This is a genomic window from Rufibacter sp. JT20002 (assembly GCF_056491185.1).
Window position 1 is genome coordinate 2,190,001 of the sequence record NZ_JBSZJY010000001.1, and the last position, 57,671, is coordinate 2,247,671.

The window sequence follows — 57,671 nt, forward strand, 5'->3', positions numbered from 1 at the left end:
ACCTTTTTGGTGGTTCTTTTCCTGTTGTCAAGGTTTGCCTGGAAGCCTATCATGAAGGCGCTTCGTGAGCGTGAAGACAATATTGATGCTGCCCTGAGCATGGCTGAAAAAGCCAAGTTAGAGATGCAGTCTTTGAAAGCAGACAATGAGCGTCTTTTGAACGAAGCCCGTGCCGAGCGCGAGCGTATCTTGAAAGAAGCTACTGAGGCTGCTAACAACTTGGTGGAAGGCGCCCGTGCCAAAGCCAATGAAGAAGGCAACCGCATGATTGAGCAAGCCCGTTTGTCAATTCAGAATGAGAAAAAGGCGGCTTTGACCGAGGTGAAAAACCTGGCGGCTACCTTGTCTATTGACATCGCAGAGAAACTAATCAGACGTGAGTTGCAAGACGAGCAGGCGCAACGTGCTTTAGTGCAAAGCTATCTGCAAGACACGCACCTTAGCTAGAACGGACGGCGAGCGGCTTCCCGCCCCGGAAAAGGAAGCGAATCGTTTTAAAACACGCAAAAGAAAAAAATGTCAGACGAAAGAGTTGCCTCGCGGTACGCCAAGTCTCTTCTAGAGCTGTCCCAAGAGCAGGGCTCCCTGGAGAAAGTGTATGCAGATATGCTTTCCTTCACCAAGACCCTGAACGGAAGCCGTGACCTGAGCCTGGTACTGCGCAACCCGATTATAAAGCATGATAAAAAGCTCGCCATTCTTAACTCCGTTTTCGGGGGCAGCATGAGTGAGTTGACCATGGCCTTTTTCCGGATCATCACCCAAAAGAACCGTGAGGCTATTTTGGAGTCAGTAGCTACTGAGTTTGTAAAACAATACAACCTGATCAGCGGAATTCAGAAAGCAACGGTGACTACTGCCGTGCCGCTTACCCCAGAGCTTCGGGCCACTTTCCAGCAAATGGTGGTGGAACGCACCGGAGGCATGCGGGTAGAGTTGCAAGAAGTGGTAAACCCAGCCGTTGTGGGTGGGTACGTACTGCGCATTGGCGATCAGCAGATTGATAACACGGTGAGAACCAACGTGCAGAAATTGAAAAACAAGTTTAAAGAAAATCCATACATTACTAAACTATAATCATGGCAGAAGTTAGACCTGATGAAGTATCAGCGATTTTAAGAGAACAGCTGTCAAACTTCAGAACAGAAGCTGAACTAGAAGAAGTTGGTACGGTTCTGCAAGTGGGTGACGGTGTTGCTCGTATCTACGGCTTATCCAAGGCACAGTCTGGTGAGTTGTTAGAGTTCGAAAATGGTCTGCAAGCCCTTGTTCTTAACCTTGAGGAAGACAATGTGGGTGCGGTATTGTTGGGTGACTGGAGCGACATCAAAGAAGGCGACACAGTTAAGAAAACAAATAAAATTGCCTCCGTTCGCGTAGGTGATGGCATGGTAGGCCGCGTGGTGAATACCCTTGGTCAGCCAATCGACGGTAACGGCCCATTAGTGGGTGAGCTGTACGAAATGCCAATTGAAAGAAAAGCACCAGGCGTTATCTACCGTCAGCCGGTAAATGAGCCGATGCAAACTGGTATCAAAGCGATTGACTCTATGATTCCGATTGGCCGTGGCCAGCGTGAGTTGATCATCGGTGACCGTCAGACAGGTAAAACTGCCGTGGCGATTGATACCATCATCAACCAAGGTGAGTTCTTTGACCGTGGCGAGCCGGTATACTGTATTTACGTAGCCATTGGACAGAAAGCCTCTACCGTTGCGCAGATCGTGAATGCACTACAAGCTGGTGGCGCTATGCGATACACCGTGGTTGTAGCTGCTCCTGCGGCTGACCCTGCTCCAATGCAGTTCTACGCGCCGTTCACTGGTGCTGCTATTGGCGAGTTCTTCCGTGACACCGGACGTCCTGCACTGGTAGTATATGATGACTTGTCTAAACAAGCCGTTGCTTACCGTGAGGTGTCTTTGTTGCTTCGTCGTCCGCCAGGACGTGAGGCGTACCCAGGTGACGTATTCTATCTGCACTCCCGTTTGTTAGAGCGTGCGGCTAAGATCAACGCTTCTGACTCTATCGCGCAAGACATGAACGACTTGCCAGAGTCTATCCGTCACTTAGTGAAAGGTGGTGGTTCTTTGACCGCTCTTCCAATCATTGAGACGCAGGCTGGTGACGTTTCTGCGTATATCCCAACCAACGTGATCTCTATCACCGATGGTCAGATCTTCTTGGAAACTAACCTGTTCAACTCTGGTATCCGTCCGGCCATCAACGTAGGTATCTCTGTATCTCGTGTGGGTGGTTCTGCTCAGATCAAGTCTATGAAGAAAGTGGCCGGTACCTTGAAACTGGACCAAGCGCAGTTCCGTGAATTGGAAGCCTTCGCAAAATTCGGTTCTGACCTGGATGCCGCTACTAAGCTTACTATTGAGCGTGGCCGTAGAAACTTAGAAGTATTGAAGCAGCCTCAGTTCTCTCCGGTAGCGGTAGAAGACCAAGTAGCTATGATCTACTGCTGTACCAATGGTCTGATTGATGACGTTCCAGTAAACCAGGTGCGTCAGTTTGAGAAAGACTTCACCATGACTTTGAACGCGCAGCACCGTCCGGTTCTGGATGCGCTGAGAGCAGGTAAGATTGATGATAATGTGACCGACACGCTGAAGCAAGTAGCGCGCGACCTCACAGCCAGATATCGTAAATAATTAATCAACAGAAGAAGAGCATAGCGGTCACACGCATGCTCTTTTTTCTCTGTTTATACTTGACGCAACTAAATGGCAAGTTTAAAAGAAGTACGTAACCGCATTGTTTCTGTAGGATCTACGCAGCAGATCACCAAAGCCATGAAAATGGTGGCGGCGGCAAAACTGCGCCGAGCCCAGGACAATATCATGCGCATGCGTCCGTATGCCCAGCGCTTGAACAGCATTTTGTCTAACCTTTCACAAGTAAGCGGAGAGGCCGGAGAGAATGTGTATTCACAAAAGCGTGATGTGCAGCGGGTGTTGATTATTGCTGTTACCTCAGACCGTGGTCTATGCGGTGCTTTCAACTCTAACGTGATGAAAGCTGTGCACAACCTCATCAACGAGCGTTACAGTGCCCAGGCTGCTGCCGGCAACATTGAGATCATGGCCATTGGTAAAAAAGGCCACGAATATTTCAATAAGCGCAACATGCCGTTGGCCGGTGACTATACCACCGTATTTGGTAACCTGTCTTTTGAAACCGTACGCGTAGCCGCTGAGCAAGCCATGGAAGGCTTCCGCACAGGCCAGTACGACCAAGTGGATATTGTGTACAATGAGTTTAGAAACGTTGCCACACAAATCATCCGCACGGAGCAGTTCCTGCCTATCCAGGAGAACACCAACGAGCAGGCTAACACCAATACCAATCTGGACTACATCTTTGAGCCTTCCAAAGAAGAGATCATTGAGCAACTGATCCCTAAGTCTTTGAAGATTCAGGTGTACAAGGCCGTATTGGAATCCAATGCTTCGGAGCACGGTGCCCGGATGACGGCCATGGACAAAGCCACTGAAAACGCCGGTGAACTGTTGAAGCAATTGAAACTTACCTATAACAGAACCCGCCAGGCAGCTATTACCACCGAGATCCTTGAGATTGTGGGTGGTGCCGAAGCGCTGGCAGCTGGAAGATAATTTTTCCAATTCCTCTTTCACAAAGCGCCCATTTTTCAATGGGCGCTTTGCTTTTGTAGGGGTATGTTACGGGTAGATTATATTTTTGGCCTGTTTTCAGTAAAAGCTAATCAAAGCATTTATCAACTATCTTTACGTTTTAAGGGCATTTTAATAAAGAAAGCCTGAAAAGATAATCAGAAGTTTAAAGGAATGAGAAAAGGAGTGATTTGTAGTTGGATGCTGCTGTTGGTGCTGCTAATGGGAAGTTTTCCAGTATCGGCCCAGAAGAAGAAATCCAAGACAAAAGGACCCGACAAACCGAAGTTGGTCATAGGCATTGTAGTAGACCAGATGCGCTATGATTACCTCTACCGTTATTGGGACAAATATTCAAAAGGAGGCTTTAAACGCCTGATGGGCGAAGGTTTCAATTTCCGGAACAATCACTACAACTACGTTCCTACCTATACTGGTCCGGGCCATGCGTCTATATACACCGGCACTACGCCTGCCATGCACGGCATTGTGGGGAATGACTGGTACAACCGCACTACGGGCCGCAACATCTACTGCGCAGAAGATAAAGCGGTACAAACGGTGGGCAGTACCTCCGCCGCCGGGCAGATGTCACCGGTGAACATGCTTTCCTCCACCATCACCGATGAACTAAAACTGGCCACAAACCAGAAAAGCAAAGTAATTGGGCTTAGTTTGAAAGACCGAGGTTCTATTCTGCCAGCCGGGCACGCCGCTGATGCCGCTTACTGGTTTGACGGAAGCAACGGCAACATGATCTCCAGCACGTACTACATGAAAGAGCTGCCTGCCTGGGTGCAAGCTTTCAACGGACGAAAGTTGCCAAACCAGTACCTGAGCCAGCCTTGGAATACCTTGCTCCCGATTGCGCAGTACACGGAGAGCACCGCCGATAACCAACCATTTGAGGGAACATTCACCGGCGAGGCAGCACCTGTTTTCCCGCACAACATTCCGGCGTACAGAGGCAAGACGTTTGACTTGCTACGGAGCATTCCCGCCGGAAATACCTACACCAAAGAGTTCGCGAAGGAAGCTATTCTGGCAGAGAACCTGGGCAAGAACACCGTGACCGATTTCCTGGCCGTGAGCTTCTCTACCCCAGACTACGTAGGGCACCAGTTTGGCCCTAACTCCATTGAAGTAGAAGATACGTACCTACGCTTAGACCAGGACTTAGCCGATTTCCTGACCTTTCTGGATAAGCAACTAGGAAAAGAAAATGTGTTGATTTTTCTTACCGCCGACCATGGGGCCGCGCATAACCCAACTTATTTGCAGCAACTTCGTATTCCGGCGGGGAACACCAACAACGGGATCATGACCGATTCGCTTAAAAAGCACCTGAATCGTACCTTCGGGGCGGCAGAGTGGGTGAGTTCGTTCATGAACCAGCAGATCTACTTCAACCATGCCGTGATCGAAAGCAAGAAAGCCGATCTGGTAGCATTGCAGGAAGAAACAGCCCGTTTCATGCAGCGTTTCCCAGGAGTGATGCGCTCTTTCACCGCCGACGCGCTGATGAAAGCCCATTGGTCCAAAGGAGTAGGCATGTTGGTAGAAAATGGTTATATGCCTTACCGTTCAGGAGATGTGATGGTGATGCTACAGCCGGGGTGGTACGAGAACTACGGACGAGGACCAGCCAAGGGGACCACACATGGTAGCCCGTGGTCATATGACACGCATATTCCGCTTTTATGGTATGGATGGCAGATTCCGGCCGGAGAGTCTACCGTGCATACAGAAATTACCGATATTGCGCCTAGTATTGCTGCCTGGCTACGCATACAGGAACCAAACGGAACCACGGGGCGCGCCTTATTTGAATATGTGCGGTAAACCATCCGCCGAGAAATAAAATAGATACAGAAAGTAAGATGTTAGAAACTACGAAAAACGCCAGCAATCCTTGGCATGATGTACATTACGGTGAAGAAGCCCCTAATGTGGTAACCGGTATTATTGAGATCCCGAAAGGTTCTAAAGCGAAGTACGAATTAGACAAAGAAAGCGGGTTGTTGAAATTAGACCGCGTGTTGTTCTCTGCCGTGCATTACCCGGCCAACTACGGCTTCATTCCGCAAACTTACTGCGATGACAAAGACCCCTTGGATATTCTGGTGCTTTGCTCTATTGACGTAGCCCCTATGTGTCTCATTGATGCCAAAGTAATTGGCGTGATGCAGATGATTGACAACAACGAGGAAGATGATAAGATCATTGCCGTGGCTGCCAACGACATGTCTGTAAAGCACATCAATGACATTTCAGAGTTGCCGCCGCATACACTTCTGGAAATCCAGCGCTTTTTCGAAGACTACAAAAAGCTGGAAAACAAAGAAGTAGTAGTGGAAAACTTCTTGGGCCGCGAAGATGCTTACAGAATCATTGAGCAAAGCATTGAATTGTATAACACTACTTTCAGATCTGAAAGCTAAGAACTCAAAAAGATTCAATGAAAAGCGCCGCTTTCCGTATAGGAAAGCGGCGCTTCTTTTTTCCCCCGGTAATCAGCGGTGACAGAAACCTAAGAATAGTGTTGCACCTATGTTTCCCGCAGACGTACTTTGTCTGGGAATGGTGAAGAAAGCCGTTGACCAAGAAGAAGTATGAGGGCCCCCCGTAAAATCCTTGATTTTATTCTGTACAGCAATATTTTCATCTCAGTGTGCGCGGCCGCGCTAGTCTGGGAAACTTATCTGCTGAGTGGGATTCCTATTTCTTTGCGCCTAGGCGGGATTGTCTTCTTCGCGACCCTTTTCGTGTACAATGCAGACAGCTTGGTGCCCTACAAGTTCAACCAAGAGGTTCCGCTTACGCCCCGTACCCAGTGGGTGAAAGCAAACAAACTGGAACTGATTTTTATCTCGGTGGCTAGCGTTTTATGCGCCGTCTTCCTGTACTGGACTGCCATCTTTGAGCTGAACTTCTGGTTTCTGCTGCACCTGATGGTGGTAGCCGGATTGTACTCGGTGCCAGTGGTGCCAGAGGGCGAACGCTACATCCCGCTGCGCGATATACCGCTGCTAAAGGTATTTCTCATTGCTTATGTGTGGTCTGCGATCACGGTGCAGTTGCCCCTCATGGAAGTTGACCGAGACCTGTTTTCCTCTGAGAGCCTGATCCTTTTTTTTCGGCGTTTTCTCTTCTTGTTCTCCCTCACACTGGTGTTTGACATACGCGACGTGCACAAAGACAAACTAACCGAGACCGTAACTTTCCCAACCAAATGGGGAGTGCAAAATACCAAAAAGTTAGGGCTAGGTATGCTGTTGCTCTTCGCTGTGTTAGTGCCTGCTGGTACTGAGCTTCATATGCGGGTAGCGTTGGCAGCCTCAGGGGTAGCGGCCGCCTTGGTAATCTGGAATGCCCATGAATACCGCTCCCAATACTATTTCATGCTGCTGACCGATGGCATGATGCTCGCGCAGTTCCTGTTGGTATGGTTCCTGATGTAGGCACAAGCAAGCCATTTACACTTCCCTTGTTTTACATTAATTTTCCTGAAAGCAAGCCTAAAGCAGGGAGGTAGGTAATTCTGCTTAGGAGTAAATAAGTTTTTTAAAAGCGGCTCCTAAGTACTTGTACAAGTCTGAAGAAATGAGTGAGGCTTCTCCTTCTGCCTCTGCTGCCAAATCTCCGGCCAAACCGTGTAAGTAAACCCCCAACTGGCAAGCCTCCAGAGGCGAGTAACCTTGTGCGCGCAGCCCCGTCAGGATACCGGTGAGCACATCCCCGGACCCACCTGTGGCCATCCCTGGATTACCGGTGGTGTTGAAGTACAACTCACCAGTTGGAGTTCCGATGCAGGAGTGAGCACCTTTCAAGATCACGTAACACGCATGCTCAGCACAGAAGTTTTGAAGGAGCTGTAGCCGGTGGAAATCATCTGTCGCAGGGCCGGTGAGTCGTTCAAACTCTTTTGGATGCGGCGTCAAGATACAGTCAGGGGGCAACTGCTGGCGTAGCAAGCGGTCAGTGGCTAAGAGGTTCAAGGCATCAGCATCCAGAACCAGGGGCGGAAGCTTTTGCCGAAACATATTTTCCAAGGCCAGACGTGTGTCCTCAGCTTGCCCCAGCCCTGGTCCTATTCCCAGGCACTGGTATCTGGTCAAGTCTTCGGGAAAACGGGTGAGGTGTTGAGCATGGTCATCGGTCAGGACCATCGCCTCTGGTACAGTCGTCTGCAGGATGTTGTAGCCGGTTTGTGGAACCAACATGGTTAGGAGGCCAACGCCTGACCGCAAGGCCGCATGGGCGCTCATCGTGATGGCCCCCATCTTTCCGTAGCTTCCGCCCACTAAGAGCGCGTGCCCAAAGGTGCCTTTGTGCGAGAACTTGGATCGAGGGCGCAGGATGCCTTTGATCGTCTCTGACAGAAGCACCTGGTAAGGAGAAGAAACCTGGGAGAGAAACTCTTTGTGAAGCCCAATAGGCAGCACTTGCCAGTTGCCCACGTAAGCTCCTGCTGCCGGCAGAAAAAAGGCAAGTTTTGGCCGTTCAAAGGTAAGCGTAACATCTGCTCTGATAACGGCGCTGTCTGCGGGGGTAGGGGTATCGGCGAACAAACCCGAGGGAATGTCAATAGAGATAATTGTGGCTTTCTGTTGATTCAGGTAAGTAACCAATTGGGCGTACAGCCCTTCCAGCGGCCTGGAAAGTCCCGACCCAAACAGCCCATCCAAAATCACGCCATGGGGCAGAAACGCCAAAGAAGCCGCTTCTACCTGCTGGATTCTGGTTAACGCGATAGCCTGCGGCAAGCGCTCTAGGTTTTGGGTGAAGTCTGCGGAGTAAGCCTGCCCTGTTTCAGGTATAAACACCTGCACATCATACCCATCGTGGTGGAGCAACCGGGCAACGGCCAAGCCATCTCCGCCATTGTTGCCGGGGCCACAGAAAATGTAAAAAGGAACTTCGGGACTGTACTTTTGCTCCAGCCACTGCACCAAAGCCCCAGAGGCCCGCTCCATCAGATCCAAGGAGGAGATAGGTTCCTGCACAATGGTATAGGCATCGGCGGCGCGGGTCTGGGCAGCAGTGAGTATTTTCATGAAGCAATCTGTTAAGGGGCTGTTTGGGTAAAAGAAGCTTAAAACTGCAGGCCCATGCCTAAGCCTAACTGGCCATTGGGTAAAACGGTGGGGGTGACAGAGGCGTTTAGGCCTTTGTTGCGCATAATTCGGTCGTGCAAAAAATATACGGTATTCACTGATAAAATGCCTATCCCGGCTCCGGCCAACACATCGGCCATCCAGTGTTCATTGTTCAAAACCCGCATAACTCCTGTAGCCGAGGCGATGGTGTAGCTGCCAATGCTGATCCACTTGCTTTTTCCCCTGAACTCTTTGTCTACAATGGTAGCAATGGTGAACGCATATGCCGTGTGGCCCGAGGGGAAAGCCCTAGGCAACCCATTAGGGCGTTCCTGGCCCGTCAAAATCTTGGTGGGGTAAACAACCAAGGTGGTCAAGGCCCCAGAAACCAGAAGAAGCCCGGTTTGCCGCCTAATATCATGCTTGTTTTCTGAAGAGAAGGCGTTAAACCCATAAAGGCCTACAATGGGCGCAAAAAACAGGTAATCATCTACCTTGGTGCTGAAGTTGGGGAAAGCCCGCCTAGCGTCTCGGCTGGCGTCATAGCTACTGTAGAAGCCGTTGCCTTTAATGGTGGAAATGCCTGCAGCTATCAGGATAGCGGAAGGCAAGACTGCGCGTTTCAGGTATTGACCGGTCTTCGGCTTTTGATCTGAAACAGCTGGCTTTTGCGCGAAAACAGATTGAGTAGCCTGGGTTGTGTCTGCAACGGGTGTCTGGGCTACAACTCCTGTAGAAACAGAAAGCCACAGGAGAGCGGTAGACAGGAAGAGTTTGAAGTTCAAGTTGGGTAGAAATTATGGTATAGTGATAAATTTAAGTGGTACATACGCCTTAATCGCCCCAACCCTTCTCTTTAACCCAACTAGGCGATTTTAGCTCTGTTTTCAGAAACTAGCATAGAAACGCAAGAATAGCCTAGAAGTTTTAGCCAAAGAACCCATTAACTGAGCTTATTTTAGAGAACATGCCTGCAGACGAGGAGAAAAGAATTGTTATAAAATGCAGGAATGCGCCAGAGCAAGGATCACTAATAGGGGATAAGTACATGAACCTTCCGTTTATCGTCTCCTTTCTGCTAAAGACCCTCCACGAAATCTAAAGCGCGCAAAGGTAATCCGCTCAGCATTAAAAAACTTTAAAAAATTATCGTCACACAAATTTGGCATTTTGTTAGCGTGCCTTCCTTTGTTTCTGGCGAAATTGTGAAAATGGAAGATATGAGTTGTGTCTATTAAGTATATGTCAACGTTAGGTAATTAATAATTGTATAATGGTAAATTTTAGCTCTTTGCGGCTTTTGCTTTCTTCGGTTGATTTGCCTAAACTTAGTAAGTAATAGAAAAGGGTCGTGCTTCCAAAGCAAGCTTTGGCTTTGACCATTTTTATTAAAATCTTTCGTTCGTGTTCAATAAGTCCTGGGACCTAAGTCGCAGGATTTTTTTATTTATAGAGCATTTTCTAAAAACAGGACCAAAAGGAATGCCGTAGAGTCTTTTCTGGTTTTTGGAGATACATGAGAGGCCCACCTTTGCCTAAGAGGTGTAAGTGCCCACAATGACTTACCACGCTTAAGTTGTATTCCAAGGTAGCTACATAAGGCAAGGACGCTGTTATTATCTAATAATCAGTTGATTATGGGTTTTAGGCTGCTTGCTGTTTCTGCTTCAATAATTTTTCTTAGATAAAATAAGATAGATATTATTAAAAAAGTTATGGCGCTAACTTGTTAAATCCTATATTAAGTCATTGTTACATAAACAAAAAGCCTATGCTTACCGGACGCGTTAACGCACCTGAGATAAACACCCGCCACGGTTGGCTCAATACAAATCGTTCCTACACGCTAAGAGACTTCCGGGGGAAGATTGTTCTGTTGGATTTCTGGACCTTTGGGTGCATCAACTGCCAGCACATATTGCCAGACCTAAAACGCTTGGAAAAAGAGTACCCTAACGAATTGGTGGTCATAGGGGTGCATTCGGCTAAGTTCGATGCCGAGAAAAGCAAGAATGCCATTAGGCAGGCTATTCTAAAGTTCGGGATTGAGCACCCCGTCGTGAACGACGCTGATTTTGAGGTCTGGAAACAATACGCCGTCAACGCCTGGCCAACCGTAGCCCTTATTGACCCCGATGGCAAAGTAGTGGGCCAACGGTCAGGCGAAGGCATTTATGACATCATCAAGCCGCACCTGGATGACTTGATTGAAACGTTTTCGGGTCGCCTGAACCTGGAGCCTTACCGGTTTAAACGGGAGGTTACAGAAGCATCGGTGTTGAGGTTTCCTTCTAAGGTGATTTCTGATCCAGAAGGCCACCTCTATCTTTCTGACAGCGGCAACAACCGGGTGCTAAAGCTGGATGTTTCCGGGCAGGTGCTGGAGACAATTGGCAGCGGGCAGCAGGGCTTTGGTGACGGTCCCTCTGAAGAAGCCACATTCAACGAACCACACGGATTGGCGCTGCACGGCCATTCTCTTTACGTAGCCGATGCCAAGAACAATGCCATCCGGAGGGTGGATCTAGTGCAGAAGCGGGTAGAAACGGTGACCGGGACGGGAGAACTGAGCTACTATTTCTTCCATGAGGATATGGGCGTTCCCGTCAACCCCAACAGCCCGTGGGACTTGGCCTTAGACGGAAACCAACTCTACATTGCCAGTGCCGGAAACCACCAGATTTTGCGAATGGACCTCAAAAACGGAAAAGCTTACCGTTTTGCAGGCACCGGACGAGAAGCCTTAGCCGATGGAACCCTGCATGCCGCAGCCTTCAACCAACCCAGCGGCCTTACCTTGCTGGACCGCACCCTCTACGTAGCCGATCCTGAGGCCAGCGCCGTACGTGCCCTGCACCTAGACAAAGGAACGGTGACCACGTTGATCGGTCGCGGCCTTTTTGAGTTTGGGGACGAAGACGGTGACTTTGACGAGGCGTACCTGCAGCATTGCATGGGCATTACCGCCCACAAAGGGAACCTTTACCTGGCAGACACCTATAACGGGAAAATTAAAGAATTAAACTTGGGCAAAGAGCGCATCCGCACGGTAGTGGCTGGATTAACAGAGCCCAACGATGTGCTTTTCCACCAAGGCCTACTCTGGATCACCAATACCAATGCCCACGAACTCTGGAAAGTGAACCTGCAAACCGGTGAGCGGGAGGTGGTCTCCATTAAAGACTCAGTACCAGCTGAATAATTTGCTACTTGATAGCGGAAACCAAGTCTCCGTGGTCTAAGCTCTAAAACCTTTAAGCGCTGCAGCAACTCTCATGATCTGAGAACCCTAAGATAGGAAATCAAAGAATTGCTGCAGCGCCTTTGAAAGGAACAGATTTGAAGTTGAATGGGAGCCTTGCCGGCGCATTGGATTTGCCCATTTCTTCTCTATCAAACTACTAAACTGATAGGCTGCAGGGCTTGATCTTTCACCCGTTGCGCTTGCTGCAGGTGGCGTTGTTGGTGCAGAATGATAAACTCTAATGCCTCTCCCAAACGCATCTTAAGCAGCTTAAAGAACTCCACTGGAATAACTTTCTTGTTAAGGTCGGCTTTGGTAGCGGCATCTAAAAGGCGTAACAAGTGCTCTTGATGCTGTAAGAACTCCTCCAGCACCTCTGGGGTAAGCTGGCTATTATGCGGGTTCATGTGCTTTAGCGTTTTGTGCTTTTTCACGTTGCTGGGGTTTACCAGATCAATAGACTTTTTGCCCATCCAGGAGTATCGAACAGGCTGTGGTCCAAGGGGAGGAGTCACCGAGGCAAGCGCCTTTACAAAATGGGGCAGGTAGAAGCGGCTGTAGCGGTTTAGGTGCTCTACGCATTCCAGCACGCTCCAACCAGTGGCGTGGGGTTTGAAGTTGAGGGTGGCACCGTCTAAAGAAAGGAACTCTGAACGGAGCATGTCTTGCTGGGCCTGGGCCTGCTGCTGAAGTTGGGAAAGGAAAGTGGTTGTGTTCATGGCTGTTATCTTTTTTTTACCAAAAGTAGACGCCCCTTTCCTCTAAAACCTTGATTCAAATCAAGAATTACATGATGCGGCTCAGGGTCTCTGGGGTCATGCGCAGGTACGAGGCAATATACTTCTTAGGCACCAGCTGAAAAATGTGGGGGCTGCGCCGAAGCAACCTTTCCAGACGCTGGCTCGGGTCAGGAAGCTGCAGGTCCACTTCGCGTTCAATCTTTCCTACTAGGGCCTTCTCCAACTCCATCCGCCAGAATTTCCCGAATACCGGTCGTTTTTCCTGAATCAAGTCAAAATCAGTTTTACTAATGGCCTGCAGTTCGCTTCTCCGCAGAGCTTGGATGCAGTACAGCGAAGGCGTTTGTGTTACCAGGGAAGGAAAGGAGGTGATAAGGGTGTTGGGGTAGGCAAACCCAACGCAGATATCTTCCTCGGGCGTGGGCAGGTACAGCCGTAAGGCCCCGCTTTCCACAAAGTACAGATGCTGCTCCACCTGTCCCTCCCTGATCAGAAAATCGCCGCGGTTGATGGTGTAGCGCTTCTTCCATAGAGGTAAAAACGCCTCTATGTCATCTGGGGTGAAAAGAGGAACCTGTTGGAGTAAGGAAGCCAGCATGAGCAGCGGGATTAAGGGCCGTTTTCTTAAAAATAAGCGAAAATCAGTATAGGAACTAATGTTAGGTTTTTTTCTCTTGCCGTATAGAAGAGATACAGGTTTTCTCTTTTCTTTCACGTAATTTTAAAGGCTCAACCCTCTGGAAATAGACCCTGAGCAGGCAAGAACGACAACTTTGGTTAGGTAAGTAGAAGTTTTCCAGGTAAGAAGATACAGATAAGATATGGCGTTACTTTTTAATGATTTCGCGAGTTGGGAACAGCATTGCCAGACAACCGGGGAACCGTTGTACAGGCCAGTGCTAGCCTATGAGATAGAGCAGAAGGGCCGCACCGAAGAAGAAATCTGGAACGGCCTGCAACGGGCCTATGAAGTAATGCAGGACGCCGTGAAAACCGGCCTCACCCAAGATATGACCTCCCGCTCTGGCATGGTGAACAATGGTGCCAAGAAAGTGGCGGCGGCCCCGGTAACGGTGCTGTCTCCAGAGTTTCAGCAGCTCATTAGCCGAGCCCTGGGAGCCAAGGAAGTAAACTCGTGCATGGGCCGGGTGGTGGCAGCGCCAACGGCTGGAGCCTCGGGCATCTTGCCGGGCATCTTAACCACCATCCAAGGCTTGCACAACTTGGGTGACCGTAAAGTCCACGAAGGTCTGTTAGTGGCGGCAGGTATCGCGCTCATTATTGAAACCAATGCCTCGCTGGCCGGAGCAGTAGGCGGATGCCAGGCCGAAACCGGAAGCGCCGCCGCCATGGGTGCAGGCGCCATTGTCTATTGCCTGGGCGGTACCGTAGAGCAGACGTTTGCGGCCGTAGCCATCACCATCCAATGTATGCTGGGCTTGATCTGTGACCCGGTGGCCGGATTGGTGGAGGTTCCCTGCATCGTGCGAAACGCCAGTGCAGCCGCTATCGCGTTTTCCAGTGCCCAGATTGCCATTGCCGGCGTGAACCCTGTCATCCCGGTAGATCAGTGTGTGATGGCCTTGGGTGAGGTAGGTCAAAGCATGGAAACCAAATACAAAGAAACTGCCTTAGGTGGCTTGGCCAATACGCCTAAAGGCCGTGAGATTGAGAACTTGGTGCTGGTGCAAGACGTGGAAATCCTTCCTGATGAAGACAGTGAGTGAGTGAGTGAGTGAGTGAGTGAGTGAGTGAGTCCCTGTTTGAAGTCCTTTTTTCCAAAATAGGCTTCAAACAGGGATTTATGTATCAGGCTTTTCAAGCTGTGGGCAATCCCTTTTGGTTGCCCATGGTGGGTTATAATGAAAAAGGGCAACCACAAGGATTGCCCCTACATCTATCATAATTAAAGTTGTTCCTGTTGAACGGTCACAATGTTCAGGAACAGTTCATTCTCGTCCCAACTGATCCGGAAAGGGTTGATTTTGTCCTGGGTGATTACTTCAATCTTCGTGATTCTTTTAACATCGGCTAAAAACCGATTGGGGTTTACAGGTTGCTTGTTCAACAACACGCGCAAGTACCGCTGATTTTCAGGTACTTGAAAGTAGTCTAGTACATGCTCCAGGTTTAGGAGCGTTTTCTTGTTTCTAAGCTCAATAAGCAAAACGCCGTTCTTGGCGGCAGGCCCCATGGTTGACAAAATGGTGGAGTCTTTATAGGATTTTACAACAATGATATCCTTAGGGTCTACCACCAAAGAAAAGAAATCCGTCTCTAGAGAACCCAGCAGCAGCAACGGCTCATAGGATGAAACTACAGCTAGTCTGGGAATGGGCCTGGGTCTTGTATCTGCGCTAGGTGCTGCCTCTATAGAAGGAAGCTGGCCCCAGCCCGCCGTTGAGCAAAGGACCCCTAACGCTATCATTATCAGTGCTTTTCTCATGGGGCTAAGCTACAGTATTTTATGATGTTACGCTAGTGAAATGCATTCCATCTTTCTCTGTTGCTTCTGCAATCCCATTAATAATTTGGAATGTCGTTTACGCTTTTTCTGGTGAGCAACAAGCCTAGCATCATGAGCAGACTGGACAGCAGAACCACAAAGAAGAGCACGCTTTCGTTCATGCCCACAATGTCATACTGGGCTGGAATGCTGAAGAAAAGCAGAATGGTAATCAAGCCTCTTGGCGCAATGAAAAGCTCCGGAATAAGCGGCACCCGCGCAATGTATTGCAGGTAGGCAAACCGCACCAGCAGGATAATGGAGAAAATAGTGAAGCCCAAAACCCAGACATCTAGCTGGTAAAGCTCCTGCAGGTTGATGGAAAACCCAAACAGCAGGAAAAAGAAGGTTCTGATGACAAAGGCACTCTCCCCATTGATCTGCTTCAACTGCACAATCTCGGCTTGCAAAGATTTAAGGCTGATGTACTTGGCCAAACGGTCTTTGATAAACAAGGCGGCATTGTTCAGCATAAGACCAAAGCACAGCACCATGAGCAGAGAAGACAGGTGCAGTTTCTTGCCTACCGAGTAAAGCAGAATCAAAAGGGCTATGATCAGGAAGAACTTAATATGACTCCTGATCTTATCTACAAAAAACAGCAGAATAAGGCAGCAAACAATGGAAATCAGGAAGATGCTGATCAGGTCAAAGGCCAAAGCCACAAATGAACCCACGCCAATCTGCTCGTTCTGCACGGCAAAATTAAAGGCCACAATGCCAATAATGTCTGAGAAGGTTGCCTCATATACAATGAATTCCTTTTTCTCCGGCGTGAGATTGCTGACACTAGGGATGGCAATGGCACTACTGATTACCGCCAGCGGTATGGCATTGATGATGGCCACATGGTAGGGTACCTGCAGCCAGAAGTTGATAAACCAGGCAATGAGCGCAGCGGTAAGCAGGAGGGTAAGGGTAGCGGTAAGCAGGGTCTTTCTGATGAGGGGGAGCTTGTCTCGTCTCAGTTCCAGGTCTAAAGCTCCTTCCAGCACGATCAGAATCAGCCCGATGATGCCAAACAACTCCAGAATGTTGCGGAGGCCGGGCAAAACAACATTGAAATAACGGGCAGCCAACTGAAGAAGAATGCCGGTGAAAAGCAGTAAGATGACCGAGGGCACTTTTGACCGCTTGGCAACAATATCAAACAAATAAGAAAGAACGATAAGGCTGCTAAGGATGATCAGAAAGGTATAAGCGTCTAAAATCATGCGGTAGTCTTAGGTGAATAATCATACGAAGGCATGCTTCTGAAAGAAGAAAAGAAGGCTTCGGCTGTAAATACTTCTACATTCAAGAATACCCTGCATAGGGGTAAACGCCTTCTTGATGGTCTTCTTGTCATTACTAAGATACGCAGGCATCTTGGGAGCAAAGAAGCTTTTTTTCATTTTTAGCCCTTCCTTCTGGTGAGAAGAAGAAAAGACAATATTCCTTTGCTGGCTTTCAATCATGTCTGTACCCGTTTATTGAAGACACCTTTATATGTTTATGATCCGTTCTAAAAACCTGTTTTTCTTTTCAATTGCTGCTATACTAGTAGGTCTTTTCAGTTGTTCTGTGCCCGATATGAGAGTAAGCGAAGGCATGCAGCAAAACACCACGGTTATGCCGGTAGTGGGCCGCTCCGCCTTCAGGTTGTCACTAGGCAAGGAGAAGGGCTTCGGGTTTGGAACGTACCAACTGGAGGAAATCCAACGAGGCTGGACCAAGCGCACCGACCTAGGCAACCTGATCCAGGTGTCTGAGGGGTATCAGAAATATAGCTTCGGTATCCAAGATACCGTGCAGCAGAAAACCTGGTTTGTGCAGGCAGCGGCCATGCTGAAAGCTACTACTGCGGAGGCTGGCGGCTGGTCGGTGAATCTGAACAAGCAACGGGAGTTCCTGATGGCGGCGTTCAACTCTCCGGAGAGCGGAGAATGGCGGCTGTCCCTCGCCGACCCAGGGTCTTACATGGAGCGGGTGAATTTCGCCGGTAAACTCAGCAATGGCACCTATGAGATTGAAGTGCTTCCGTTGTACAAATGGGAAGGAAAGTCCTTGCCGTCCGGGACCGCACTGGGGTATGAACTCTCCCGCGAGGGGCAAGTTTTAGCCAGTGTGCAGACCATCAACACCGGAAAAGTGTGGATGAAGAACACCTTGAGCCCGGATATGCGCATGGTGTTGGCCAGTGCCTGTGGCACCCTTCTTCTATACAACAAACTTGACGAAGACAATCAATAGCATTCAGGAACCAATCTAAGTTTCAGGAAGTTACCGCCACAGATGCTCTTGCAAGGGCTTTGTGGCGGTTTCTGTTTTTTATAGATCCAATTTCACCAAGCCTTATATAAATCCCGCTGCATCTTCGTTTAACAAATATCCACTTCTAACTTGAGAGGCGCGTCTGTGCTTCTGCATTATATGAGAAATTTCTTTTGGTGGTGTGCCGGGGCAGATGACCACATTCTTAGCCAATGCCCTAAATCTGAGCACATCAAATTTGGGAGCATAGGAGCCACCGTCTTGTTCACCGGCGTCTTGGCGGCCCTTTCTGGGGGCTACGCTCTTTACACCGTGTTTGACTCTGTGGCGGTAGCGGCGGCGTTCGGGTTGCTCTGGGGAGCCGTGATCTTCAACCTGGACCGGTTCATTGTCTCCACCATCCGCAAAGAAGGAAACTTTGGCAAGGAGTTCCTGCAGATCCTGCCCAGGTTGGTGCTGGCGTTAGTACTGGCCATTGTCATCTCCAAGCCCCTTGAGTTGCGCATCTTCCAGAAGGAGATTGACAGCGTGCTGGAAGAGAAGAAGGCCCAGTTGGCTCTGGAACACCAGAAACTGATAAACCAGCAATTCACCGAGACCGATTCTGTGCGCAAGGATATTGACCGCATCAAAGCCGAAATGGCGGCTAAGTCTGCGCAGCGCGATACCCTTTACGCCCAGATGAGCGCCGAGAGCGACGGAACCGGCGGTACAAAGAAAATAGGCAGAGGCCCTATCTTTGAGGAGAAGAAAGCCCAGCACGATAAGATTGACACCGAATTGAAGTTATTGCAGGAGCAAGCCTCTCTTCTGATTGCCGAGCGCCAGAAACGCATTGATACCCTCGCGGCCCAACGCGACAAAGCCATTGCCCAAGGGAAAGCCCGGTTTGAAAACTACGGCGGCATCATGGCCCGCATGGAGGCTTTGCAGAAACTGCCTTGGCTGCCTAGCTTCTTTATCATGCTCCTGTTCATCTGTCTAGAGACTGCCCCTATTTTCACCAAACTGATCTCAAAACGGGGGCCGTATGATGACCTGCTCCGCGATGTGGAGTCTACCACCGAGCTGGAGAGCCTGGAGAAGCTGGAGCACCGCCGCCGCGAGTACGACACTCGCAAAGTCATAGACGAAGCTGGCAAAGAATCCAGAATGGAGCATTACAGCCATAACCGCCGTGAGACAGTGAAAGTAGACGCTGATACCGATCTGGAACTGGCCCGTACCAACTCCCATGCCCGCCTGAAGACCGGTAAAGAGAAGATCCGCCGCGAAACAGAAAGCTACATGGATTCTATCTAGTGGTAAAGTAATTCCAACTTAAAACGAGAGCGCCGCTTCTATGCTAAGAAGCGGCGCTCTCGTTTTATAGGTATTTATAGGAAACAATGCTTGAAAGAGAACCAGCCGCTTTATCTCATTTGTCCCCTACCCGCTTTTTAGGCTTATTTCATAAAGAAAGCCTCAAAACAGATTACTGCCGTTTGATCAGTTCCGGGTGGTTGGTCATGACACCATCGGCTCCAATCTCAAAAAGCTTCTGGATGTTTTTGGGCTCATCTTCGGTCCAGATAAAGGTTTTAAAGCCTTGGTTATGGAGCGAGGTGATAAAGGCTTTAGAGGCAAAGTAGCGGTGCACATTGATGGTGGTCGCTTCTGAGTAGCGGTCAAAGCCCCCAAATTTTAGCTCGTGGTCAATGAAGATGGGCAGGAACGGAATCTTGCCCACAATCAGTTTTTGCGTCTGAATCACGAAATCTGCTTTCCAGATGCGTTCCAAGATGGGGTCGTAGAAAGACTGCAGCACACACCATTCTTCGGCCCGGTTTTCCCGGATAATCCGGATGGTGTTCTCTTCAAGGCCAGGATAGTAGTCTTCCTCGCCCTTCTTCAACTCTATCAGCAGTTTCTTCTTGCCTTTTACCGCGCGTAAAACCTGCGCCAGGGTAGGAATACGGGCACCGGCAAAGGCAGAGTCCAGCTTAATGCCCGCGTCTAATTTCTTGAGTTCCGCCAAGGTGAGATCGGCTACGCGGCCGGTGCCGTTGGTGGTGCGGTCAACGGTGGGGTCATGGATAACCACCACCTCGTTGTCCTTGCTTTGATGCACGTCTACCTCAATGTAATCGGCGTCGGTTTCCATGGCCTTTTTCACGGCGGCCAGGGTGTTTTCCGGGGCCAGGCCAGAGGCGCCGCGGTGCGCGATCACATTTACTTTACGGGCGGTCTTTTTTAGGGTAATTCCTTTCTCCGGCGTTTCAGGATCGCCGCAGGCGCAAACAAAAAACAACAGGAAAGGCAGCGATGCCTGCCTCATCCACCATTGAATCTTACCGGTACCTGATCTTTCGCTCATAGACGCGCTGGCCTATCTATAGGCTTCAGCGTTGAAAGATAATACAGTTTTTGTATTCGGGCAATGAGCCGCAGAAAGCATTTATAGGAATTATAGAATATCTACCTGCCGGGTAATGCTCTCCTCTAGCGAAATGAAAGTCTCTGTGCGCTCCACGCCCTCAATGGCTTGTATTTTCTCGTTCAATACTTCGCGCAGGTGCAGGGTGTCACGGCAGATGATTTTGGCAAACATGCTCCACTGGCCCGTGGTATAATGCATTTCAACAATTTCGGGCACTTGCCGCATAGCGGTAACGGCCGTCTGGTACGCTGAGCCTTTCTCCAGGTAGATACCAATGAAGGCGCAGATGTCATATCCTACTGCGTTGGGGTTGATGAACAGGTGCGATCCTTTGATCACGCCCAGATCTTCCAACTTTTTCATGCGCACGTGTACGGTACCCCCAGAAACTTGCAGTTCTTTCGCTATATCGGTGTAGGCTCTGGTGGCATCTAACATGAGCATGGAAAGAATTCTTCTGTCAAGATTATCAATTTCTGAAACTTGGGCCATTTTATAGATCTAGATTTAACAATTCTACAACGAATAATATCCCTTTTTAGGGATGTGCTAAGATACAAAAAATAATTTTATCAAATTACTAATTTGTATATGAAATTGTTATATTTGTTATAAGTAAAATGGTTAATTGTTAACACATTTATAAAATTTCTATGCAAGCGGATTTGATAGAAGAGGTAAAAGTAAGTTTAGAAACAACTTTAGCCCAATTACAGGGGGCTTCTACCGTAGATGTCTTAAAAGTGCAACAAGCCATTATCAGGGCTACGCACCAGTTCATGTTTGAGCGCGGATTGGTGCAACTTATGCCCTTGATGCTCTCTCCCATCACCGATCCGTTGAACCATGGCGTGGTGGATGCTGCCATCTCTTACGCCGGTAACCGCTGGAGTTTAACCAAATCCATGATCTTTCATAAGCAACTGGCGCTGTTAAACCCAGAGCTGGAGGCCTTGTACATTGTGTCACCTAATGTTCGGTTAGAGTTTGCTGACCGTGCATTTACGGGCCGCCACCTGTTTGAGTTCACGCAGATAGACTTTGAGTTCCGGGAGAAAGATGGCGCATTTGTGCGCTCCTTCATGGAAGATTTGGTAAGATACATCTTTGCCAGCGTAAAAAAAGACCTACCAGAGATAATGGCCAAATACCGCCCCGACTCTTTGCCGGAAGTAGGTCAATTGGAAGTGTACCGCACCGAGGAATTGGAGGCGCAGTACGGTCCAGATTACGAGCATGTCAAATCCATGGAAGCCACTGCCCCGTTCTGGCTCTTAAACCACCGCCGTGAGTTCTATGACAAAGAAGACCCTGCCAAACCCGGCACATACCTGAACTATGACCTTATCTGGCCCGAGGGCTTCGGGGAAGGGCTTTCCGGCGCCGAGCGCGAAAACGAGTACCACCAGATCTTGAAGCGCATGGGAGAAACCGGTGCCGACCAGGAAGCCTTCCGGCACTACCTGCAGGTGGCCAAAGACCATGGGTTGCCGTACACCGCCGGGGCTGGTTTTGGGGTGGAGCGCATGGCCCGTTTCATCTGCCGCGTGAAGGATATCAATGACGTAACCCCTTTTTCCCGCCGGCCAGGTATGCCAGCACTTTTCTAACAGAAGCAGGTTTTCAATAGGAAAAACAAGTGTTTTCTGGTCGTTTTGATAAAACAATCAGAAAACACTTTTCATTTAACCGTATCCTCCCCGATATTGAGGCGCCAATCCTGCTGGGGCGGCCTTTCAAAAACAGGAGCTTTGGCGGAGAACATCTGCCCGGTATCGCAAAACAAATCATCTATGAGTACGCACAAGCACTTCATCATTGACTTTGACAGTACCTTTACCAAGGTAGAAGCCCTAGACGAACTCTGCGCCATCTGTATTCCAGATCCGGCACGCAGACAGAAAGTACTCGCCGAGATCCAGCGCATCACCGACTTAGGCATGGAAGGCGAGATTCCGTTGGTGGAATCCCTGGATCAGCGACTAGCCCTGTTGAATGCCAATCGCGAACACCTCTCCACCCTCATCGAGCACCTGCGGGGCCAGATTTCAGAATCCTTTAAGCACAACAAAGCCTTCTTTGAGGCTTTTAAAGACGATATTTACATCATTTCCAACGGGTTCAAGGAATTTATTGTGCCTATTGTGCAGGAGTTGGGGGTAAAGCCAGAGAATGTGTTTGCCAATAGCTTTACCTATGACGAGGCGGGCAACATCACTGGCTTTGACCGCGCCAATGTGCTCACCCAAAATCAGGGCAAAGCCAAGCAGATCAAAAGCATGAGCCTACCCGGGGAGGTTTACGTCATTGGGGACGGCTACACCGACTATGAAATCAAAGAGGCCGGGATTGCTGATAAATTCTATGCTTTTACTGAGAACGTGAGCCGCGACAGCGTGGTAGACAAAGCCGATCACGTCACTCCCAGCCTGGACGAGTTTCTGTACGTGAACAAGCTACCCAGCGCCCTTTCCTACCCCAAGAACCGCATCAAGGTGCTGGTGCTGGAAGGAATCCATGAGCGGGCCATCAATATGTTCCGGCAGGAAGGATACCAGGTAGAGGTGATCGCGGGTGCTTTGGAAGAAGACGAACTTTGCGCCCAGTTGCATGACGTATCTATTCTCTGCATCCGGTCTAAAACGCAGGTAACCGCTAAGGCTTTGGCCCATGCCCCGCGTTTGATGGCAGTAGGCGCCTTTTGCATCGGTACAAACCAGATAGATCTGCAGACCTGTACCGAGCGCGGCATTGTGGTGTTCAATGCGCCTTACAGCAATACCCGCAGCGTGGTGGAAATGGCCATAGGGGAGATCATTATGCTATCCAGAGGCTTGGTAGGTAAAAGTAACCGCCTGCACGAAGGCGAGTGGGATAAATCAGCGAAAGGTTCTAACGAGATCCGGGGAAAGAAACTGGGCATTATCGGGTACGGCAACATTGGCTCGCAACTCTCCGTGCTGGCCGAAGGGCTGGGCATGGAGGTGTACTTCTATGACGTGGTGGATAAGCTGGCCCTAGGAAACGCAAAGGTCTGCCATTCGCTGGCGGAACTGCTGGCCTTAGCCGATATTGTCACCTTGCATGTGGACGGCCGCGCGTCAAACAAAAACATCATCGGGCCGAAAGAGTTTGAGCTGATGAAGCCGGGCGTGTTGTTCCTGAACCTGGCCCGGGGCCACGTGGTGGACATTGATGCCCTAGCCGAGAACATCAAAAGCGGCAAGATACGAGGCTGCGCTGTAGACGTGTTCCCGTATGAGCCTAAAAATAACCAGGAGCGGTTTGAGTCGCCGTTACGAGGCTTGCCTAACACGTTGCTGAGTCCGCACGTGGGGGGGAGTACCGAGGAAGCCCAGGAGAACATTGCGCAGTACGTACCGTCTAAGATGATTGACTATATCAACACTGGCGGCTCTTACAACAGCGTGAACTTTCCTAACCTACAATTGCCAGCTCTCCGGAATGCGCACCGTCTTATCCACATTCACCGCAACGTGCCGGGTATTCTGGCCAAAATCAACAATGCGCTGGCCGAGAACCAGATCAACATTTTGGGCCAATACCTGAAAACCAATGAAACCATTGGTTACGTGATCACGGATGTGGACACCAAGTATGACCGCTCCGTTATCAAGCAACTGAAGCAAATCCCGGATACCATCAAATCCCGGACGCTGTATTAATAGAAAGCACCCGCTTTTCTTAGTAACTAAAGTAAAAGCTGTTTTTAGCCTTGTTTCCTGTAAACGGGTTGAAAACAGCTTCTTTCATTCACTTAATCTGGTAATCACTCATCCACTCACTATTTACTATGGCTTCTGTTTATTTCACTCCCGGCCCGGCCCAACTGTATCCAACGGTGGCAGGGCATCTGCAAACTGCCTTAGACAAACAGGTGTTTTCCCAGTCGCACCGAAGCCAGGCATTCAAAGATTTGTATAAACGGGCTGATGCCGGACTGCGGGCTTTGTTAAGCCTTCCCGAGAATTACGCCATTTACTTTACCGGGTCGGCTACGGAAATCTGGGAGCGCAGTCTGCAGAGTCTTACTGCCCTTAATACCTATCACCTGGTGAACGGCTCTTTCTCCAAGAAGTACCTGGACCATGCCAAATGGCTAGGCCGTGATGCGCAGGTACTACAGGTGCCATTTGGGAAAGGGTTCTCTTTGGAGCAAGTTCAGGTGCCGGCAGGAACGGAACTGCTGGCCATAACCCAAAATGAAACCAGTTCTGGGGTGTGTATGCCTGTTTCCGATATTCATCAGTTGCGTGCGCGTTTCCCCGAGCCGTTGATCTCGGTGGATATCGTCTCTGGGGCTCCGTATGCCGCCCTTGACTTCTCCAAAATAGACATGGCGTTTTTCTCGGTGCAGAAAGGGTTTGGCCTGCCTGCTGGGTTAGGCGTGTGGCTCGTGAACGAACGGTGCCGTACCAAGGCGGCTGAACTTGAGGGCCGACAATATACCGGTGGGCACCACAGCCTTGCCTCTTTGCACGAGCAGTACCAACAGTTCCAGACGCCTAGTACGCCCAATGTGCTGGATATTTACCTGCTGGCCCATGTGGTGGAAGACATGCTGGCGAAGGGCGTTGACGTGATCCGGCAGGAGACGGAGGCCAAGGCTCAGAAGCTCTATTCTTTTCTGGAAGAAAGCACCCTTTTCTCGCCTTTCGTTCAGGAGAAAGCGCATAGATCTCCTACGGTTATTGTAGCGGATGTGCTGGAAAAACCTGCCGCCGAAATAATTTCTACCTTAAAATCTAAGGGAATGGTAGTGGGTAGTGGTTATGGTTCTTTCAAGGAAAAACAGGTCAGAATCGCCAATTTTCCAGCTATTTTAGAACAGGAGGTGGATAGTTTGGTGCGAGCGCTTCAGAGCTTATAAGTGTAAAAACTAGATTAAAGCGTGATTTGTGTATAAATAAACTTGGTTTATTTAAATTTACTGTCTAATATTGGGCATTAAAAGTAATTTATATAACTAAAACAACACGCTCCTCATGAAGAAGTACTTGCTTACTCTCTTGCTTTGTGCACTCGCTATTTCTATCTCTCCCTTGGCATCTGCTGCTACAGACGCAGCTCTTGCAAAAGAAGAACTTCCCTTCTTCAAGAAAAAGAAGAAGGTTTCTATGGCAAGATATAAACAGATCAAACGTAACAATGGGAGCTATGTGAAGAAGCGTACGGCAGGCCGCAAGAAGAAATCCCTTTTCCAATCAGCTTAGGAAAAAGGCTTCTTGCCTACCCTGACAGACAAACGACAAGTTTTTAGAAACAGAAAATGCCTCCTGCATCAGGAGGCATTTTCTGTTTCTAGGAGTTTTTGCGCTGCTTTCGCCACATCTGGTTAAAAGAAAGAGGAGCGGCTACCAAGGGTTCCCGTCGTTTACTCCAGGTTTCCTTCTGCACATGGCCTAACACAAAGTTTTTGACGGAGGCTGGGGCCAGGTTTAGGAGCTTGCGGTTCTGCATGCCTTTTGCCCAGAATCTAAAGGCAAGTTTCTCATTCTTGTCTACCAATCCTTCTTCCACGCTTTGCTTGCGGTTAAGCAATAAAAGGTTGTGCAGGTTTATCTTCACCGGGCACACGCTGGTACAGGCGCCGCACAGCGAACTGGCGTAACTTAAGTGCTTATGCTCTTCCATGCCCGCCAAGTGCGGGGTAATCACTGAGCCGATAGGGCCGCTGTAAGTGGTCTCATAGGTATGCCCGCCTATGTTCTTGTACACCGGGCAAACGTTAAGGCAGGCACCGCACCTAATGCAGTTCAAGGCCTCGCGCTGATCGGGTTGGGCCAACAGGTTGGTGCGGCCATTGTCTAGTAGCACCACGTACATCTCCTCGGGCCCGTCCTTCTCGGTAGGCTGTCTGGGGCCGGTTAATATGGTGTTGTAGATGGTCACGTTCTGGCCAGTCCCGCTGGTGCTGAGCAAAGGCCAGAAAAGATCCAGGTCCAGCATGGACGGAATCAGCTTTTCAATGCCAACAATGGCAATATGGGTTTTAGGGAAAGTAGTGGATAAACGGGCGTTCCCCTCATTCTCCGTTACGGCAATGCCACCTACATCGGCAATGAGGAAGTTGGCTCCGCTGATGCCTACCTCTGCTTGGGTGTATTTCTCGCGCAGCAGTTTGCGGGCCGTGAGTACCAGTTGTTGGGCGTCATCGGTGAGCGGAATGCCCAGCTTTTTAGTGAACAGCTGCGAAATGTCCTTTTTAGACATGTGCATGGCGGGGGTTACAATGTGGTACGGGCGCTGACCGGCCAATTGCACAATGTATTCTCCTAAATCGGTTTCCACCGTCTCCACGCCGTTCTTCTCCAGGAAATCGTTCAGGTGGATTTCCTCGGTGCTCATAGACTTGGACTTTACCACCGATTTTGCGCGTTTGCGCTTCATGATGGCGCCAATCTCGCGCAGGGCTTCCTCTGCATTTTGGACCCAGATCACCTTTCCGCCCCGTTTGGTGAAATTGTTCTCAAACTCCACCAAGTATTTGTCCAGGTTGTTGATGGTCTGAGTTTTGAGGAAAGAGGCCCGCTCCCGCGCCAGTTCATGGTGCTCGTAGGCGCTCATGCCATTCTGCACGGCGGCATTGTACTTGCCAATGTTGAAGCGGATCTTCTGCCGATGCTCTAGGTCAAACGCTTTGTTTTCTGAGTCCTGCAGAAACTGCTTTAGTTTTATGCTCAAGGTACTTAGTCGAATATATGTAAAAGGGCTGTGCCCAATCTACTGATTTATAAGAGATCTGCAAAATTAACGAACCTTTAGCGCAATTAGACAACAAGGTGCATACTTCTCATGGATTGTTGCGGCCTATTGCCCTTGTTTTCGTTTTGCAGGGGGCTTTCTATTAGCAGATAACGTGAAGAATTAGCAGCAGATACATTTTGGTGCCTATTTTCTGAAAACAAGCAGAAAAGACGCCGGTGTCTTTAAAGGCCGGGCTTCAGTTCATTTAGAAAGGTGCTGATGTTGGTGAAGTCTTCTCCGGTGTTCTTTGCTAATTCTAGGGCTTCTTTGGCCTCTTTGGTGGCCTTTTTATCTCTTCCTGCTTTGTGCTGCAATTGCGCGGACAGGTACAGGTTTTCTGAGTTTCTATGCAAGTCTACGGCTCTTTTCATGAGTTGGGTGCCTAGTTGTAGCGCTTCTTTGTCTTTGGCAAAAGCATTAAGGTACATTCCCGTCTCATACAGCGTACGCCAATCATCTCTTCCAGACTTTTTGCTGTATGCCAGCGTCTCCTGAGCGTACTTGGGCCAATCTTGTCGTCCGGCGTAAAAATAAATCATGGTGAGGGCATTTAGCCGTTCAGTGTCTTTAAAATTAATGGAAACGGCTTGCTGTACTTCTTTTAGTAGAGTTAGGTCGTTTTCCGAGCCCGCTGATTGAGCAGTTTGGGTGATAATCTTTCGTGCTTTGCTTTTTACTTCCTCCTCTTTGAATAAAGGCGTGAATTGGTCTTGATTCCTTAGAAAATACCGTGTAGCGGAAGAGCGGAAGCCCAAATGCCGAGAGAAGATATAGTTCAGGTTTTCTTCTGACTCTAGTTGCGTTGGCGTTTGGGTGGCCAGGTATTGAGCCACCACAGCCTCTTCTGGACCATCGGCTTGGTAAAATTGGGATAGGGCATTGCTGTAGCGGAACAGAAAGGCGGCCGATCTATCACCGGTATCATACCTTCTTTTCAGGGAGAACAGTGCTTTGTTTGGATCAAAGGCATTCTTGGCATCCTCTATAAATGCTTCGGCCGACTTGCCGGCACCGCTTTGGTGCAGTAGTTCTGCGTCTTTGTCAAAGTACAAATAAGAAGGAAAACTGGAGATAGCGTATCTTTTCGCCAGTGCTTCACCTTCGGCGTTGTCCTCTATGTTGATCTTATAGCTGACAAATGAGGTGTTGTAAAAATCAGCGACTTCTTTTTGAGGAAAGACTTCCTTCTCCATTTGCTTGCAGTACCGACAACCAGGTGTTGAGGCATATAGAAAGACAGCTTTCCCTTCTTGATTCGCAGTTTGAAGCACTTGTTCCCACGAAGTAGAGACGAAGTTTATGCTTGCTTTCTCCTGCGCCTTCGCGGGTAAGAAAGTGAGGAATAGAAGAAATGCTGTAATGATGGTAAGGTGAAGTCTTTTATAGGGTATTGGCATATTTGAATTAGTACCGAGTCCACGACTAGGAAGTAGTCTTGGCCCTGGGGCATTTATAAAATGAAGGGGTTTAATTTTCTCTTACAACTACTCCTGTGTATAAGTATGCGCAAACGTCTCCAAAGTCTTTGTTTTACGGAAGATAAGGAACTCAACGCCTGAAAAAAAGAGGGAGAGGCCAAAGCCTCTCCCTCTCCGTATTCCTATTGAAGTTATTTCTTATTGCTGTCTACCTTGATGCGCTCAGTGCGGTTGGCCAGGTCCCAAGCGGTGTAAAACACCAGGCGGGTTACTTTCTCGGCTGACTGGAAGTTGATCTTATCCACGTCATCAGTAGGCTGGTGGTAATCGTCATGCACTCCGTTGAAGTAGAAGGCGATTGGAATACCATGCTTCGCGAAGTTGTAGTGGTCTGAACGGTAGTAGAACCGGTTAGGGTCGTTAGGGTCGTTGAAGGTGTAGTCCAGGTCTATGTTGGAATAGGTCTTGTTCGCGTTCTCAGAGATGGCGTGCAACTCAGAAGAAAGCTTGTCAGATCCAATCACGTAGATATAGTCTGGCTTGCCTTCGTGCTCTTTGTCGGTGCGGCCAATCATGTCTATGTTTAGGTTGGCTACGGTGTTCTCCAGCGGGAAAACCGGATGGTCAGTGTAGTACTCAGAGCCTAGCAGACCTTTCTCTTCAGCAGTCACTGTCAGGAACAAGATGCTGCGGCGCGGTCCGTGACCGTTTTTCTTGGCTTCGGCAAACGCCTGGGCCAATTCCATTACCGCCATGGTGCCAGATCCATCGTCGTTGGCGCCGTTGTACACCACACCATTCTTGATGCCTTCGTGGTCATAGTGGGAACTGATGACAATCAGTTGGTCTTTCAGGTCAGATCCCTCAATGTAGCCCAACACGTTTTCGGTAGGCAATGGCTGACGGTTACGAGCCGTTTTGATTTTTACGTTAGTGGCTGCTTTGTACGGAGAGGCTACTGCTTTCCCTGCTTTGGCCACCGATGCACCGTAAGAGGCCAACTGCTCTGGTTTGGTGTTCAGCAAAGCCGATGCCATGCTAGGAGACACGTAGATGTTGGCCGCACGTGGTTGCGTGGTTGATGTCCCAAACCCGATGGACGGGCGAGTCAGCATGCCGGCGTAGCGGGCTGTCATTTGTTGGAACTCAGCATCGGTGGTGCCCATCACTACGAACACGCTTTTCGCGCCTTTTTTAGTAGCGGCAGCGGCTTTGGTGCGAGCATCCTGTGACCAGGTGCTCATCTTATCGGTGCCGCTCAGGAGGTAGGTACCATCTGCTTTCTTAGGCTCACCGGCCAGAACTACTACGGCTTTGCCAGTTACGTCCAGGTTGGTGTAGTCTGAGTAAGCTGATTCATCAATGCCATAACCGGCGAACACCACTTGGGCCGTTTCCTCGTTCTGGTACGGCGAGGCGCCCAGTACAAAGAAGTCTTTGCCCATGGTAAATCTTTTGGAACCTACGGTTACGTAGCCTTCGCCCCAACTGCTTTTTTCCAGGTCAAAGACTTGGTAGTACGGGTTTGACCCCGTATTTACCGGACCCGGAACACCAATTGCCTTGAAGTGATTGGAGATGTATTCGGCTGCCATTTTCTGTCCGCGCTCACCGGTCTCACGACCTTCCAAGGAATCAGAGGCTAAAACGCGCAGGTATTTCTCAAGATCTGCCGCAGTGATGGTATTGGCATATTGCGTGGGGTTGGCGGCGCTGGCACCGGAGCCGGCCGCGGCACTGCTACCCGTTGTAGCACTTCCGGCCGTGGAAGCCGAAGGGGTTTGGGACGAAGAGCAAGCCGACAGGAACGCGGCGGCCATACCCAACGTGTACAAATGCTTTTTCATGAATCTGTTTGTTGTTCTGGAATAAGACGTTAATGCTACTCATTTTTTGCCTAACGAACAAACGATAGGCGTTTTAGGCTGGCTTTTACCAAATTAAGGCAAAAATGGTGCCTCAAAGAAGCCTCTTATTTGTGAATCAATACGGTAGCGTACGCGGCAACCCCTTCTTTTTTGCCCACAAAACCCAATTGCTCGGTAGTGGTCGCTTTGATGGAGATATCGTCCTCTGGAATCTCCATGACCTCGGCCAAACAGGTTTTCATGGCCGGAATGTGGGGATTCACCTTGGGTTCCTGCAAACAGATGGTAGAATCAATGTTGCCTACCTCGTAGCCTTTCTCCCGGATGAGTATCAGAACCTCGCGCAGCAGGATCTTGCTGTCAATGCCTTTGTACTTGGGGTCTCTGTCTGAGAAATGGAATCCGATGTCGCGGAGGTTGGCAGCCCCAAGTAGGGCATCGCAGATCACGTGAATTAATACATCGGCATCTGAGTGGCCCAGGGCACCGTGCGTATGGGGTATTTTGATGCCACCCAGCCAGAAGTCCAATCCTTCCTGCAGTTGGTGCACATCGTAGCCGAAGCCGGTTCTTATGTTGAAGCTCATAGAGTAGAAGCTAGTACCTTGATGTTAGATGGTAGACGTTAGGTGATGATAGTTAAGAATAACAAATTGAGTAATAAATATGTCATCTTGTAAAGATCTTGTGGGCGGACTAGAATGGCTTTTAGTAGTCCCCATTCCCGTTCGCCCCAAAATCCTTTCAGGATGACAAGAGAAAAGAGGAATAGTTTGTTTCAGGGCTGATTTCCAAAAATCAGCCCCGAAACAAACTATTCCTCCTCCAGTACTTCCTCCAGTTCCTCTTGCGCCTCGTTGCCGGGAGCGGCTTTGTAGAGGAGGGTGGAGCAGTTCTCGGGCCGAAGGATCTCCTGGGCCTGTTGGTAGATATCCTCAGAGGTGACCGCTTGAATCAAGGCGCCTTCCTCGTTGACCAGGTTGGGGTTGCCCATTAGTTTGCCCACGGCCAAATTCAAGACGCGGTTCAGCAATTCAATCTCTGAGAAGACAATAGACGTTTCAGCCTTGTTTTTCACCTTCTGCAGTTCTTCCTCGCTCACGTGCTCGGCCCGGATCTTTTCAACAATGGCCTCTATGGCGGCATTGGCCACTTGTGGGTCTACGCCCACGTTCAGTTTACCCTGGATAACCAGCATCCCTGGTTCCATAGAGCCAGTCGCAAACGAAGAGATAGAATTGAATAGCTTCTGCCCTTTCACCAATTCATTGTACAGTCTAGAAGAGTCGCCGTGACCCAGCACATCGCTTAGCAAATCGGCGGCGTAGTAGTGAGGGCTGGTGCGGGCGGGCATATGGTAGGCTTTGTACAGAGCAGTTAGGGGAACTTCGGCCTCTACTTCTAGGAAGCGGGCTTCGGTCTGACGCGGCTCTGCGGGCAGGTTGCGCTCGTATTTCACGCCTCCGGGGATTGGGCCGAACCATTTTTCGGTGAGTTCCTTGGCGCGCTCAAAGGTAATGTTTCCTGCCAGTACCAGAATAGCGTTAGCGGGGGAGTAATGCTTCTTGAAAAAGGCCCTTACGTCATCCATCACCGCATTTTCAATGTGGCTGATTTCTTTGCCTATGGTGGCCCACTTATAGGAGTGTTCTTTGTAGGCCAACGGTCTCAATTTCAGCCAAACATCGCCGTAGGGTTGGTTCAGGTAATTTTGCTTGAATTCCTCTACCACTACTTTGCGTTGCACTTCCAGTCCGTTTTCACTGAACGCCAGGCCCAGCATGCGGTCAGACTCCAGCCAGAAGCCAGTTTCAATGTTCTGGGCAGGTACGGTGAGGTAATAGTTTGTAATATCTGGCGAAGTGAAGGCATTGTTCTCTCCGCCTGCCTGCTGCAGGGGCTCATCGTAATTAGGGATGTTCACCGATCCGCTGAACATCAAGTGCTCAAACAAGTGGGCAAACCCCGTGTGGGTCTCTTCTTCATCACGGGAGCCCACGTTATATAACACGTTCAGGATCGCTAGCGGGGTGGTGGTGTCTTCGTGCACCAGACAGCGAAGGCCATTATCTAAAGTGAATTCTTTATACTGAATCATAATCAAAAGTGTCCTCTCTTAATGATAGGGGGAGACAATGTACGAAAGTACGTAAACCCAGTCTTAAAATTAAAGTTGCCTTTAAGAAAGAGGGTAGTTGCGGGTAGTAACAGTGAAACACACGGAAACAGCTCAGTGTTTCAAGAGGTGGATTATTAGATATTGTATTTGAATATATTGATTTTTTTATATAATTAAATTAAGTTATATTTAGTAGATATATATCTAAAACCTATAGCTATCTTTTATGGAAAACATCTTGTCAACAACAAATCAGGAAGCCCCTGCTGACCTTACTGCATCCCAAACCAATGTCTCTGAATTGATGGACAAATTCCATTCTTCCTTGGCGAATAAAAAGGCTACGGAAATGGTTAGTTTTCTTGCAGAAGACGGACACTTTAGTGCTACAGATCCAACGGAGTTATTTGATAAGAAGCAATATTCAGATTACATGACGCAGGTGCTTGGGGATTCCACGTTGAACTTTGCCAATCATAAGGTAGACGTCAGGAAGATAAAGATGGACGAGAGCGCTACCTCAGCCACGGTAATTGAGCAGTTTAAGATGGATGTATTTACGCCCAACATTCCTTGGCGCTTGGTAAGCCATTTGATCAAAGACGGGGACTCCTGGAAAATCAATGTCCTCAGCTTTAACTTGACACCCACTAATGCTCAGTTAGAAGCTATTGTGAATGCAGTGAATTAAGGGAATCAGGCCTTAAGAAAGTTATTTACCCTCGCAGTCTCTCCTTTGAGAGGTGCGAGGGTTTTTTATGTTGCTTGGGTTTGTTTGTGAAGCAGTTATCTCCATGCTAAGGCTTTATGAATGCTAATCTGCTCGTCTTTGGGTTAACTTTCTTCCAGTTGCGCTCATTCCGCTAAATAAATCAGGTGACGGGTTTAGTGACGCAGACCAAACCCAGGTTACAGGTCGTTTTTAGCATAATTTCCCCAAACTGGCCCAGATACGATAAGTAAAAATAACTGGGGCAATTGTTTCCAGGCACGGGCTATTGCACTAAATTTACGCCTCGCAGATAACGCGAAAACCATGAAATTCAACAGAAAAGACTATACAGACGACGAGCTGCTGCACTTGTACCGCGGTATTCTCAAGCCCCGCATGATTGAGGAGAAAATGTTGATTTTGCTGCGCCAAGGCAAAGTAAGCAAGTGGTTCTCGGGCATCGGGCAGGAAGCTATTTCCGTGGGTTCAACCTTGGCCTTAGAGCCAGACGAATATATTTTACCGCTTCACCGCAACCTGGGGGTTTTTACCTGTCGCGATATTCCGTTGGATCGGTTGTTCGCCCAATTCCAAGGAAAAAGAACTGGTTTTACCAAAGGTCGAGACCGTTCTTTCCACTTCGGGACCAATGAGCACCACATTGTGGGTATGATCTCGCACTTAGGGCCGCAGCTGGCGGTGGCCGATGGGATTGCCCTAGCCGAGATGCTGGACAAACGTGAGAAGGTGACCCTGGTGTACAGTGGAGACGGGGGCGCCAGCGAAGGCGATTTCCACGAAGCGCTTAACGTGGCAGCGGTGTGGGGTTTGCCCGTGATCTTCATGATTGAGAACAACGGCTACGGCTTGTCTACCCCCAGCAACGAACAGTTCAAATGCCAGTACTTCATTGATAAGGGCCCGGCCTACGGCATTGATGCGCTGCAGATAGACGGCAACAACGTGCTGGAGGTGTATGATACCGTGCGCCAGGCCGCCTACAGCATCCGGAAAAATCCACGCCCGATGTTGATTGAGGCGATGACGTTCAGGATGCGCGGGCACGAAGAAGCCTCTGGTACCAAGTACGTGCCACAGGAACTGTTTGAGCGCTGGAGCAAGAAAGACCCGGTAGAGAACTTTGAGAAATACCTGCTGGACGAGAAAGTGCTGACGCCTAAGTCTATGGCCGCTATCCGGGAGGAGTTCCGCGAGGAGATTGAGCGTGGGTTGGAAGTGGCGCACAACACGCCCATGCCTACTCCGGATGTGAAGGAAGAGCTTGCCGATATGTACCAGCCGTTCATCCAGAATGTGATCAAGCCTAGGGACAGCGCCCGTTCTGAACGCCGTTTCGTGGATGCCATCTCAGATTCCCTGCGCCAAAGCTTGGAACGGTATCCAGAGTTGGTGATCATGGGCCAGGACATCGCAGAATACGGCGGGGTCTTCAAAGTGACCGAGGGTTTTGTGGACAAATTTGGCAAAGAGCGCATCCGCAACACGCCTTTGTGTGAATCTGCGATTTTGGGGATTGGCTTGGGCATGTCTATCAGGAAAAAGAAGTCGGTGGTGGAGATGCAGTTCGCTGATTTCGTGAGCGCCGGTTTTAGCCAGATTGTAAATAACTTGGCCAAAAGCCACTACCGCTGGGGCCAGAACGCCGATGTAGTGGTGCGCATGCCTACGGGCGCAGGCGCGGCAGCCGGTCCGTTCCACTCGCAAAGCAACGAAGCCTGGTTCTTCCACACGCCCGGCCTCAAGATTGTCTATCCATCAACGCCCTATGACGCCAAAGGCCTGCTGAACGCCGCCATTGAAGATCCTAACCCGGTCATGTTCTTTGAGCATAAACTGCTGTACCGCGCGTTGTCAGAAGCCATTCCGGATGATTACTACACCGTGGAGATTGGGCGGGCCCGCCTAGCACAGGAAGGAAATGACTTCTCTATTATCACCTACGGCATGGGTGTGCACTGGGCCAAGCAGCTCCTGAATACCATGCCAGATGTGTCTGCCGATATCCTGGATTTGCGCTCGCTGCTGCCCTGGGACAAAGAGGCCGTGCGCCAGACCGTGACCAAAACCGGCCGAGTGATTGTGCTGCACGAAGACACCCTGACGGGAGGCATTGGCGCCGAGATTGCCGCTTGGATCTCAGAAAGCTGCTTCACCCAGCTAGATGGCCCAGTGGTGCGGGTAGGCGGTCTGGACACCGCTATTCCGTTTGCGCCGCCGCTGGAGCAGGAGTTCCTGCCGGTAAAACGACTGAGAGAGAAAATAGAGGCGCTGCTGAGTTTTTAGAGAACTGTTGTCTCCGTTTTAGGGCAGTTTATTCCTTAACTGCCCTAAAACGGAGACAAGATGCAGCCAACGTAGATTGCTACACGTATACCATATGTTGAACCAGGTATGAAAAAGATTCGCTTTGCAATAGGGTTAGTGGTTTTGTCCATGAGCTTGGCTATAGTTGGATGCAACTCCAATAGAATTGCCTGCCCAGATGTCTCCGGGAAAAAGAAGTTTTCTTTCTTCAAGAAGAAGGAGATTACCCAGGAAGACCAAGCCGATGAAGGCCGCGATTATGGTGGCCGCGACATGGAGTACAACAAGCAGGGGTTGCTTAAGAAAAAGAAAACCAAGATCCCTACCCCTAAACGGAAGCAGAGTTTACTAGAAAAAGTAGGATTAGGATGAAACAACCTTTACTCATTATTATCTTGATAGCGGGAGTGGTGTTGGCTTTAGGACTGAACCAGCCGGCTGCGGCGCAGACAGCTTATACTAGTCCTGGCCAGCAAAAACGCGAGGTAAAAAACAGCCTCAGAGATGCCAAAAAAGTAAGGTCTGACTACAGTGAATCGCATCTTGATGTAAGTGCGTACAATCACCGGAAGGGGGAGAGCGGCCGTAAGCTGAAAAAGAGAAAGAAAAGAGACCTGATGCCGATCAGTGAAGACGGAACAGCGGTTATCAAACCTAAATTGTTTGCTAAAAAGAACGCCCAGCCAAGAAACAGATAAATCAAGGGCGTTCAACATCACGTAATTTATAGATCATCATTATGCAGTGGAATCCAATTAACAGCATTGAGCAAATAGAGCAGATCAAAGAAGAGTCTAAAGGGCAACCAGTAGTTATATTCAAGCATAGCACGACCTGCTCTATCAGTGCCACGGCCAAAAGCAGGCTGGAGCGGCAGTGGGCAGATGCTGGTCTGGGCAATGTGAAACCTTATTACTTGGACTTGTTAAACTACCGTCCCGTATCTGCTGAGATTGCGCAGTCATTTGCCGTAAAGCACGAGTCTCCGCAGCTCCTGTTTATCAAAGACGGGCAGTGCCAATACCATGGATCGCATTTAGGGATTAATCTGCAGGAAGTGAAGAAATTAGCTTCCTAAAGAACTGGATAAATCCCGCCCGAGGTATTCATTATTAAATACTTCTGGCGGGATTCTTTTTTATATCAAAAACAGCCGCTATTTCGTTCTATATCAGCGCTAAGCATAATAGGAACGAAGCAAACGAAGAGGTAACGGGTTGTAGACGAAGAGCGACAGGGCAAGTGCAGGTTGCGTTTTTCAACATCATGCTTTTCTTGTCTGTGAAAGAACTGGGGGCTATTTGCGCTTCCAGCACATTTTCTGAATTCTGCCGGAAATCTGCCATCATTTTCTTATCGATGGTCATGATTAAACCGGCTAAGTCAATAACGGTGCAAGGGGTTGTAAAGCCTGTAATGGCTTTGATGCAGCTACCATTGCACCGGAAGACCAGACGTGTGGGAGAGAGTACATTCCACAAAGCCGTTATTGCCCATGGAGCCAACTGCCACAGCGTTGCCCAAGGCAAGGTGAGTTCCCTGGGTGCGGAGTTGACCAGATTATGTTAGCGTCATTGAACTCATTGTCTTACTTTTAAGATTTGCAGGTGCTTGTAAAGTTATTTACATTTAAACAAAACTTAGCCTTTTGCTCTGTGCGCAGATTTCTACTCGTGCTTGTCATCATATGCTTTCTTCCGGTTGGTCTGGCCATGGCCCAAACAGCAGAAGAAGAGGAAGGCTATTCCAGGGAGTTCACCTACGGACTCAATTTTAATTCTAATGGTGGGCTTCTGGGCGGAGCCATGATAAAACAGGTGTATCATTTAGGTGGTAAATGGTACCAGTTCTGGGCTTTGGAAGGCGTTGAGGTGAAACACCCCAAAGAGGTGCGCCTGCAGAACCTGCAGAACGGGGCTTCCTTTGTGAAAGGCAAAAGCAATTACCTATTTGTGCTGCGGCCGCAGTACGGACGGGAATACACCTTCTTCCGGAAAGCCGCCGAGTCTGGTGTACAAGTGAACGGGATTGTGGCTGCCGGACCTTCTCTGGGCATCATGGCCCCATACTTTATAGAGTATGACCGTAGCAACTACGTGCTTGATCCTAGAACCCAACAATACTACCTGGTAGGTCCTGTGTTGATCAGTACCGAACAGTACGATCCCAACATCCACACGAACGAGGGCCTGATTGTAGGCGCGCCTGGGGTTTTCAAGGGCTTAAGTGAGCCTAGCTTTAGGGTAGGAGCCAATGCCAAAGCAGGGGTTTCCTTTGAGTACGGCCGCTATATGGAGAGCGTAACAGGTATTGAAGTGGGCTTGTTGGTGGAGGCTTTTGCCGGAGACATGACCATGATTCCGGATGCCCCTAGCCGCAATGTCTTCACCTCTGTTTACCTGACGCTATATTACGGGCGCCGCCGTTGAACGATCCATCCCTTTTGGCTGTTTTTTGCCTATCCGCTCCTCACTTAGTACCTTTGCTACATGGATCAATTGATTGCGTTGCCGGTTATTCAACCAGCAGAAGCTCAAACTAAAACCCGTAAGCCAGACTGGCTGCGCGTGAAATTGCCGGTAGGCAAAGAATACGCCAAGGTCAGACAACTGGTAGATACCTATAAACTACATACCATCTGCGAAAGCGGAAACTGCCCAAACATGGGTGAGTGCTGGGGAGCCGGCACAGCTACCTTCATGATCTTGGGCAACGTATGTACCCGCTCCTGTTCTTTCTGCGCCGTGGCCACTGGCCGCCCTAACGAGTATGACCTGGATGAGCCCCGCCGCGTGGCCGAAGCCATTCAACTCATGGGCGTGAAGCATGCCGTGATCACTTCGGTGAACCGCGACGAACTGAAAGACCGTGGCGCTAGTGTATGGCACGAGACTGTGGTGCAGATCAAGAACCTTTCGCCGGAAACCACCATTGAAACGCTTATCCCAGACGTGAAAGCCAACTGGGAAGCTTTGGAGGTGATGATCTCTGCGGGACAGGAAGTGGTATCGCACAACATGGAAACCGTTCGGAACCTGTACCGTCAGGTGCGTCCACAGGCCAAGTATGACCGCAGCTTGGAGCAAATCAAGCGTACCAAAGAGTATGGCAAGCGCACCAAGAGTGGTATCATGCTAGGCTTAGGCGAAACCAAAGAGCAGGTGTACGAAGCCATGGATGACTTAGCCGCCAACGGTTTAGATATCCTGACGCTAGGCCAGTACCTGCAGCCTACCAAGATGCACATTGAGGTAGCCGAGTTCATTCACCCAGATTTGTTTGCGCACTATCGCGAGGAAGGTTTGAACCGTGGCTTGAAATATGTAGAGTCTGGTCCGCTGGTGCGTTCCTCTTACCATGCCGAGCGTCACGTGCACGTGTAGTTTTAAGCACGTTTTTAAAGAATAGTCCAAAAAAAAGGCTCTGCTAATTAGCAGGGCCTTTTTTTTGGACTATTTGTAGTGTCTTTTCTCTGATTGTAATGAAATCAAGAAGTGAAGAGTAAACCATAAAATTGAATAAAAAATATAAAATCGTATTTAATCACTTGAGTGCGGTTTTACGCAAAAGGAGTGAAATAAAAACTTTTTCCTATTTATTTAAAACTACCTTGCGTACATATCTACTCATCTGCGCTGTAAAAAAGCATTTTCCTGCCCCGGGATTTTTAAAAAGCACCAAGTAGCCAAGCCTGCTGCCAGAAAGCTTATTTCTGTCCTTCTCGCGCATTTTGCATCTTTCCTATAAGCTAAAACCTTTGCCTGCAAGCTAAGTACATGCAGGGGCTCTATTCCTATATAGGAATATCTGAGATAAAACATTATCACAATATCCTTTACCACTTCATATGAAGAAACTCTTACTCTTGTTGACAGCATTTTATGCTGTTTTTTCCTCTTCAAGTGCTCAAACCCTAATGGCTCCTTCTTTGGGTGCGGCCCGCGAGTATGCGGTTCTTGGGAGTAGTACGGTTACCAGTACCGGAAGCAGCATTATTTATGGCGATCTTGGCACCTCGCCTGGTGCTGTGGTGGTAGGTTTTCCAACAGGAAAAGTGTTGGGAGATACCCAGCGCGGAAATGCTGCAGCAGCCACTGCCAAAGCCGATGTAGTGCGGGTGTATAACGAACTGGGGCAATTTACCCCCACCCGTAACCTGACCGGGCAAACCTTGGGCGAAGGCTTTAACCAAGGTGAAGCAGCCGTGCGGGGTACCCTACTTACCCGCGGGGTGTACAGATTTGACGGCAACGCACGCATTAGTGGCCGCCTTAAGTTTGACGGACAGGGGAACCCAAACTCAGTGTTCATCATCCAGGTGAACGGTGACCTGGTCATTGATCCAGGTTCTGCCATCAATATTTTTAACGCCAATCCAAACAACATCTTCTTCCGGGTGACCGGAAATATCACCATAGGCACAGGAGGGATGTTGACCACACCTTCTACCTTGAGCGGAAACTTTGTGGTGCAGAATAACGCCTTTCTAAGCCTGAGCTCCACGCTCGTAGGACGGGTGCTTTCCACAAACGGAGCGGTAACCCTCAACAACAATAACATTTCCTTGCCTGAGCCACTTACTACTAATAATGGCGGAGATAATGGAGACGGCGGAGACGGTGGCCCTGGCGATGGAGGTACCGGTGGCGGGGGAACAACCCCTGGGAGCGCTAACCTTAGCATCACCAAGGCGGTAAACGCCACCACCGTGACTCTAGGCGATGATGTCATTTATACCATCAGAGTCACAAACTCAGGAGCCGTGGATGCCACCAATGTAACTGTGGAAGACAGGTTGCCAGAGGGCTTGGACTTGGTGCCTCCAGCGGTAGCAGATAAAGGAACCTATAACGCCACCACGGGAATATGGAACATCGGTACCTTGCCGGCGAACTCCATCGCCACGTTGACCATCACCGCTAAAACGCTGAGGCTTGGGGAAATCACCAACGTTGCAGCTATTGAAAATAACGGCGGAACCGATGAAGCCACTACCTGCGTGCGTCCAGCCAGACCGAATGTAGTAGGCCTGCAGGAAATCTGCGTGGGTGGAACCACCACCTTTACGGTAAGCAACGTCTCAGCAGGCGTGACAAGCCTTGCCATTGTGGCGCCAGCCAACAGCGGCATCACCATTGAATCGCAGTCGCTGACTTCTTTCACGGTGAGAGCAAGCGCTACGACGGCAGCGGGCACTTATCCGATCTCCGTTGTGGCGGTAACTACGGGCAACTGTCAGAACAGCCAAGCCTTCCCGATTGAACTGGTGGTAAGAACTGCTCCGGCTGCTCCAACCATTACTGGCCCGGGAACCGCATTGTGTGCTGGGACCACCTATCAATACAGCGTCAACCAGCCAGTGGCGGGCGTGACCTATACCTGGAGTGTTTCCGGTACCGGTTGGGAGAGAGTAGGTGCTGCTACTGGTACTTCTATTCAGGTGAAAGCTGGTACTGGTCCAGGAAAAGTAACGGTTGTTGCTTCTAACGCCTGCGGTACGGCTACGGCTTCTACGGCAGATGTAACCCCAAGCATTCCTCCGGCTACACCAATTATTGTGGATAACAGCGGACCATGTACAGGCTTAACCTACACTATCTCTAATCCAGTGGCGGGTGTCGCCTATACCTGGACCGCCCCAGCCGGCTTCACGTTTGCTGATAACAGCACAACCGCCACTGGCACTACCGTGACCCTGAAAGCAGCCAACACCAACGCCGTTGGTACGCTGAAGGTGACAGCCAGCACCACCGGTTCTACCTGCGCCAGCAACGAAGCCTCCGTGGAAGTAAGAGCCGCCGATGCCGGTACTGAGATAGTGGTGCCTACGGTGTTCAGCCCGAACAGCGACGGCATCAACGACACCTTTGTGATCCGGAACCTGTTGAACTTCCCTGATAATGACCTGACCATCTACAACCGTTGGGGCAACGAGATCTACAAAACCAAAAGCTACAAGAACGATTGGCGGGCTACTGGCCTGGAAGAAGCCACTTACTTCTATGTACTACGCGTGCGTGGCTGTGACGGCAAAGACCAGGTATTCAGAGGACCGGTACAGGTAGTGCGCTAAACGCAGGTAGTTCAACCATTAATTTTCCTTAGAAATGAAAAGAATCTTTATCATACTGATCACTATGCTCACTGCAGGAAGCGGTTGGGCACAGCACCGGTCGCAGTTTTCCCAGTACATCTTCAACCAACTGGTCATTAATCCGGCCTATGCCGGCAGCAAAGAAACGCTTACGCTTAATGCCTTCCACCGCACCCAGTGGGTAGGTTTGCGGGGTGCGCCTAATACTCAAACCTTCAGCATTGACGGGCTTACCAAAAACAAGCACCTGGGCGTGGGCTTCCACGCCACCCGCGATGAGATTTTCGCCCAGAACCGTAAGAACATTGAGGTAGACGCTGCCGTGAAGTTGCCGGTAAGTGAAACCGGAATCCTTTCCTTCGGGTTAGCGGCTGGGGTGTCGCACTTCGCAGTGGACGGTTCCAAACTAGTCACTGGGAATGACCAGGAAGATCCGGCGGTCATCAACGCCCAGAAGGAAACCACCTGGAGCCCCAGCCTCAAAGCAGGTATTTTCTTCCATACCGAGCGCTTCTACGCCGGCGTTTCCGTGACCGATCTGCTGGGCATCGACAAAGACATCAACTATGACCCGGAGCGTCATTATTTCTTCAACATCGGGTACGTGGCCGACATCAGCCATAACATCAAGGTGAAACCCAGCATCATGCTGAAGGAGAACTTTGACGGCCCTACCAACGTGGACTTCAACGCTTTCTTCTTGTTTGGCGAGCGGATCTGGTTAGGTGCCAGCTACCGCACGGCCATGAACATCTTCAAGAATGACTTTGAGGCGAAGGGACTTTCCTCCAAAGATGCAGTAGTAGCAATGGCTGATTTGTACGTGACTAAGCGTCTGCGCTTAGGCTACGCCCATGATTTTACGTTGCACGGCAACCTGAATGATTTGAGCACCCATGAAATATCCGTTGGCTACAGTTTCCTGAGAAAGGAAGCCACCAAGATGGTAACTCCCCGGTATTTCTAATTCTAACTAGACCCTTCTATGTATAACATATACAAATCACTTTTACTTTCCTTCATTGCCGGTAGCCTAGCCTTAAGCGGCTGCCAAACCACCCGCAAAGCCGACCGGCTCTACGAGAACTTTGACTATTCTCTGGCTATTGAAGAGTACCAGGAGGTATTTTCTAAAAAGGAGCCCGACTTGAAGGGTGCCCAACGTTTAGCTGATGCCTATCGCCTGACAGGTCGCACCAATGAGGCCGAGCAGTGGTACGCCAAAGTAGTGGCCATGCCCGAGGCTGATCCCATTAACACCTATTACTATGCTGAGGCTTTGCGGAGCAACGGAAAGTATTTCGAGGCGAAAACCCAGTACCAGGATTACGCGAGGAAAGTGCCCGCCGAAGCTGCCAAAGCCAACGCCAAGGCGCAAGCTTCTGATGCCGCATTGAAGTTGCTGGAAGAACCAGCCTCTGCCATTGTAGTGAACGAAACCCAGATCAACTCCGGCAACGCAGATTTCAGCCCGACGGTGTATGACCAAGGGATCCTGTTTACCTCAGACCGGGGCGGCAACGTGAGCGGCAACAAAGACGTGGACGCCGGCACCTACGGCTGGACCGGACGCCCGTACCTGCAGATGTTCTACGCCCAGCGCAATGCAGACAGCACTTGGCAAATGCCTGCCATCGCGAGCAACACCCTAAACTCGGTGTACCATGACGGCCCGGCGGTGCTAGATAGCGCCAACACTACCATGTATTTCACCCGCACGCACATGGTGGAGAAAAAGCAGAAAGACATTAATGTGGATCCCACCAGCTGGGTGAAAAAGCCGCTCTCCAGTGATTACGTGAACCGCCTGGAGATCTTCTCGGCCCGCCGTGATGGGGCCAACTGGACCGAGGTGAAGCCTTTCGCCCATAACAAGGTGGAGGAATACAGCGTAGGCCACCCGGCTATCTCTCCAGACGGCAAGGTGCTGTACTTCGTATCTGACAAACCCGGCGGCTACGGCGAGACCGACATCTACTACTCAGAACTGCAGGCCGATGGCACCTGGGGCCAACCTATGAACGCTGGCAATATGGTGAATACTGTGGGCAAGGAGATGTTCCCGGGCTTCGACCAAAACGGTACCCTGTATTTCTCCTCAGACACGCACCCCGGCTTCGGTGGCCTGGATGTGTTCAAGGTGAAAGGCAGCCGCGCCACCTGGAGCAAACCTGAGAACCTGCGCGCACCCGTGAACTCGCCCAAAGACGATTTCGGGATGGTGTTCATGCGCGGTGCGAATAATGCCCAGGTAGGTTACCTGTCCTCTAACCGCGACAGCGGCAACGGCACCGATGACATTTACTCGTTTAAACTGCTGAGCAACGCAGTCTTGTTCGTGACGACTTTGGAGAGAGTGCAAGTGAAAGGCAAACGCGCCATCAACCAGCCATTGGCCGATGTCCGTTTGAAACTTACTCCAAAAGAAACCAATGATTCCGTGGTGGCTTTCTCTGACCGTAATGGGGAATACAAGTTCGGCGTGCAGAAAGGAACCACCTATGACCTGGTAGGCGACAAATTCGGGTACCTGACCCAGTCAGCACTGATAGCCATTGACACCGTGAAGTTAGCTGATACCACCCGCGTGACGCTCATCTTCGACAAGAGCCAGAAAAACCAGGTCATCGCCATGGAGAACATCTACTATGACCTGGACAAATGGAACATCCGGCCAGATGCCGCCAAAGAACTGGACAAACTGGTGCGCATGCTCAAAGACAACCCCAGTATCAAAATTGAGTTAGGCTCCCACACCGATAGCCGCGAAGGCCATGGTTACAACCAAGTGCTCTCTGAGCGCCGGGCTCAGTCGGCGGTGGAGTACTTGGTGAGCCAGGGCATTGCGAGGAACCGACTCAGCTGGAAAGGGTACGGCGAGACCGTCCTTATCAATGGCTGCGCCGATGGCGTGGAGTGTACCGAAGACCAGCACCAACTCAACCGCCGTACGGAATTCAAGATTAAGTAACGTTTTGCAGGTGTTTTACCTAAAGCAAGCTTAAAACAAAAGAGCCACTCATTTGAGTGGCTCTTTTGTTTTATTTAAGAGACCAATTACCGGCGGGCAGTGGCTCTCTCCTGCTCTTGTGGCGGGAATTTGGCCAGAATGCTGGAGACAATCTGCTGTACTTTCTCATCGGTGAGAGATCTTTCAGAGGCCGCGGTTTCGCTGCTTCCGCGCCAGATCAACTCATTAGACTTGGCGTCTACCACATCCAGAATCAAGGTTCCTTGCTGATAGTCCTGCAAAGTGGTGGTGTTGTACAGGCGGTTGTAGGTATACGCATAGCGGTAACCGTACCAGTACCCGTAACCGATAGACGGCACGCTTACAAAGTTAGGGTTTAGGCGCTGCTGGTTCTCGATGGTGAAATCATAGGCCAGTAACATGTCTGGTTTGTCAGAGGCACTTGCTTTCTGGAAACCACGGCGCTGCATCTCGGCTTCTACGGCGTTTTTCACGCGTTTATCTAAAAACGTAGTGTAACGACGGTTGGTAGAATCCTTGGCAACGGGTTGGTCCTGGTACCAGCGCCAGGTTTTGTACGCCTGGAAATTGGTGCCTTTGTCAAAGTCGGTGGTAACGTTGTAAGTGGTGGCGCAACCGGTGAAACCCAGTACCAACAGCCCCATCATTACCCCTGTGATCAACTTAGCTATCTTATTGAATGGTTTCATTGATTTGTACAGTTTTAGTGTAGTGAAAGAATAGGAGAAAAACATCTCTTAAATGGCCTCCCCGCTTCAGATTGATAACATGAAAGCGTAAAAGTTGGTTTCGGAGAATGTTTCTTTCGTACAATCAATACGCAAAAACTATGCCTTTATTATACCAACTGGTTTATTTTAAACCTCTATTTTGAAGATTATTAAAGGAGGCTTTTGGGGCTTGTTTTCTGCAAAGTAGGCTTAAAACAAAAAGGTCTGTGGAACTTCTCCACAGGCCTTTTTTATTACCAATAATCAGAGCAGCTTACACAGCTTTCATCTCCTGGCCTTGCTCGTTGTAGGCTTCAATTGGAGCGCAGCTACACACCAGGTTACGGTCTCCATAGGCGCTGTCAATACGGCTTACGGTTGGCCAGAATTTGGCAGTGCGGGTGTAAGGCACTGGGTAAACAGCACGCTCGCGGGTGTACGGGAAGTTCCAGTTTTCTGAAAGAGCCACGTGCGCCGGGTGCGGAGCATTTTTAAGCAAGTTGTTTTTCTGATCGGCTTGGCCTTCTTCAATCTCACGGATCTCTTCACGGATGGAGATCATGGCATCGCAGAAACGGTCCAGCTCTTCTTTGCTCTCGCTTTCAGTTGGCTCCACCATCAGGGTACCGGCCACTGGGAACGATACGGTGGGCGCGTGGAAACCATAGTCCATCAGACGCTTCGCGATGTCTTCTACTTCAACACCGGCCTTCTTAAAAGAGCGGCAGTCTAAGATCATCTCGTGGGCGCAACGGCCGTTGGAACCAACGTACAACACTGGGTAATGCTCTTCCAAGCGCGCTTTAATGTAGTTCGCGTTCAGGATCGCCATTTTAGTGGCCTCAGTTAAGCCTTCGCCGCCCATCATGTTGATGTAGGCATAAGAGATAGGCAGAATGCTGGCGCTACCCCAAGGTGCCGCCGATACTGCATTAATCGCTTGTGGGCGCTCCAAGTCTACTACGGCATGGCCTGGCAGGAAAGGAGCCAAGTCAGCTACTACACCGATTGGGCCTACGCCTGGTCCACCACCACCGTGAGGAATACAGAACGTTTTATGCAGGTTCAGGTGACATACGTCCGCGCCGATGTTCGCCGGAGAAGTCAAACCTACCTGGGCATTCATGTTGGCACCGTCCATGTACACACGGCCACCGTTCTGGTGGATGATCTCGCAGATTTCAATGATGCTTTCCTCGTACACCCCGTGTGTAGACGGATAGGTCACCATCAGGCAAGACAGGTCGTCTTTGTGCTCCTCGGCTTTCGCTCTGAGATCGGCTACGTCAATGTTTCCGCGCTCATCGCACTTCACGATCACCACTTTCATGCCGGCCATTACCGCCGAGGCAGGGTTCGTGCCGTGCGCCGAAGAAGGAATCAAGGATATGTTACGGTGATGATCGCCGCTGGCTTCGTGGTACGCTCTGATCACCATCAGGCCAGCGTATTCGCCCTGGGCACCGGAGTTCGGTTGCAAGCTCATGGCGGCAAAGCCGGTTACTTCGCACAACCAGACTTCCAGGTCCTGGAAGATCTGGGCGTAGCCTTTGGCCTGATCAGCCGGGGCAAAGGGGTGCAAAGACCCGATTTCTGGCCAGGTCACCGGAATCATCTCGGCGGTGGCATTTAGTTTCATGGTGCAGGAACCCAATGGGATCATGCCGTGCGCCAGCGAGAAGTCTTTGTTCTCTAGGTACTTCATGTAGCGCAGGATCTCGCTTTCAGAGTGATACTTGTTGAAGACTTCGGCTTGCAGGTAAGGAGAGGTCCGGATCAAGGACTCAGGCCAAGTGATCTCCGTTTCTTCTGGAATGGCATCCAGTTCCAGGGTAGCATCCGGTTTCCCGGCTACTTTCGCAAAAACGGCCAAAATATCCTTCACCTCGTCCAGATCTGTGTTCTGGTGCAAGGAAATCCCGATGTTGTTATCCCCGAAATAGCGGAAGTTGATCTGCGTCGCTTCGGCCTCCTGGCGGATGGCTTGCTGCAACTCCGCGCTTTCTAATCGCAGATTCAGCGTATCAAAGTAATTTTCGTTCAGTTGCTCAAAGCCTAAGCGCTCCAGACCTTTCTCCAGAATCTGGGCCAAGCTGTGGATATTCAGACCGATGTATTTCAGACGACGTGGTCCGTGGTACACGGCGTACATACCGGCCATTACGGCCAGCAATACCTGCGCGGTACAGATGTTAGAGGTGGCTTTCTCGCGGCGGATGTGCTGCTCACGCGTCTGCAAAGCCATGCGGTAGGCTTTCTGCCCGAACGCATCTTGTGACAAACCAATGATACGACCTGGGATAGAACGCTTGTACTCGTCTTTGGTAGCGAAGAAACCAGCGTGCGGTCCGCCATAACCCATTGGCACGCCAAAACGCTGCGAAGAACCTACCACTACGTCGGCGCCCATTTCGCCTGGAGATTTCAACAAGGTCAAGCTTAGTAAATCAGCAGCTACAGCTACTGGTAAGCCAACGGCGTGGCCTTGTGAGATGAAGTCAGTGTAATCGAATACCTCACCGTCAGCGGCAGGGTATTGCACCAGGGCTCCGAACAAAGTATCGTCTTGTAAGTTGACTTCGCGGTGGTCGCCAATTACCAGTTCAATGCCAAGCGGTGTGGCGCGGGAAAGCAACACGTCAATGGTCTGCGGCAATACTTGGTTAGACACAAAGTAGCGGTTCGCGTTTTTGCGGGCACCTTTGCGCAGCGAGTACTGCAGGTTCATGGCCTCAGCGGCGGCGGTAGCCTCATCCAACAAAGACGCGTTGGCGATGGCCATACCGGTCAGGTCAATGATCAAAGTTTGGTAGTTGATCAACGCCTCCAGACGTCCCTGGGCGATCTCGGCCTGGTAAGGCGTGTAAGCGGTGTACCATCCTGGGTTCTCCAGAATGTTACGCTGAATTACCGGCGGCAGGATGGTGTCATGGTATCCCAGTCCGATGTATGATTTGTAAAGTTTGTTCTGCTTGGCAATCTGGGAGAACTTACGCAGGAAGTCACGCTCATTAAGCGCAGCTGGCAAGTTCAGCGGTTTTTTCAAGCGGATAGCCGGCGGAACCGTCTCGTCTATCAATTGGTCTAGAGATGCTGCCCCAATGGTCTGCAGCATATCCTGCATCTGTTCTTTTACAGGGCCGTTGTGGCGCTCCTTGAAGATGTCGGCAGGCTTGGTTTTAAAGATCATTTATCGCTGGAATTTAAGTAGATAAGTTCTTTTGTCTGTTAACAAACGTTTGGTGCAAATGATTTAACAAAAGTACAGGTTAAAATTCACTAATTACAGAGGGAGCCCTTAAATTGCACTACAGGCTGTGAGGGAGTTATGGTTTTTACCTTGTTTTTGGATAAATAGCCTTTAAACAATCATCGTGCTCTTGCATTGTCCCCTATGAAAAAGCTCAAAATTGGTGTGCTGCGTGAAGGAAAAGTACCGGTAGACAAACGGGTGCCCCTAACCCCTAAAAAATGCCTGGAAGTACTGCAAACGTTTCGGCAGGTGCAGTTAGTGGTGCAGCCTAGCCCCATCCGCTGTTTCTCAGATGAAGAGTACACAGACTTGGGCATTCCCCTGAAAGAAGACCTGAGCAACTGCGATGTGTTGTTTGGCGTGAAAGAAGTGCCGGTTGACCAACTTATCCCTAATAAAACCTACTTCTTCTTTTCGCATACTATTAAAAAACAAGCCCATAATCAGAAACTGCTGCAGGCTATTCTGGAGAAGAACATCACCATGATTGACTACGAGACCATCACCAACGCCCAGGGCGAACGGGAAGTGGCTTTCGGGAGATGGGCTGGGATTGTGGGGGCGTACAATGGTCTGCTCACTTACGGACGGAAATGGGGGCTCTACCACTTGAAGCCCGCCCACCAGTGCACAGACATGGAAGACATGCTGGAGGAGTTCTTCAAGGTGAAGACGTTGCCCAGTATCAAGATAGCCGTAACTGGGGGTGGCAGAGTGGCGCTAGGAGCCATTGAGGTGCTGGAGCGGATGGGAATCAAAAAAGTTAGCGTCTTTGACTACCTGTACAACGAATTCTCAGAGCCGGTGTTTACCCAACTGCGTTCGTCGCATTACCATGAGCGGCCCGATGTGGAAGTTTGGGATTCGCAGGACTTCTACCATAACCCGCACTTATATAGATCTACCTTCCAGAAGTTTTCCAGGGTGACGGATCTGCTCATGGCCTGCGCCTATTGGAACCCGGCGGCACCCGTGCTGTTCACCCAAGAAGACATGCAGCGACCCGATTTTAAAATCAACACCATTGCGGATATTACCTGTGACGTGGCAGGTTCCATTCCCTGCACCAAGCGCGTCTCTACCATTGCAGATCCCGCGTTTGACTACAACCCAGAGACGGGTGAATTGGAAGAGGCCTACAGCTCAGAGAAGAACATCACCATTATGGCGGTAGACAACTTGCCCTGTGAGTTGCCCCGCAACGCCTCCCGTGATTTTAGCCGACAGATTATAGATAAGATTTTACCCCATTTGTTTAATGGAGATCAGGATGGGGTGTTAAAGAATGCCACCATCGCAAAGGACGGAAAGCTGTGTGAGAAGTACAGTTACCTGCACGATTATGCCTATCCTGCCCAGGTCAGTTGAGCATGGGCCAGCAAAGCAGAACGACTTAACGGTTATATAAGGCAGGCAACGTTGGCACGCGCCGAAAAAGAGGAGTTACTTTCTTTGGATGGCTTTTGTGAGATCCACTCAAGGGCAGAAGCCACATCCTCAAAATACTGTAGCTCAAAGGGGATGGACTGAAACTGCGTGTACACCAGTTGGTTCAAGTCTAATAACCCTAAACTGGAAACAGACTCCAGTACCGCTATTTTGCGCATAGACGTTTCCATTAGGAGGGGCAATACGGTGTCCATAAACCAATCCTGATCTAAAGGCGGGAGGCTTTTTAAGTGACGGATGTCATAGATGCAGGAAACTAGTTGATTTTCCTTGATAAGCTCCAGCACATGTAAAAGGGTCTGCCTGAAGATGTCGCTAGGCACAAATCCTTCGCACTCTACATGTATGGCAGACAGGCTGGCGTCTACATACACGTTTGTAAACGGTAATGTTTTGCAAATTTTATTCACGATAAAGGGCTTTTATCTTATAGGTCTGGAACGGGGATACAAATATAAAGCCTTATCGATTAGTTATATCATTATGTCAAAAAAAAATTGAATAATTTTGTATCATGCTGAGGCTAAATAAAATCCGTTGGCCAGAACTTGCTAATTCTAACCAACGGATTTTTTACAACTCTTTATAGAAGAACTACTATTGGTTCTCCACCTTGTCAGCTACTCCATCTTCTACGGGTTCTTCCTTTACAGTGATTGTATCAGTAGGAGTGAGAGCTGAATCTGCTTCAGCCGCCAAGTCATCAGCAGCTGTTTCAGCGGTATTTTCCACATTCTGAGCAGTTTTTGATTCACAAGAGGCAAACCCGAAGGTCAGCGCCATCACAGCTGCCGTCATTATTTTTGATGCTTTTTTCATAGTCTTGGTACGTTAGGTTAGTTGCGAAGAGTATACGGTAAATACAGGTAATGGATTAAAGAGGATTGCGGTAAATAACAGGAGGCCTTCTTTCTGAATGGATAAGGATAAAAATCAGGCTAAGTGTATTGTTTATAACTATTTGTATTTTAACTTATTCAGACTAATTTAAAAATTACATATTTTGTTTAAAGGATTATAGAAGCAGGTTGCACTTCTTTGAAGTAGGAGATGAGATGTAGTCTACAAGCCATAGCTGTTGAAGCTGGCTTTTGTGGGAAGAAGTAGTTTTTGTGAAAACAAAGGCTTATTTGATTGGGTCTTTGTAAGTATAAATACTGTTTTTGCCTTACGCTTCGACTAAGTTAAAAAGGAGCATTTAGTAACATTTGTTATGTAAGCACTTGATAATTAGTATTATATATTAAATTATATATCTTTATATTTTTGGATTTAAGTAATTTTGTTTTGAAAAAATACTTGTCCGTAAAACAATAATGCTCGTTTAGGAAGTGGGTAGTTTGATGTTTAATTCATTTAAAACAAAAGAAACCCATGTTCTACCATGATCGAAGATTGCAGTACAAAGTAAGGGTTGATAAACCAAATCCGGCATTTGCCAGAATGTTACAGCAAGCCATTGGCGGCATAGAAGGAGAAATCCGGGTATGCTTGCAATATTTATTTCAGGCTTGGGGTAACAGAGGCCCTGTGAAATATAAAAACATGCTTTTAGAGACGGGTACCGAAGAAATAGGGCATATTGAGATGTTAGCCACCGCCGTGGCTTTGAACTTAGAAGGTGCTACCTCGTCTCTTAAAGATGAAATTGTAGGCGCTAACCCTGTGGTAGGGGCTGTGATGGGGGGCATGGACCCTCGCCATTTTCTGTCTTCAGGTTTGTCGGCGATGGCAGTAGATGCTAACGGAGTGCCCTTCAATGGCTCTTGGGTAGTGGGCAGTGGTAACATTGCCGCCGACATGCACGCCAACGTTATGGCTGAGTCCACTGGTCGTGTACTGGCTACGCGCCTATGGGAATCAACAGATGACCATGGTATGAAAGACATGCTCGCTTTCTTGATTGCCCGTGATACCATGCACCAAAACCAGTGGATGGCAGTACTAGAAGAATTAGGAGGCATTGCCAACAACCACCCAATCCCGAACAGTTTCCCTCAAGCGGAAGAAAACCAGCAGTTCAACTATGCTTTCGTGACCACCAACATCTACAAAGACCAGGAGGCGTTTGGCCGCTGGGCTGAAGGTCCGTCTGTTGATGGGAAGGGAACGTTCCAAATGGTGCCAGGTGAACCTATGGGTGAGATCCCGATCTTGCCACCGCCAGCGCCAGAAGGCCATGCCCAGGTGGAGCAGATGACTGGCGCCTCTGGAGACGGTTTGATCAACAAAATCAAAAACGCCCTTTAAAACACTCCTATGAAAAAAAGCCTTCCTCTTACTAAAAGGAAGGCTTTTTTTATGCGGGCATTAGCTGTTCTAACCGGTAAAGGCCATCTAGCCTCTGCTTGCCTTGCTTGATCGCAAAGAAGGGAGCATCATCCGGAACACTCCAGTAAATATCGGTGATCTCGGCCACGGGGCCGGCAGGTTGGTTGGCAGGCCTTACCCATTCGCCAAAGGTGAAGGGCAGCCACGAGATGGAAGTGTACAGGTCTGGTCGTACTTTAAACTCTTCATCTGAGTAGCGCAAAAGCAGCCAGCCATTTACCTCGCCAATCTTTTCAAATACTTTGTTGTGGGGTTCCAGTAATTCAAACTCCCGTCGGTTTGCCGGATGAATATGCGTGTACCCATATCCCGGAAACCAGTTATATAAACCAAATTTAAGACTCTTCTTAGGCATACTTCCTTTCTGTTACTGTACAGGCGGCCTCAAGGGCTAGAGCGATATCTCCAGTTCCTCAGCAGTAGCTTGTACTATCTCTCGCGCATATTTCTTAGGGATGACCAATTCATTTGTCTGGCTGTAATGCGTGATAATGCTTTGGTCCAGCAGCATGGGGGTGGCGTAGGCGCCGTACCGCTCAATCAGAGCCCGCTGCACGGTGCACAGCAGTTCCCTTCTTGCTTCGGTCTCAGGTGTTTTCAGCCGGGGCGGGTAGGGGTTTGGTGGCAACCTATTAGGGATCCGGCGCTTGGCGGCCTCCCGTAGGGCACCGTTCATAATCCGCTGGATCTGTTCTTCAAACCGGTCTTGCTGTAGGCGGCCATTGATGCCTTTGGTATGGTACAGCCATTCATTAATGCTTTGCTCAGGGTTGCTGAGTAGTTGCATGAGCGCATTGGTGTTGATGACCTGGCCCGCCGGGATGTTCCATTTCTTGGCTAACTGATCCCGGAAATCATAGATCGGTTTCAGGACGAACTGCTGCAGCAAAGTCAACCGTTGCGGAAACTTGATCTTCAGGTGCGGGTCTTCCTGCTCGGTAAACGTGATGGACTCCAATAATTGGTCTTCTTCCTCCAGCCAAGCCATTCGGCCCAGTTCTTTGACCTTCGCCACCATCGTGTTCTTGAGCTCATGCAGGTACAAAACATCCTGGGCGGCGTACTCCAACTGGCGTTTAGACAAAGGCCGCTGGTTCCAGTTACTCATCTGCTGTGACTTGTCCAAGTGCAGGCCAAGTTCTTCTTCCAACAGCGTGCCCAAGGCGGCTTTGGCGTAGTTCAAGATTTTGGCGGCTACCGCGGTGTCAACAAGTGAGCGCACCTGGCAACCCAGCATGCTCAGGAGCATGAGGTCATTGTTGGCGTGATGGAAAATCTTAGTGATAGCAGGGTCTTCCAGCACCTCCCAAAGGGGCTGCAGGTCAGTTATCGGGAAAGGGTCTATCACAAAGCACGTATGCCCGTCTGAAATCTGGATAAGGCATAACGTGAACCCATAGGTATAATGGTGCTGGTCAAATTCCAGGTCTAAGGCGAGCTCTGGCTGCTGGCGTAAATGGGTGACCGCTTCTTGCAATGCTTCATCGGTTTCCACCACATGGACAGGCCTCCCCTCCAGAGTAAATGCAGGTTCCTTCATAATCTTCCAAATATACCCAAAAAACAGGTTAGTTCCTTGACGGGTAACGGTAGCGTTGCGTTGCCGCTTTTAGGTAGTTTTCACAAAATCAGCTTAAAAATGGCAACCTTTGGTAAGATAACTGCTGAACTGCCCTAAAAAGTGTAAGGGTACGCCCCAGAAGAGCTATGACAGCACTTTTGGGGCGTACCCTTATTAGTTTCTATTTAAATTGTCTTCGGAATAAAGCAGCAGGTCAGGGGAAATCTTGCCGAGGGCTACTCTAGTAAGAAGCTCACCTGCACACTGGAGGTGATGATGATTTCACCCAAAGCGATGGTAGGTCCGCCGCCAGCATCCATGGCCATGGACTCGCGCATAACTGCTTTGTACATCACTGGCCCCGGATTGCCACCGCCGCCTCCTTCGTTTATCTGGTAAGGCCGGCCCACTTTGGCGCCCAGTTCAGAGGCCAGCGCAACAGCTTTCTGTCTGGCATCCTGCACGGCTCTTTTACGCGCTTCCTCCTGGTGTTTTTTCAACTGGGTGCTTTGGTAACTGATGCCATCTACGCGGTTGGCTCCAGCTTTGTAAAGCCCAGACATGACCTCGTCAAATTTGTCAGGCTTGGTGAGGGTAACAGAGATAGTGCGGGTAGCTAGGTAGAATTGCGGGGTGGTTTGGCCGTACTCCCCGGTATACATGGGTTGTAAGGAAAGATGGGCGGTCTGAACGTATTTGTCCTCAACGCCGCTTTTCTTCAGGTAGCTTAGCAAGGCAGCCGTGCGTTGGTCCGCTACCCGGCGGGCATCTTCCAACGTTTTTTCCCTGATTTCTACCCCGGTCATAAACGTCACCTGGTCTGGTTGCACCTTCACCTCGCCCAAACCAGACGTGTTTACCAAAGGCGGCAATTGGCTTTGCTGGCCCATGCAAGAAAACGAGGAGAAAGCCAGAAGGAGGCAAAAAACGGAGGCGAGTGTTGTTTTCATAGTTTTATAAATATATATGAAAAATGGATTTACAAGGACCATGCCGATTTTTACTCGTACTGGTTTAACCTATGCCACCACCGTAGTCTAAGCCCACATTGGTGTGTATCTTTGCACCCTACATTAAGAACAACTTTCCCAGACTCCTATGCAGCAGCACCTGTCTATCTTTGATCCTTTTGAGGGAATGCGCTTCGGAAACCATATCTGTTTTCTGTGTGGCACCTCCATAACGCCAGAACAACAGACCCCGGTATTTCCGGGTTGGCTTATGGAGAAGTACAGTTTTGGCCATGAACCGCTCCGGTTGCTGGACCAAAGCGTGGTCCCCTACCAGGATCTTAAAATCCCTTGCTGCCAGCACTGCCAGACGCATCATCTGCAGCCTTTAGAAGACAAAGTGCAGGAGGCACTTTCCCAAGGCATAACTAGTTTACGGTCCTTAGACGAGAAACTTCTCTTCCAGTGGATGGGAAAAATGTTCTATGGTACTTTGATCACCGAGCTAATCAAAGAGCAGAACCCGCTGGTGCGGCCCGAGTACGCGGTGAGTGAGCAGCCCAAGATGCTTATGAAGTTTCAGGCGTTTTTCAGGGTGCTGCAGTCGTTGCGGGTGCCCATGGAATTCGCTGATTTTATTCCAGGCTCCATCTTTATCATAAACGTGGATGCCGCCGCAGAGCCCATGCGGTTTGAGTTTAGGGATGAACTGTCTACCATGATGTTCAGCCTCCGGCTGGATAATGTGCTGATTGTCTCCTGCCTGCTGGATAACGGCATGATCAAAGATGCCATGAAGCCGGTATGGCAAATCATTGAGCCCCGGCAGCTGCAACCCATCCAGGCGGCTGAGTTCAGCGCCCGCGTTTTCTATGCCGGATATCTGCTCAACGTCATTCCAGATTACCTCACCCGGCCGGTGAAGCCGCAGGATGAACAATTGGTCATGGACACGCTCATTGATGATGTCACCAACGTGATCTTCAATCCGTGGCAAAACAGTGCCTATGCCAAATTGCTGGCCACTGTCTGGGCGAAATGGGGCATTACCCAGGAAGACATTCTGCGTGATCCGCAGGAACCCATGAGCATGCTTTTCAACCCCGAGGGGGAGTTTATTGAGTTTCCGCGAATCCCCGGTCATGAGAAGTAAAGCCTGAGCACGGTTCAGGTTTGCCTTTATAATTCCAACATCTGCTTTGAGGGTTTTTGCCCTCAAAGGTCGCCTACGCTAGAGAAGATTAATGCAAAATAGAAGTATGCGAGGTTTTCAATTGACCTCTGCCGCTGTAACCTCCTGAGTATAAACCTCTCTTGAAAAGCTTCGTACGCTAGGATACAATAAGCTTGTATTGACCTAACTAACTAAAACTATGGCTGAAATAAACATTGAACCCAAAAAGCGCTCCAGCTGGGCCTGGATTGTAGTGCTGTTGATATTGCTGGTGGTAGGCTATCTTTTATACCGCTATTTCTTTGAAGCGCAAGGGGGTAGCCCAGAGACAAGTGGCGCACCTACTTCGGGGATGATCATGCCCTTGGTCCCTTTCCCCTTTTATTAATCCCCACACCTAAACGCAAAAAGCAATGGCAAATCACGCAAACGATGGGCTGGCAAGACTTGCCCCCTTACACGACCTGAAAGATTTCAAAGTGGCCAATCATAACCTGGATGTCAGAGGTTGGGAGGTAATTGGTTCTGACGGAAAACGCATAGGCAAAGTAGATGACCTGATTGTAGACCGAGAACTGATGAAAGTGCGCTACCTTGACATAGATGTAGACAAGGAGCACGTGCTCGTAGACACAGATCCGCGCCATATTCTAATTCCTATTGGGGCAGCCCAGTTAGACGATGACGGTGATCAGGTGTTCATTAGCTTAGACAGAACATCTCTGGCCCGTTTCCCCTTCTACCGTGGCGGAGCCGTGGATTCTGAATACGAGTACCGGGTCATGCATGCGGTGACCAGCCCTAACGACACGTACGCGCAGCAAACAGCGGCTTCTAACTCACCTAACGCAGAGTTCTACGGGCGTGACCAGTTCAACGAGGATCGGTTTTATGGAAACCGGCACCAACGGTCTCAGGCCATGCCGCAGGACCAAAGCCACCTCCATACGTCCTCGTCTAACTTCAACACAAACCCAAACATGCATTCTGACTCTGGCTTTAATTCAGGCTCTGGTATGCATGCTTCTTCTGGTATGGGATCAGGAACCGGCATGCACGCGAACTCAAGTATGGGTTCAGGGTCCAGCATGGACAGCAGACCCGTTCATGAGGACATTGCCACCATTGAAAGGCTGCGTGCCATGCTAGAACAGGGAACCATCACCCAGGAAGAATTCGCTGCCTTGAAACGGAAAGCCATTGGCCTGTAACCTGGTTGCTTTGAAGCTGTTTTACTGAAATCGGCTGGAAAGCAAATGTTGAAGCCTAAGAGCTTTAGGAAATATAAAACAAAAAGGAGGGGGCACGCTTAGTAGCGTGCCCCCTCCTTTTTGCATCTCCTTCTATCTCAATCACGGGTAGTTATTGGTGATGGTAGGGTCCTGTTCATTGGTGAAAGAGGCATGCGCCTGCACCACGTGGTGCTCAGCCCCAGGCCTATTATGCGGATTGGCATACCCCGGCCAAGTCCTTTTGATGCGGGCATTTGTCCGGTTTTTCCGCTGTTTGGTGAGCGCGTAGGTTGCCAGACCCGCCAAGGCCACTAAACCAGCTGTCGCCAATACTTTAGGCACTGTATTGTTGACCGTAGGCGGCAGTTGCACCACCCCACTCCGGTTAGTGACAGCAGGCTCTGGTACGTAGCGTCCTTTGGTAGGGATAGCCAATTGATCAAATAACCGCGCCAGCTCATCAAGCCCTTGCTTTAACTCTGGTCCCTGCATAGGCAGCCCGTGCCCGCTTGCCGCAATGGCCGGGTTCAGGTTGTTGAGTTTTATAACCGAGGCCCGGGCAGCTTCCCAGTCTGGTGTGAAATAAGCGGGCGGGCCGCAAACTTCCTGCTTTTGGGTAAGTACCGCTAACGCAGACTCAGGCTTGCGGGTAACAAAAGCGTCGCCCACAATGAGTACCCGGTCATGCTCCCGAAAGAAAGAAACGTGCCCCGGGGAATGCCCCCGCGTTTCCAGCCACTTCCACTCAGGTAAGAAAGGAACCGATCCATCTGAGGGGAGCAGTTCAAGCCTGCCTTTGAAGGTGATGGGCTT

Annotated in this window: 52 protein-coding genes (2 of these 52 only partly in view); 31 read left to right on the plus strand and 21 right to left on the minus strand. The window is 49.7% G+C overall.

Annotation, left to right across the window (positions count from 1 at the left end):
• The 7 genes from ACW9SV_RS08750 to ACW9SV_RS08780 all read left to right on the plus strand — a co-directional run.
• Positions 1-447, plus strand: partial view of a F0F1 ATP synthase subunit B gene (locus tag ACW9SV_RS08750; RefSeq protein ID WP_479556356.1) — the 3' portion only. Its footprint begins 48 nt before the window's first position; 447 of the gene's 495 nt are visible here — the last part of the coding sequence; the start codon falls outside the window, past its left edge; the stop codon is at positions 445-447.
• Between the two features lie 69 nt (positions 448-516).
• Positions 517-1,077 carry an ATP synthase F1 subunit delta gene (atpH, locus tag ACW9SV_RS08755; RefSeq protein WP_479556357.1) on the plus strand — a complete coding sequence of 187 codons (561 nt, stop codon included), beginning with the start codon at positions 517-519 and terminating at the stop codon, positions 1,075-1,077.
• Positions 1,078-1,079: 2 nt separating this feature from the next.
• Positions 1,080-2,660, plus strand: a complete 1,581-nt coding sequence (atpA, locus tag ACW9SV_RS08760; protein ID WP_479556358.1) for a F0F1 ATP synthase subunit alpha — start codon at positions 1,080-1,082, stop codon at positions 2,658-2,660.
• A gap of 72 nt (positions 2,661-2,732) precedes the next feature.
• Positions 2,733-3,623: an ATP synthase F1 subunit gamma gene (gene atpG, locus ACW9SV_RS08765; RefSeq protein ID WP_479556359.1), complete on the plus strand. Its 891-nt coding sequence runs from the start codon at positions 2,733-2,735 to the stop codon at positions 3,621-3,623.
• Between the two features lie 192 nt (positions 3,624-3,815).
• Positions 3,816-5,483 (plus strand): alkaline phosphatase PafA, encoded by a 1,668-nt coding sequence (gene pafA, locus ACW9SV_RS08770; RefSeq protein WP_479556360.1) that lies wholly within the window; start codon positions 3,816-3,818, stop codon positions 5,481-5,483.
• A gap of 38 nt (positions 5,484-5,521) precedes the next feature.
• Entirely contained in the window at positions 5,522-6,082 is a 561-nt protein-coding gene (locus ACW9SV_RS08775) for an inorganic diphosphatase (protein WP_479556361.1), read from the plus strand.
• Between the two features lie 171 nt (positions 6,083-6,253).
• Positions 6,254-7,102: a UbiA prenyltransferase family protein gene (locus tag ACW9SV_RS08780; RefSeq protein WP_479556362.1), complete on the plus strand. Its 849-nt coding sequence runs from the start codon at positions 6,254-6,256 to the stop codon at positions 7,100-7,102.
• An 84-nt stretch (positions 7,103-7,186) separates the two neighbouring features.
• On the opposite strand, the gene ACW9SV_RS08785 is transcribed toward ACW9SV_RS08780, so the two are convergent.
• Complete coding sequence (locus tag ACW9SV_RS08785; RefSeq protein ID WP_479556363.1) at positions 7,187-8,698, minus strand: NAD(P)H-hydrate dehydratase; 1,512 nt, start codon at positions 8,696-8,698, stop codon at positions 7,187-7,189.
• A 38-nt stretch (positions 8,699-8,736) separates the two neighbouring features.
• Positions 8,737-9,525, minus strand: coding sequence for a phosphatase PAP2 family protein (locus tag ACW9SV_RS08790; RefSeq protein WP_479556364.1), 789 nt, complete (start codon positions 9,523-9,525; stop codon positions 8,737-8,739).
• A gap of 986 nt (positions 9,526-10,511) precedes the next feature.
• Between ACW9SV_RS08790 and ACW9SV_RS08795 the strand changes: the two genes are divergently transcribed.
• Positions 10,512-11,942 carry a thioredoxin-like domain-containing protein gene (locus ACW9SV_RS08795; RefSeq protein WP_479556365.1) on the plus strand — a complete coding sequence of 477 codons (1,431 nt, stop codon included), beginning with the start codon at positions 10,512-10,514 and terminating at the stop codon, positions 11,940-11,942.
• 191 nt (positions 11,943-12,133) lie between these two features.
• On the opposite strand, the gene ACW9SV_RS08800 is transcribed toward ACW9SV_RS08795, so the two are convergent.
• Positions 12,134-12,703 carry a DinB family protein gene (locus tag ACW9SV_RS08800; RefSeq protein WP_479556366.1) on the minus strand — a complete coding sequence of 190 codons (570 nt, stop codon included), beginning with the start codon at positions 12,701-12,703 and terminating at the stop codon, positions 12,134-12,136.
• Between the two features lie 67 nt (positions 12,704-12,770).
• Entirely contained in the window at positions 12,771-13,322 is a 552-nt protein-coding gene (locus ACW9SV_RS08805) for a Crp/Fnr family transcriptional regulator (protein ID WP_479556367.1), read from the minus strand.
• Between the two features lie 223 nt (positions 13,323-13,545).
• Between ACW9SV_RS08805 and sdaAA the strand changes: the two genes are divergently transcribed.
• Positions 13,546-14,451, plus strand: a complete 906-nt coding sequence (gene sdaAA / locus ACW9SV_RS08810; RefSeq protein ID WP_479556368.1) for an L-serine ammonia-lyase, iron-sulfur-dependent, subunit alpha — start codon at positions 13,546-13,548, stop codon at positions 14,449-14,451.
• A gap of 179 nt (positions 14,452-14,630) precedes the next feature.
• Here sdaAA and ACW9SV_RS08815 read toward each other — a convergent pair whose 3' ends face one another.
• Complete coding sequence (locus ACW9SV_RS08815; protein WP_479556369.1) at positions 14,631-15,152, minus strand: hypothetical protein; 522 nt, start codon at positions 15,150-15,152, stop codon at positions 14,631-14,633.
• Between the two features lie 95 nt (positions 15,153-15,247).
• Complete coding sequence (locus tag ACW9SV_RS08820) at positions 15,248-16,444, minus strand: cation:proton antiporter domain-containing protein (protein ID WP_479556370.1); 1,197 nt, start codon at positions 16,442-16,444, stop codon at positions 15,248-15,250.
• A 358-nt stretch (positions 16,445-16,802) separates the two neighbouring features.
• On the opposite strand from ACW9SV_RS08820, the gene ACW9SV_RS08825 reads away from it, so the two are divergent.
• Complete coding sequence (locus tag ACW9SV_RS08825; RefSeq protein WP_479556371.1) at positions 16,803-17,462, plus strand: hypothetical protein; 660 nt, start codon at positions 16,803-16,805, stop codon at positions 17,460-17,462.
• A 180-nt stretch (positions 17,463-17,642) separates the two neighbouring features.
• Complete coding sequence (locus ACW9SV_RS08830; RefSeq protein WP_479556372.1) at positions 17,643-18,785, plus strand: DUF4407 domain-containing protein; 1,143 nt, start codon at positions 17,643-17,645, stop codon at positions 18,783-18,785.
• Between the two features lie 172 nt (positions 18,786-18,957).
• Here ACW9SV_RS08830 and ACW9SV_RS08835 read toward each other — a convergent pair whose 3' ends face one another.
• Both ACW9SV_RS08835 and ACW9SV_RS08840 read right to left on the minus strand, forming a co-directional pair.
• Positions 18,958-19,839 (minus strand): glycerophosphodiester phosphodiesterase, encoded by an 882-nt coding sequence (locus ACW9SV_RS08835; protein WP_479556373.1) that lies wholly within the window; start codon positions 19,837-19,839, stop codon positions 18,958-18,960.
• A 90-nt stretch (positions 19,840-19,929) separates the two neighbouring features.
• Positions 19,930-20,394 carry an Lrp/AsnC ligand binding domain-containing protein gene (locus ACW9SV_RS08840; protein ID WP_062543670.1) on the minus strand — a complete coding sequence of 155 codons (465 nt, stop codon included), beginning with the start codon at positions 20,392-20,394 and terminating at the stop codon, positions 19,930-19,932.
• 161 nt (positions 20,395-20,555) lie between these two features.
• Here ACW9SV_RS08840 and ACW9SV_RS08845 point away from each other — a divergent pair, with 161 nt between their 5' ends.
• The 4 genes from ACW9SV_RS08845 to ACW9SV_RS08860 all read left to right on the plus strand — a co-directional run bounded on the left by ACW9SV_RS08845 (position 20,556) and on the right by ACW9SV_RS08860 (position 25,136).
• Positions 20,556-21,512 carry an asparagine synthetase A gene (locus ACW9SV_RS08845; protein ID WP_479556374.1) on the plus strand — a complete coding sequence of 319 codons (957 nt, stop codon included), beginning with the start codon at positions 20,556-20,558 and terminating at the stop codon, positions 21,510-21,512.
• Between the two features lie 183 nt (positions 21,513-21,695).
• A complete protein-coding gene (serA, locus tag ACW9SV_RS08850; protein ID WP_479556375.1) occupies positions 21,696-23,588 on the plus strand; it encodes a phosphoglycerate dehydrogenase in 1,893 nt (630 codons plus the stop codon).
• 128 nt (positions 23,589-23,716) lie between these two features.
• Positions 23,717-24,793: an aminotransferase class V-fold PLP-dependent enzyme gene (locus ACW9SV_RS08855; protein WP_479556376.1), complete on the plus strand. Its 1,077-nt coding sequence runs from the start codon at positions 23,717-23,719 to the stop codon at positions 24,791-24,793.
• Between the two features lie 115 nt (positions 24,794-24,908).
• Entirely contained in the window at positions 24,909-25,136 is a 228-nt protein-coding gene (locus ACW9SV_RS08860) for a hypothetical protein (protein ID WP_479556377.1), read from the plus strand.
• Between the two features lie 88 nt (positions 25,137-25,224).
• Here ACW9SV_RS08860 and ACW9SV_RS08865 read toward each other — a convergent pair whose 3' ends face one another.
• From ACW9SV_RS08865 to ACW9SV_RS08885, 5 genes are all read right to left on the minus strand, one after another.
• Positions 25,225-26,607, minus strand: coding sequence for a LutB/LldF family L-lactate oxidation iron-sulfur protein (locus ACW9SV_RS08865; protein ID WP_479556378.1), 1,383 nt, complete (start codon positions 26,605-26,607; stop codon positions 25,225-25,227).
• A gap of 245 nt (positions 26,608-26,852) precedes the next feature.
• On the minus strand, positions 26,853-28,067 hold the full coding sequence (locus ACW9SV_RS08870; protein WP_479556379.1) for a thioredoxin family protein: 1,215 nt from the start codon (positions 28,065-28,067) through the stop codon (positions 26,853-26,855).
• A gap of 212 nt (positions 28,068-28,279) precedes the next feature.
• Positions 28,280-29,935 (minus strand): M28 family peptidase, encoded by a 1,656-nt coding sequence (locus ACW9SV_RS08875; RefSeq protein ID WP_479556380.1) that lies wholly within the window; start codon positions 29,933-29,935, stop codon positions 28,280-28,282.
• 125 nt (positions 29,936-30,060) lie between these two features.
• Complete coding sequence (gene ispF / locus ACW9SV_RS08880) at positions 30,061-30,543, minus strand: 2-C-methyl-D-erythritol 2,4-cyclodiphosphate synthase (protein WP_479556381.1); 483 nt, start codon at positions 30,541-30,543, stop codon at positions 30,061-30,063.
• A 227-nt stretch (positions 30,544-30,770) separates the two neighbouring features.
• On the minus strand, positions 30,771-32,054 hold the full coding sequence (locus tag ACW9SV_RS08885) for a M16 family metallopeptidase (RefSeq protein ID WP_479556382.1): 1,284 nt from the start codon (positions 32,052-32,054) through the stop codon (positions 30,771-30,773).
• Between the two features lie 247 nt (positions 32,055-32,301).
• Here ACW9SV_RS08885 and ACW9SV_RS08890 point away from each other — a divergent pair, with 247 nt between their 5' ends.
• From ACW9SV_RS08890 to ACW9SV_RS08940, 11 genes are all read left to right on the plus strand, one after another.
• A complete protein-coding gene (locus ACW9SV_RS08890) occupies positions 32,302-32,766 on the plus strand; it encodes a nuclear transport factor 2 family protein (protein ID WP_479556383.1) in 465 nt (154 codons plus the stop codon).
• A gap of 345 nt (positions 32,767-33,111) precedes the next feature.
• Complete coding sequence (locus ACW9SV_RS08895) at positions 33,112-35,091, plus strand: alpha-ketoacid dehydrogenase subunit alpha/beta (protein ID WP_479556384.1); 1,980 nt, start codon at positions 33,112-33,114, stop codon at positions 35,089-35,091.
• Positions 35,092-35,199: 108 nt separating this feature from the next.
• Positions 35,200-35,484, plus strand: a complete 285-nt coding sequence (locus ACW9SV_RS08900) for a hypothetical protein (protein ID WP_479556385.1) — start codon at positions 35,200-35,202, stop codon at positions 35,482-35,484.
• Positions 35,481-35,810: a hypothetical protein gene (locus ACW9SV_RS08905; protein WP_479556386.1), complete on the plus strand. Its 330-nt coding sequence runs from the start codon at positions 35,481-35,483 to the stop codon at positions 35,808-35,810. Before ACW9SV_RS08900 ends, ACW9SV_RS08905 begins: the two co-directional genes overlap by 4 nt.
• Positions 35,811-35,851: 41 nt before the next feature.
• Positions 35,852-36,190 (plus strand): bacillithiol system redox-active protein YtxJ, encoded by a 339-nt coding sequence (ytxJ, locus tag ACW9SV_RS08910; protein WP_479556387.1) that lies wholly within the window; start codon positions 35,852-35,854, stop codon positions 36,188-36,190.
• 188 nt (positions 36,191-36,378) lie between these two features.
• Positions 36,379-36,681, plus strand: coding sequence for a hypothetical protein (locus ACW9SV_RS08915; protein WP_479556388.1), 303 nt, complete (start codon positions 36,379-36,381; stop codon positions 36,679-36,681).
• A gap of 86 nt (positions 36,682-36,767) precedes the next feature.
• A complete protein-coding gene (locus ACW9SV_RS08920; protein WP_479556389.1) occupies positions 36,768-37,541 on the plus strand; it encodes a hypothetical protein in 774 nt (257 codons plus the stop codon).
• Positions 37,542-37,610: 69 nt separating this feature from the next.
• Entirely contained in the window at positions 37,611-38,495 is an 885-nt protein-coding gene (gene lipA, locus ACW9SV_RS08925) for a lipoyl synthase (protein WP_479556522.1), read from the plus strand.
• 533 nt (positions 38,496-39,028) lie between these two features.
• On the plus strand, positions 39,029-41,185 hold the full coding sequence (locus ACW9SV_RS08930) for an ice-binding family protein (RefSeq protein WP_479556390.1): 2,157 nt from the start codon (positions 39,029-39,031) through the stop codon (positions 41,183-41,185).
• A gap of 34 nt (positions 41,186-41,219) precedes the next feature.
• Positions 41,220-42,173, plus strand: a complete 954-nt coding sequence (locus ACW9SV_RS08935; protein ID WP_479556391.1) for a PorP/SprF family type IX secretion system membrane protein — start codon at positions 41,220-41,222, stop codon at positions 42,171-42,173.
• Between the two features lie 18 nt (positions 42,174-42,191).
• A complete protein-coding gene (locus tag ACW9SV_RS08940; protein ID WP_479556392.1) occupies positions 42,192-44,177 on the plus strand; it encodes an OmpA family protein in 1,986 nt (661 codons plus the stop codon).
• A gap of 86 nt (positions 44,178-44,263) precedes the next feature.
• Here ACW9SV_RS08940 and ACW9SV_RS08945 read toward each other — a convergent pair whose 3' ends face one another.
• On the minus strand, positions 44,264-44,887 hold the full coding sequence (locus tag ACW9SV_RS08945; RefSeq protein WP_165864959.1) for a DUF4136 domain-containing protein: 624 nt from the start codon (positions 44,885-44,887) through the stop codon (positions 44,264-44,266).
• 295 nt (positions 44,888-45,182) lie between these two features.
• Positions 45,183-48,098: an aminomethyl-transferring glycine dehydrogenase gene (gene gcvP, locus ACW9SV_RS08950; protein WP_479556393.1), complete on the minus strand. Its 2,916-nt coding sequence runs from the start codon at positions 48,096-48,098 to the stop codon at positions 45,183-45,185.
• A 204-nt stretch (positions 48,099-48,302) separates the two neighbouring features.
• Here gcvP and ACW9SV_RS08955 point away from each other — a divergent pair, with 204 nt between their 5' ends.
• Positions 48,303-49,529 carry an NAD(P)-dependent oxidoreductase gene (locus tag ACW9SV_RS08955; RefSeq protein ID WP_479556394.1) on the plus strand — a complete coding sequence of 409 codons (1,227 nt, stop codon included), beginning with the start codon at positions 48,303-48,305 and terminating at the stop codon, positions 49,527-49,529.
• 32 nt (positions 49,530-49,561) lie between these two features.
• Here the strand turns inward: ACW9SV_RS08955 and ACW9SV_RS08960 are convergent, their stop codons facing one another.
• Complete coding sequence (locus ACW9SV_RS08960) at positions 49,562-50,020, minus strand: STAS/SEC14 domain-containing protein (RefSeq protein WP_479556395.1); 459 nt, start codon at positions 50,018-50,020, stop codon at positions 49,562-49,564.
• A gap of 187 nt (positions 50,021-50,207) precedes the next feature.
• A complete protein-coding gene (locus tag ACW9SV_RS08965) occupies positions 50,208-50,429 on the minus strand; it encodes a hypothetical protein (protein ID WP_479556396.1) in 222 nt (73 codons plus the stop codon).
• 555 nt (positions 50,430-50,984) lie between these two features.
• On the opposite strand from ACW9SV_RS08965, the gene ACW9SV_RS08970 reads away from it, so the two are divergent.
• Positions 50,985-51,860, plus strand: a complete 876-nt coding sequence (locus ACW9SV_RS08970) for a manganese catalase family protein (RefSeq protein WP_479556397.1) — start codon at positions 50,985-50,987, stop codon at positions 51,858-51,860.
• Between the two features lie 49 nt (positions 51,861-51,909).
• On the opposite strand, the gene ACW9SV_RS08975 is transcribed toward ACW9SV_RS08970, so the two are convergent.
• The 3 genes from ACW9SV_RS08975 to ACW9SV_RS08985 all read right to left on the minus strand — a co-directional run bounded on the left by ACW9SV_RS08975 (position 51,910) and on the right by ACW9SV_RS08985 (position 54,452).
• Entirely contained in the window at positions 51,910-52,296 is a 387-nt protein-coding gene (locus ACW9SV_RS08975; RefSeq protein WP_479556398.1) for a DUF6960 family protein, read from the minus strand.
• Between the two features lie 36 nt (positions 52,297-52,332).
• Positions 52,333-53,481, minus strand: coding sequence for a ribonuclease D (locus tag ACW9SV_RS08980; RefSeq protein ID WP_479556399.1), 1,149 nt, complete (start codon positions 53,479-53,481; stop codon positions 52,333-52,335).
• A gap of 257 nt (positions 53,482-53,738) precedes the next feature.
• Positions 53,739-54,452: an SIMPL domain-containing protein gene (locus tag ACW9SV_RS08985; protein ID WP_479556400.1), complete on the minus strand. Its 714-nt coding sequence runs from the start codon at positions 54,450-54,452 to the stop codon at positions 53,739-53,741.
• Between the two features lie 148 nt (positions 54,453-54,600).
• Here ACW9SV_RS08985 and ACW9SV_RS08990 point away from each other — a divergent pair, with 148 nt between their 5' ends.
• The 3 genes from ACW9SV_RS08990 (at position 54,601) to ACW9SV_RS09000 (ending at position 56,837) form a co-directional block, all read left to right on the plus strand.
• A complete protein-coding gene (locus ACW9SV_RS08990) occupies positions 54,601-55,605 on the plus strand; it encodes a hypothetical protein (protein WP_479556401.1) in 1,005 nt (334 codons plus the stop codon).
• Positions 55,606-55,825: 220 nt separating this feature from the next.
• Complete coding sequence (locus tag ACW9SV_RS08995) at positions 55,826-56,014, plus strand: hypothetical protein (RefSeq protein ID WP_479556402.1); 189 nt, start codon at positions 55,826-55,828, stop codon at positions 56,012-56,014.
• A 25-nt stretch (positions 56,015-56,039) separates the two neighbouring features.
• Positions 56,040-56,837 (plus strand): PRC-barrel domain-containing protein, encoded by a 798-nt coding sequence (locus tag ACW9SV_RS09000; RefSeq protein ID WP_479556403.1) that lies wholly within the window; start codon positions 56,040-56,042, stop codon positions 56,835-56,837.
• 141 nt (positions 56,838-56,978) lie between these two features.
• Here ACW9SV_RS09000 and ACW9SV_RS09005 read toward each other — a convergent pair whose 3' ends face one another.
• Positions 56,979-57,671, minus strand: partial view of an MBL fold metallo-hydrolase gene (locus ACW9SV_RS09005; RefSeq protein WP_479556404.1) — the 3' portion only. 405 nt of this gene lie beyond the right edge of the window; 693 of the gene's 1,098 nt are visible here — the last part of the coding sequence; the start codon falls outside the window, past its right edge; its stop codon occupies positions 56,979-56,981.

What these genes read in the sequence shown, in the direction of transcription:
- ACW9SV_RS08885 (WP_479556382.1), bottom strand. Translation starts at nt 32,054, where the DNA reads ATGATTCAGTATAAAGAATTCACTTTAGATAATGGCCTTCGCTGTCTG.
- ACW9SV_RS08820 (WP_479556370.1), bottom strand. Translation starts at nt 16,444, where the DNA reads ATGATTTTAGACGCTTATACCTTTCTGATCATCCTTAGCAGCCTTATC.
- atpH (WP_479556357.1), top strand. Translation starts at nt 517, where the DNA reads ATGTCAGACGAAAGAGTTGCCTCGCGGTACGCCAAGTCTCTTCTAGAG.
- ytxJ (WP_479556387.1), top strand. Translation starts at nt 35,852, where the DNA reads ATGCAGTGGAATCCAATTAACAGCATTGAGCAAATAGAGCAGATCAAA.
- ACW9SV_RS08985 (WP_479556400.1), bottom strand. Translation starts at nt 54,452, where the DNA reads ATGAAAACAACACTCGCCTCCGTTTTTTGCCTCCTTCTGGCTTTCTCC.
- sdaAA (WP_479556368.1), top strand. Translation starts at nt 13,546, where the DNA reads ATGGCGTTACTTTTTAATGATTTCGCGAGTTGGGAACAGCATTGCCAG.
- ACW9SV_RS08855 (WP_479556376.1), top strand. Translation starts at nt 23,717, where the DNA reads ATGGCTTCTGTTTATTTCACTCCCGGCCCGGCCCAACTGTATCCAACG.
- ACW9SV_RS08955 (WP_479556394.1), top strand. Translation starts at nt 48,303, where the DNA reads ATGAAAAAGCTCAAAATTGGTGTGCTGCGTGAAGGAAAAGTACCGGTA.
- atpA (WP_479556358.1), top strand. Translation starts at nt 1,080, where the DNA reads ATGGCAGAAGTTAGACCTGATGAAGTATCAGCGATTTTAAGAGAACAG.
- ACW9SV_RS08975 (WP_479556398.1), bottom strand. Translation starts at nt 52,296, where the DNA reads ATGCCTAAGAAGAGTCTTAAATTTGGTTTATATAACTGGTTTCCGGGA.
- ACW9SV_RS08990 (WP_479556401.1), top strand. Translation starts at nt 54,601, where the DNA reads ATGCAGCAGCACCTGTCTATCTTTGATCCTTTTGAGGGAATGCGCTTC.
- ACW9SV_RS08835 (WP_479556373.1), bottom strand. Translation starts at nt 19,839, where the DNA reads ATGAGCGAAAGATCAGGTACCGGTAAGATTCAATGGTGGATGAGGCAG.
- ACW9SV_RS08915 (WP_479556388.1), top strand. Translation starts at nt 36,379, where the DNA reads ATGCTTTTCTTGTCTGTGAAAGAACTGGGGGCTATTTGCGCTTCCAGC.
- ACW9SV_RS08900 (WP_479556385.1), top strand. Translation starts at nt 35,200, where the DNA reads ATGAAAAAGATTCGCTTTGCAATAGGGTTAGTGGTTTTGTCCATGAGC.
- ACW9SV_RS08775 (WP_479556361.1), top strand. Translation starts at nt 5,522, where the DNA reads ATGTTAGAAACTACGAAAAACGCCAGCAATCCTTGGCATGATGTACAT.
- ACW9SV_RS08815 (WP_479556369.1), bottom strand. Translation starts at nt 15,152, where the DNA reads ATGATAGCGTTAGGGGTCCTTTGCTCAACGGCGGGCTGGGGCCAGCTT.
- ACW9SV_RS08805 (WP_479556367.1), bottom strand. Translation starts at nt 13,322, where the DNA reads ATGCTGGCTTCCTTACTCCAACAGGTTCCTCTTTTCACCCCAGATGAC.
- ACW9SV_RS08870 (WP_479556379.1), bottom strand. Translation starts at nt 28,067, where the DNA reads ATGCCAATACCCTATAAAAGACTTCACCTTACCATCATTACAGCATTT.
- ACW9SV_RS08845 (WP_479556374.1), top strand. Translation starts at nt 20,556, where the DNA reads ATGCAAGCGGATTTGATAGAAGAGGTAAAAGTAAGTTTAGAAACAACT.
- ACW9SV_RS09000 (WP_479556403.1), top strand. Translation starts at nt 56,040, where the DNA reads ATGGCAAATCACGCAAACGATGGGCTGGCAAGACTTGCCCCCTTACAC.
- ACW9SV_RS08825 (WP_479556371.1), top strand. Translation starts at nt 16,803, where the DNA reads ATGAGAGTAAGCGAAGGCATGCAGCAAAACACCACGGTTATGCCGGTA.
- ACW9SV_RS08875 (WP_479556380.1), bottom strand. Translation starts at nt 29,935, where the DNA reads ATGAAAAAGCATTTGTACACGTTGGGTATGGCCGCCGCGTTCCTGTCG.
- atpG (WP_479556359.1), top strand. Translation starts at nt 2,733, where the DNA reads ATGGCAAGTTTAAAAGAAGTACGTAACCGCATTGTTTCTGTAGGATCT.
- pafA (WP_479556360.1), top strand. Translation starts at nt 3,816, where the DNA reads ATGAGAAAAGGAGTGATTTGTAGTTGGATGCTGCTGTTGGTGCTGCTA.
- ACW9SV_RS08995 (WP_479556402.1), top strand. Translation starts at nt 55,826, where the DNA reads ATGGCTGAAATAAACATTGAACCCAAAAAGCGCTCCAGCTGGGCCTGG.
- ACW9SV_RS08980 (WP_479556399.1), bottom strand. Translation starts at nt 53,481, where the DNA reads ATGAAGGAACCTGCATTTACTCTGGAGGGGAGGCCTGTCCATGTGGTG.
- ACW9SV_RS08780 (WP_479556362.1), top strand. Translation starts at nt 6,254, where the DNA reads ATGAGGGCCCCCCGTAAAATCCTTGATTTTATTCTGTACAGCAATATT.
- ACW9SV_RS08965 (WP_479556396.1), bottom strand. Translation starts at nt 50,429, where the DNA reads ATGAAAAAAGCATCAAAAATAATGACGGCAGCTGTGATGGCGCTGACC.
- ACW9SV_RS08935 (WP_479556391.1), top strand. Translation starts at nt 41,220, where the DNA reads ATGAAAAGAATCTTTATCATACTGATCACTATGCTCACTGCAGGAAGC.
- ACW9SV_RS08945 (WP_165864959.1), bottom strand. Translation starts at nt 44,887, where the DNA reads ATGAAACCATTCAATAAGATAGCTAAGTTGATCACAGGGGTAATGATG.
- ACW9SV_RS08970 (WP_479556397.1), top strand. Translation starts at nt 50,985, where the DNA reads ATGTTCTACCATGATCGAAGATTGCAGTACAAAGTAAGGGTTGATAAA.
- gcvP (WP_479556393.1), bottom strand. Translation starts at nt 48,098, where the DNA reads ATGATCTTTAAAACCAAGCCTGCCGACATCTTCAAGGAGCGCCACAAC.
- ACW9SV_RS08830 (WP_479556372.1), top strand. Translation starts at nt 17,643, where the DNA reads ATGAGAAATTTCTTTTGGTGGTGTGCCGGGGCAGATGACCACATTCTT.
- ACW9SV_RS08840 (WP_062543670.1), bottom strand. Translation starts at nt 20,394, where the DNA reads ATGGCCCAAGTTTCAGAAATTGATAATCTTGACAGAAGAATTCTTTCC.
- ACW9SV_RS08800 (WP_479556366.1), bottom strand. Translation starts at nt 12,703, where the DNA reads ATGAACACAACCACTTTCCTTTCCCAACTTCAGCAGCAGGCCCAGGCC.
- ACW9SV_RS08890 (WP_479556383.1), top strand. Translation starts at nt 32,302, where the DNA reads ATGGAAAACATCTTGTCAACAACAAATCAGGAAGCCCCTGCTGACCTT.
- ispF (WP_479556381.1), bottom strand. Translation starts at nt 30,543, where the DNA reads ATGAGCTTCAACATAAGAACCGGCTTCGGCTACGATGTGCACCAACTG.
- ACW9SV_RS08795 (WP_479556365.1), top strand. Translation starts at nt 10,512, where the DNA reads ATGCTTACCGGACGCGTTAACGCACCTGAGATAAACACCCGCCACGGT.
- ACW9SV_RS08940 (WP_479556392.1), top strand. Translation starts at nt 42,192, where the DNA reads ATGTATAACATATACAAATCACTTTTACTTTCCTTCATTGCCGGTAGC.
- ACW9SV_RS08895 (WP_479556384.1), top strand. Translation starts at nt 33,112, where the DNA reads ATGAAATTCAACAGAAAAGACTATACAGACGACGAGCTGCTGCACTTG.
- ACW9SV_RS08785 (WP_479556363.1), bottom strand. Translation starts at nt 8,698, where the DNA reads ATGAAAATACTCACTGCTGCCCAGACCCGCGCCGCCGATGCCTATACC.
- ACW9SV_RS08860 (WP_479556377.1), top strand. Translation starts at nt 24,909, where the DNA reads ATGAAGAAGTACTTGCTTACTCTCTTGCTTTGTGCACTCGCTATTTCT.
- ACW9SV_RS08905 (WP_479556386.1), top strand. Translation starts at nt 35,481, where the DNA reads ATGAAACAACCTTTACTCATTATTATCTTGATAGCGGGAGTGGTGTTG.
- ACW9SV_RS08930 (WP_479556390.1), top strand. Translation starts at nt 39,029, where the DNA reads ATGGCTCCTTCTTTGGGTGCGGCCCGCGAGTATGCGGTTCTTGGGAGT.
- serA (WP_479556375.1), top strand. Translation starts at nt 21,696, where the DNA reads ATGAGTACGCACAAGCACTTCATCATTGACTTTGACAGTACCTTTACC.